Source organism: Microbacterium sp. MPR-TSA4, assembly GCF_058792815.1.
Genome location: NZ_JBXAFF010000007.1, coordinates 1,611 through 56,745, shown reverse-complemented (window position 1 = coordinate 56,745; position 55,135 = coordinate 1,611). Strand labels below are relative to the sequence as shown.

The following is a 55,135-nucleotide window of genomic DNA, read 5'->3' as shown; positions in this document are numbered from 1 at the left end:
GCCGGGCCGCGACGATGACCGCGAGAAGCGCGGCGCCGAAGACGCACGCCCACGCCTGCTTGACCACGAACACCGCCGCCTCGACGAGAAGGGCACGGATGCCGCTCTCCGGAGCACCGCGCAGCAGGCGATGGGCCGCGGCGTCGATCCGCCGTTCGAGGGGGGTGGGTTGCTGCATCCGGAGTGCGCGACGTCAGGGGAAGACGGGGTCGCTCCCGCGGGCGGCGGCGATGATGCGCGCGACCACGTCGTCGTCTGTGGTGAACTCCCCCGGCTGGTTGGGCTTTCCCAGCCCGTGGTAGTCGCTCGATCCCGTCACGAGCAGATTTCGCCGCTGCGCGAGCTCCCGCAGTGCGCCGAGCGCCGGTTCCCGGTTCTCGCGGTGACCGAGCTCGAAGCCGGCCAGGCCGGCCGCGAGCATCCGGTCCATGAGCGGCTCGGGCAGGAGCCCGCCGCGCCCCGCGGGGTGCGCGATCACGGGGACACCACCGGCATCCACCACCGTCGCGACCGCGGTGACGGGGTCGGGGGCGTAGAGGTCGACGTAGTAGTCGCTGCCCGGATGCAGGATGCCGGCGAAGGCCTCACCGCGGTCGCGCACGTAGCCGCGCGCGACGAGCGCATCGGCCAGGTGCGGACGCCCCACGGTGGCCCCCACGGCCGTCTGGGCGACGATGTCGTCCCAGGTCAGCTCGTAGTCGCGGCCGATGCGCTCCGCCATCGTCTGCGCCCGCGTCAGGCGCGAGTGGCGGATGCGGTCGGTGAGGGCGCGCAGGCCCGGGTGCTCGGGGTCGAACAGGTAGGCCAGCACATGGATGCTGCGCCACTCGTGCCGTGCCGATAGCTCCATGCCGGGGAGGAACGTCATCCCGAGCGAGCCGGCCGCCTCGGCCGCCTCGGTCCAGCCGGAGGTCGTGTCGTGATCGGTCAGCGCCACGGTGTGCAGTCCGGCGGCGTGCGCGGCGGCCATCACCCGGGCCGGCGGCTCCGTGCCGTCGGAGTGGTCCGAGTGCAGGTGGAGGTCGCTCGGCCCGCGGAAGCGGAGCGCCCGATGCTCCCCCTGCGACACGACCATGCCACGAGCGTACCGTCGGCGCGGACACGAGGCCGGGACGAGGCGGCGCGTAGCCAGAGTCGAGGCGACGGTCCGGGAACTCTCAGGGGCACTGTCGTAGAGTCCTGACGTGCTGCGCCTGTTCGGAATCCTGATCACCGTGGCCGCGGCGATCGCCGCGGCCGTCGTCACCTGGCCGCAGTTCTTCCGCCTCGAGCAGACCTTCCCGTTCGCGCAGATCGTCTCCCTGCGCGGGGTCGTCGTCATCGTCTTCGGCGTCGTCTTCGTGCTCGGGCTGCTGCTCGCCCTCGCGCGGCCGCTGCGGGCGTTCGCCGGGACGATCGCGATCATCGCCCTCGTCGCCGGCCTCGTGAACGGCGGCATCCTCCTGTCGCGGGGCCTCGGGTCGGGCACGCTCCCCGAGCCCACCGCCACGTCCATCCGCGTGATGACCTGGAACACCGCCGGCGCCGCGACCGACGCGCAGCTGATCGCCCAGACGGCCGTCGCGATGCGCGCCGACATCGTGGCCCTCCCCGAGACGACGATCGAGACGGGCGAGGCGGTCGCCATCGCGATGCGCGAGATGGGCTCGCCCATGTGGGCCCACCACGAGAACTACGGGGAGCGTCCCGGCTACCCCGACTGGGCCGCCAACTCGACGACGCTGCTCATCTCGCCCGCGCTCGGCGACTACGCCGTCGTCGCGTCCACCTCCGACGGCGCGACCAACACCTCCGCGGTGCCCAGCGTGGTGGCGATGCCGGTCGACGGCAGCGGGCCGACGATCGTCGCCGTGCACGCGGTCGCTCCGCGCCAGGACCGCATGGAGGACTGGCGGGGCGATCTGGAGTGGGTCGCGAACCAGTGCGCCAGCGACGACGTGATCATGGCGGGCGACTTCAATGCGACGGTCGATCACATGGCGCGACTGGGCGTCGACGGGGGCGACCTCGGACGCTGCACGGATGCCGCGGCGCAGACCGGCTCGGGCGGGGTCGGCACCTGGTCGACGGCGTGGCCCGCCCTCCTCGGCACACCGATCGATCACATCATGGCGACCGACCGCTGGACGGCGACCGGATCGGTCGTGCTCGGCTCCCTCGACGCGAGCGGCAGCGACCACCGCCCCCTGATCGTGCAATACGACGTGCGCGACGCCACACAGCCCGCCGACGGGTGAGCGGAGGTGCGAGACTGGAGGGCATGAGCACGAGCGAGAGCGCCACGACCGACACCGCCGTCACCTCCACCGAGAACACCAACCGCAAGCAGCCGTTCCCGCGGGGCTTCCTCGAGACGATCTCGACCGGGTGGGCGGATCGCCCCGACCTCACTCCCCCGCCGCGCGAGCAGGCGCCCTACACCGCCGCACGCCGCGCGGCCGTGTCCGCCGCGTTCCCCGGGCGCCGCCTCGTGCTGCCCGCCGGCACCTACAAGCAGCGGTCGAACGACACCGACTACCCGTTCCGCGCCCATTCGGCCTTCACGCACCTGACCGGCTGGGCGAGCGACAGCGTGCCCGAGTCGGTGCTCGTCTTCGACCCGCGGGCCGACGGCTCGGGCCACGATGTGACCCTCTACCTGCGCGAGCGCGCCGACCGCACCACCGCCGAGTTCTACGGCGATGCGACGATCGGCGAGTTCTGGATCGGGCCGCGGCCGGCGCTGGACGGCGTCGCGAGCGACCTCGGCATCGCGACCGCCCATATCGACGCGTTCGCGCCCGGGGAGGGCGACCTCGTCCTGGACGAGGACGACGAGCTGACCCGCTTCGTGTCCGAGCTGAGACTCATCAAGGACGAGTACGAGATCGCCCAGCTGCGCCTCGCGGTGGAGGTGACCGCCCGCGGATTCGACGACATCGTCGCCGACGTGCCGCGCATCATCGCCACGCCGCGCGGAGAGCGCGCCGTCGAGGGCGTGTTCCACCACCGCGCACGCGTCGACGGCAACGGCGAGGGCTACGACACGATCGCCGCGTCCGGCCCGCACGCCTGCTACCTGCACTGGACGCGCAACGACGGCGCCGTCGTGCCCGGCGATCTCATCCTCATCGACGCCGGCGTCGAGGTCGACAGCCTCTACACGGCCGACATCACGCGCACGCTTCCCGTGAACGGCACCTTCTCCCCCATCCAGCGCACGATCTACGAGACCGTCCGTGAAGCCGCCGACGCCGCCTTCGCGGCCGCCCGACCCGGCGTGAAGTTCCGCGCGGTGCACGAGGCCGCGATGCGCGTGATCGCCGCCCGCGTCGCCGAATGGGGTCTTCTTCCCGTCACCGCCGAGGAAGCCCTCGACCCCGACGCCGGTGGGCAGCACCGCCGCTACATGGTGCACGGCACGAGCCACCACCTCGGTCTCGACGTGCACGACTGCGCGCAGGCACGCCGCGAGATGTACTACGACGGCGTGCTCGAGCCGGGGATGGTGTTCACCATCGAACCGGGCCTGTACTTCCAGATCGACGACCTCACCGTTCCGGAGGAGTACCGCGGCATCGGCGTGCGCATCGAGGACGACGTCCTCATGACGGCGGACGGACCCGTGAACCTCTCGGCCGCGATCCCGCGCACGGCGGACGAGGTCGAGGCCTGGATCGCGGGACGCACCGTCACGAGCTGATCGCGGCATCCCGCGCCTGCGCGCGCAGCCACGGCACCACCGACGCCGCGAGGCCGGCGCCCACCTCGGCGGCCGGACGTCGGCGTCCCTTCACCTCGAAGGAGTGCCCGCCGCCGTCGACCCACACGACCGAGGCGTCGCGGCACGTCGCGACGACCTCCTCGAACTGCGCCCGCGGCTGGATGAACGGGTCGACCGTCCCCTCGACGAACAGCTGCGGCGCCGCGACGGACGGCAGGTGCGCCGCCCGCAGCTTCTCCGGGGCGCCCGGCGGATGCAGCGGGTAGCCGAGGTAGACGAGTCCGGCGGGCGAGATCACGCCGTCGGCGGCCGCCATCGACGCCATGCGCCCGCCGTAGGACTTTCCCGCCGCGAACAGCGGGACCCCGGCGACCGCCGCGCCGGCGGCGGCGACGGCCGCGGTCCACGCGGCGACGGCATGAGCGGCCGGTCCCGGCATCCGCCGCCCCGCCTGCGCATACGGGAACGCGAAGCGGAGGACGCCGACCCCCTCCGCGGCCAGCGCATCGGCGAACCCGATCAGGAACGGATGGTCCATGCCCGCGCCCGCGCCGTGGGCCAGGGCCATGACCGCCCAGGGGCTCTCCGCCGCCGACAGCGCGGTCGAGACGGTGACGACGCCCGCGGGCAGCGCGACCTCCATCACCGCTCCGCGGCGGCCGACCCCGTGTCGCGGTCCTCGTCGGAAGGGGGTGCGTCCGGCGCGGCGGCCGGACGGCCCTCGCCGTCGATGCGCTCGCCGTACTGCGGCGGATCGATCCGTTCTCCGTACTGGGGAGGTGCGGCCGGCCCGGGTACGGGCGCGGCCGGCGAGGCGTGCACGGGGTGCGCCGGCGCGGGCGCGACCGTCCGGCCCACGACCTCACGCGCACGATGGATGCTGCGTGGCAGCACGGTGACCTCGTACCGGTCGGCGAGCACCTGCGTGACGGAGGTGTAGTCGCGACGGCGGCGCACGATCGAGTAGGTGACGATGCTCATCAGCATCCCGAGGGCGATGCCGACGAGCATGACGCCTACGAAGAGCTGGATCGCGGCGTTCGGCGTGCCCAGCACGAAGATCGCGGAGAAGAGGAGACCGAGCAGGATGCCGTTGATGGCGCCCGATCGCGCGGCGGCGGCGTAGCCGAGTCGGCCGGTGACGGTCTCCACCGATCGCAGGCCATGGCCGACGATCGCGATGTCGCGCGCCGGGATGTCTGCTTCGACGAGCTGCGAGACGGCCTTCTGCGCGGCGGGATACGTCGCGTAGTCGGCGATCTTCTCGCCCTGCTCCTGGGGGATTCCGCCCAACATGCTCACCCGACCATCTTGTCATGCGCACGCTGCGCGTCGGCCTCGCGGAGGGCGCGCGGACTACGCTGGTCGAGTGAGTACGCAGAGGGTTTTCGTGGCACGCCTGGTGGGCTGCACCGTCTTCGACCCCGCGGGCGATCGTCTCGGCAAGGTCCGGGACGTCGTCGTCATCTACCGAAAAGACGACCCGCCGCGTGTCGTGGGGCTCGTCGTCGAGATCCCCGGGCGCCGGCACGTCTTCCTCTCGATCGGACGCGTCACCTCGATCCAGTCCGGACAGGTGATCACGACGGGCCTCATCAACGTGCGCCGCTTCCAGCAGCGCGGCGGCGAGGTGCGCGTGATGAGCGAGATGCTCGGGCGCAAGGTGTACTTCACCGACGGCTCCGGCCACGCCGTCATCGAAGACGCGGCGATCGAGCGCAACCGCCTCGGCGAGTGGGACATCGGGCAGCTCTTCCTGCGCAAGCCCCGGACGAGCGCCTCCCCGTTCGCGAAGGGTCCGACGACCTTCGCCAACTGGGGCGACGTCCGCGAGCAGGCCGTGCCCGGCGAAGCGCAGTCCGCCGAGCAGCTCGTCGCGACGTTCTCGGAGCTCAAGCCCGCCGACCTCGCCAACACGCTCCTCGACCTTCCCGAGGAACGGCTGCTCGAGGTCGCCGAGGAGTTGTCTGATGACCGTCTCGCGGACGCGCTGGAGGAGATGCCGGAGGACGAGCAGGTCCACATCCTCGAGGCGCTCGGCGACGAGCGCGCCGCGGACATCCTCGATCAGATGGAGCCGGACGACGCCGCCGACGTCCTCGCGCAGCTGCCCGAGGACCAGCGCGAGGAGCTCCTCGAGCTGATGGAGCCCGAGGAGGCGGAAGACGTCCGCGCCCTGCTCAAGTACGGGCCCGACACCGCCGGCGGTCTGATGACGAGCGAGCCGATCGTGCTGTCGGCCGATGCGACCGTGGCCGAGGCGCTCGCGCTCATCCGCCGCCACGAGCTGCACCCCGCCCTCGCGGCGGCCGTCTTCGTCACCCTCCCGCCGTACGAGACACCGACCGGCCGGCTGCTGGGAACCGTCCATTTCCAGCGGATGCTGCGCTATCCCCCGCACGAACGGCTCGGCGCCATCATCGACGACACGCTCGATCCCGTGCCGGTGACCGCCTCCGCCGCCGAGGTCGCGCGCCTGCTCGCGAGCTACAATCTCGTCTCCCTGCCGGTGGTCGACCCGGCGCATCGGCTCGTCGGCGCCGTGAGCGTCGACGACGTGCTCGACTACCTGCTGCCGGAGGACTGGCGTTCCCATGACGGCACCGACGATCCGCTCGTCGTCCCCGCCACCACCGCGACGATCCCGAGGAGGCCCTGATGGCCAAGGCGAAAGACCGCCGCATCCCCTCGCTGGACGCGCCGCGCGGGCGCGCCGGCATGCTCAACCGCACGCCCCAGCCCTCGCGCGACCGGTTCGGCCGGTTCTCGGAGGCGTTCGCGCGGGCGATGGGCACCTCCGGCTTCCTCATCGGCATGTCGGTGTTCGTCATCGTGTGGCTGTGGTGGAACTCGGTGATGCCGCGCGACATCCAATTCGACGCGGCGGAGAACAACTTCACGCTGCTGACGCTCATCCTGTCGCTGCAGGCCTCCTACGCGGCCCCGCTGATCCTTCTCGCGCAGAACCGGCAGGACGACCGCGACCGCGTCCAGATCGAGCAGGACCGCCAGCGCGCCGAGCGCAATCTCGCCGACACGGAGTACCTGGCGCGCGAGGTCGTCGCGTTGCGGATGGCGATGACGGACGTCTCGGAGCACGTGGTCACCCGCGACGTGCTGCGTCAGGAGCTCAAGGCGCTGCTCGAGTCGCTCGAGGAGTCGCGCGAGACGTCGCCGTCGACCCCGGGCACGGCCCCCGAGCCCTCATGACGGCGCCGCAGGCGCACGACGATCCGGACGCGCTCCGCCGCGACGCCGTGCAGCGCGCGGTCGGGGCGGTCATGGACCCCGAGCTGCGCCGTCCGCTGTCGGAGCTCGACATGGTGCGAGATGTGCGCGTCGTCGGCGACCGCGCCGACGTCGGGATCGCGCTGACGATCGTCGGCTGCCCCGCGGCCGACCGGATCGAGCGCGAGGTGCGATCCGCCGCGGCGAGCGTGCCGGGCATCGCGACCGTCGAGATCGCGGTCGGGGTCATGACGCCCGCGGAGCGCCAGGAGCTCACGGCGCGCCTGCGCGGAGGCCGCGCGGCGCGCACCATGCCGTTCGGCCCCGACTCGCTGACCCGCGTCATCGCGGTCACCAGCGGCAAGGGCGGCGTGGGAAAGTCGAGCCTCACGGCGAACCTCGCCGTCGGCCTGGCCGCGCGCGGTCTCGCCGTCGGTCTCATCGATGCGGACGTGCACGGCTTCTCGATCCCGGCGCTGCTGGGTCTCGTGGATGCCGAGGGCCGCCCGCCCGCGCCGACCCGGATCGACGACCTCATGCTCCCGCCGGTGGCCTTCGGCGTGAAGGCCATCTCCATCGGGATGTTCCTGCCGCGCGACCAACCGGTCTCGGCGGCGGTCGCGTGGCGCGGGCCGATGCTGCATCGCACCGTGCAGCAGTTCCTCACCGACGTCTACTTCGGCGACCTCGACATCCTCCTCATCGACATGCCCCCGGGAACGGGAGACGTGGCCATCTCGGTGGGCCAGCTGCTCCCCCACGCCGAGGTCCTCGTCGTCACGACGCCGCAGACCGCCGCCTCCGACGTCGCGGTGCGCAGCGGACTCGTCGCGGCGCAGACCGGGCAGCGCGTCATCGGCGTCGTCGAGAACATGGCCGCGATGACGCTCCCCGACGGCAGCGTGCTCGACCTGTTCGGCGCCGGCGGCGGCGCGGCGGTCGCGGCATCCCTGTCGGGCGGCGGACACGACGTGCCGCTGCTCGCCTCCGTTCCGCTGAGCGTGGGGCTGCGCCGCGGCGGCGACGAGGGCGTGCCGATCGTGGTCGCCGATCCGGACGATCCCGCCGCGCGGGCCATCACGGCGGTGGTCGACGCTCTGGCGCGCGCTCCGCGTGGCCTCGCCGGCAGATCGTTGCCGCTCACCCTGCGCTGAGCGGCCGGCCGGTCAGGTGGCCTCGTCGTCGTAGGGGACGTCGAGCTCGGGATCGAAGGCGGGCGTGAGCGGCGTCGGCGAGGTGGCGGCGATCGCCGTGCCGACGGCGGCCGCGCGGACGGCGGGAACCGGCGCGTCGTCGAGGAGCGCGTCGCGGATGATGCGGCGCGGGTCGTACTGGCGGGGATCGAGCTTGCGCCACTCGACGTCGTCGAAGTCCTCGCCCAGCTCGTCCTTGACGCGCGTCTTCGCACCGCTCAGCCACTCGCGGGCGCGCACGGTCAGCTTGGCGAGCGTCTCGGCGTAATGCGGCAGCCGCTCGGGTCCGACCAGGAGGGCGGCCACGATCAGGATCAGGACGAGCTTGTCCCAGTCGAGGCCGAAGAACATGACTCCAGGTTACCCGTGCGCCTGCCCGCCGCGACGCGACCGGCACCGTACGCTGGGGGCGGAGGACGAACATGGCCGATCAGGACGCGATCCGCAGGTACGTCGACGAGATCACCGTCGAACCCGAGGCGATCGAGCGCGCCCGTGCACACGCGCTCGAGCTCGGCGCCGATCCGATCAGCCCCGCCGTCGGCGCGCAGATCGCCGTCATCGCCGCCACGACCGCCGCCCTCAACATCGTCGAGATCGGCACGGGGGCCGGCGTCTCCGGCCTCTGGCTGCTGCACGGCGCCCCCCGGGCGACGCTGACGACGATCGACAAGGAGCCGGAGCATCTCGCCGCCGCCCGCGTCGCCTTCGCGGATGCGAAGGTCCCGCCGGCACGCGCGCGCTTCATCGCCGGACGGGCGACGGAGGTCCTCCCCCGCATGAACGAGGCGTCCTACGACATCGTGCTCGTGGATGCCGATCCGGAAGGCGTCATCGACCACGTCGAGCACGGCCTGCGCCTCGTGCGGGCCGGGGGCACCGTGCTGATCCCGCGCGTGCTCGCCGGCGGAGCGGTCGCCGACCCCGTGCGTCGCGACCCGGTGACGACCGCGTTCCGCACCCTCATCCAGGAGACCCAGTCCTCCCCCGCCGTGCTGGGCGCGCTGTCGATCGTGGGCGAGGGGCTCCTGCAGCTGACGACCGTCGCCGCCGACGCGCGCTGAGCGCGCGGTCCGGCACCGGGGGACGGAAAAGGGTCGGTCCGAAGACCGACCCTTCTCTCGTATCGGAGGAACTCAGGCCGCGCCGACCACGCCGCCGAGCACGCCGTGCAGTTCCTTGGCCTCTTCGTCATTGACCGAGACGACGAGTCGACCGCCGCCCTCGAGGGGAACGCGCACGATGATCAGGCGCCCCTCCTTCACGGCCTCCATCGGTCCGTCACCGGTTCGCGGCTTCATGGCTGCCATCGCGGGCTCCTTTTCGTCATCGGACTACCTGTCAAGTTTATCGGTAAGCCGAGACAGTGGCCGAACGCGGCGTGCCGCGGCGTCATTCTCACGGGATCTGTGTGTACGTGTTCCCGAGTGCGAGCATCTGGTAGATCCACCACCACTGGCCGACGAGACCGAGCACCAGCATCCCCACACGCCAGAGCCGGTGCGGCGGCAGCGCCAGCGCTCCGTAGAGCGGTGCGAGCGGCAGGAGCAGTCGGAAGATGCTCGACTGCGGGAAGAACACGAGCAGCAGGTACAGCAGATACGCGCCGGACCACAGCCGCACCTCGACGCCCAGACGGCGCACGTGCGGCTCGAACAGCAGCAGCGCCGCGACGGCCACGACCGCCACGACGAGTGCGATGTAGCCGAGCACCTCGGGCAGGCCCCACAGCCGGAACCACAGGGCCGCCGCCTGGACGAACCCGTCGAAGGGGACGAAGCCGCCCTCGCCGATCCAGCCGCGCCGCCACGACAGCTCCGTCTCCATGTACGCACTCGGGTCACCGGTGACGACGCCGGCGATGAACTGCCAGGAGAAGCCGACCGCGACGGCGAGAAGACCCAGCAGCACGATGTGCACGACCTCGACGGCGGCGAGCGGGTCGGTGCGCCGCCGCACCCACCGGTACACCCCGTAGGCGCCCAGCAGGAGGGCGAACGCGAGCACCCCCGGGCGGGTGTAGCCCATCGCCGGGATCAGCAGGTACAGCCATCCGAACCGCCGCAGCTGCAGGCACCGCAGAGCCAGGAACAGCCAGAGCAGGAAGAGCGACTCGGCATAGCCCATCTGAAAGAGGGCCGCCAGCGGGGATGCCGCCAGCAGCGCGACCGCCCACAGCGCCGCCGCCGCGTCGATCCGTGCGCGGAGCAGATGGAAGAGCACCAGGCAGGCGAGGTAGCCGGCGACGATCGCGAGGACGACGGCGGCGAGCGGGTAGTTGCCGCCCAGCACGACCGACAGCGCACGCGTGAGCGCGGGGTACAGCGGCATGAACGCCCACGCGTTCTGCATGACGTGCCCGGTCCCATCGACCGGGAGCTGATCGGGATAGCCCGCCGTGCCGACGACCCAGTACCACTGGGCGTCCCACCCCATCGACAGCGTGCCGATGTTCGCGTCGGCCCCGAACCGCGAGGTCGGACCCGACAGCTCCGCCGCGATCGCCAGGAACACCGTCGTGACGACCCGCGCGGCGACGTACACCACGGCCACCGCCAGAGCGGGCCGGAGCCGGCCGAGGCGGTCGACGGGCGACCATCCGCGCGCCGGCACCCCCGCATCGGTCAGGGCGCGCTCAGCCACGCGCGCAGCCCACGTTCGACGTCCTCGATCTGCGCGTAGGAGACACGCTCCTCGTCATGGTGCGCGAGGCTCGGGTCGCCCGGGCCGTAGTTGACGGCCGGCACGCCCAGCGCCGCGAAGCGCGCCACGTCGGTCCAGCCGTACTTGGGCCGGGCCTCGGCGCCGACGGCCGCCAGGAACTCCTGAGCGAGCGGCGCATCCAGCCCGGGCCGCGCGCCGGCGGCGGCATCGACGATCTCGACGTCGAAGCCCTCCAGCACGCGGCGCACGTGCGCCTCCGCATCCGCGACGCTCCGGCTCGGGGCGAAGCGGAAGTTCACCTCGACCTCGCACAGGTCGGGGATGACGTTTCCCGCGACGCCGCCCGAGATGCGGACGGCGTTGAGCCCTTCGCGGTACACGAGCCCGTCGACCGCGATCTCCCGCGGACGGTACTCGGCGAGGCGCGCGAGGATCGGCGCCGCACGGTGGATGGCGTTCTCCCCCATCCAGGCGCGGGCGCTGTGGGCGCGCACCCCGTGGGTGCGGGCGATGGCGCGGAGCGTGCCGTTGCAGCCGCCCTCGACCTGCCCGTTGGACGGCTCGCCCAGGATGGCGAAGTCCGCGGCGAAGAGATCCGGGCGGGTGCGGGCGAGACGGGTGAGGCCGTTGCGGTCGGAATCGACCTCCTCGTTGTCGTACCAGAGCCACGTGATGTCCACGCGCGGCGCGATCAGCTCGGCGGCGAGTTTGAGCTGCACCGCGGTGCCGCCCTTCATGTCCACCGTGCCGCGGCCCCAGAGATGGGGTCGGCCGTCGACCTCGATGTCGCGGGTCGGCAGGTTGGCGTTGATCGGCACGGTGTCGATGTGCCCGGCGATCGCGACCCGACGGTCGCGTCCGAGAGCGGTGCGCGCGACGATCGTGTCGCCGTCGCGATACACCTCCAGGTGCGCGAGGGGCGAGATCGCCGCGAAGATGGCGTCGGCGAGCGTGGCCTCGTCGCCGGAGACGCTCGGGATGTCGCAGATCGTGCGCGTGAGGTCGACGGACGAGGCGGACAGATCGAGCACGGGCATGGGCCGAGTCTATCGAGGCCCGCCGCTTCGATAGCCTGGACGCATGAGTGAGCAGCGGACGGTATGGGGCATCGGCCTGGCGACGACGAGCGGCGACGGGACGGTGCTGGACACCTGGTTCCCGGAGGTGCGCCTCGGCGCTCCCACCGACGCCGACGTCGCTGCGGCCGCCGCGACGTGGGGTTCCTTCGCCGAGCCCGACGAGCGCCGCGCGGTCGGGGTCGAGCTCGTCACCGTCGCGGTGGACCTCGATGCGGCGCCCGCCTCGACGCCCGATGCGTACCTGCGCCTGCACGCGCTCTCGCACCGCGTCGTCGCGCCGAACGACCTCAACCTCGACGGCATCTTCGGACACCTGCCGATCGTCGCGTGGACCACCGCGGGTCCCATGCATCCGGGCGACGCGGAGCGGCTCCGGCCGGCCCTGCAGCGCGCCGGCATCCAGGTGCACGGCCTCGACAAGTTCCCGCGCCTGCTCGACTACGTCACGCCGCCGGGCGTGCGCATCGCGGATGCCTCCCGGGTGCGCCTGGGGGCGTACCTCTCCCCCGGCACCACGGTCATGCACGAGGGATTCGTCAACTTCAACGCCGGCACCCTCGGCGCGTCCATGGTGGAGGGCCGCATCTCGCAGGGCGTCGTCGTGGGCGACGGCTCGGACATCGGCGGCGGCGCGTCGATCATGGGCACCCTGTCCGGCGGTGGGACGCACCGGGTGTCCATCGGCGCGCGGACGCTCCTGGGCGCCAACGCGGGCATCGGCATCTCGCTCGGCGACGACTGCATCGTCGAGGCCGGCCTCTACGTGACCGCGGGCACCAAGATCGTGCTCTCGAACGAGGCGCCGCTGCACGACGGGTCGCGCCCGGTCGTCAAGGGCGGGCAGCTGTCGGGGCAGAACAGCCTGCTCTTCCGGCGGAACTCGCTCACGGGCGCCGTCGAGGCCGTGCGCCGCGAGGGCGTGGGGGTCACCCTCAACGAGGCGCTGCACGCCTGAGAGCCGGCGGCGGCTACGATCTGGTCATGAGCGACCGGATGCCGAAGAAGCCGTACGAACGCGAACTGAAGCGGCTGCAGGCGCAGCTGGTCGACATGCAGGCGTGGGTCCAGTCCACCGGCGCGCGCATCGTCGTCATCTTCGAGGGGCGTGACGCGGCCGGCAAGGGATCCACGATCAGTCGCGTCTCCCAATACCTCAATCCGCGCGTCACCCGCGTGGTCGCCCTGCCGACGCCGACCGAGCGCGAGAAGTCGGAGTGGTACTTCCAGCGCTACATCGCCCACCTCCCGGCCGCCGGCGAGATCGTCCTGATGGACCGCTCGTGGTACAATCGCGCGGGCGTCGAGCACGTGATGGGGTACTGCACGAACGCCGAATACCATCGCTTCCTGCACCAGGTGCCGATTTTCGAGCGGATGCTGGTGGAAGACGGCATCCTGCTGAAGAAGTACTGGTTCAGCGTCTCCGACGTGGAGCAGGAGAAGCGGTTCCGCTCGCGCAACGACGACCCGATGCGACGGTGGAAGCTCTCGCCCAACGACGTCCTGTCCATCACGAAGTGGGAGGACTACTCGCGCGCGAAGGACACGATGTTCGTCCACACCGACATCCCCGAGTCGCCGTGGTTCGAGGTCGACAACGAGGACAAGCGTCGCGGACGGATCAACATGATCCACCACCTGCTGTCGCAGATCCCCTACGAGGACGTCGAGCGGGCTCCCATCGACATCCCGCCGCGCCCCGCCTCCGGCGGCTACGAGCGGCCCCCGCGCGAACTGCAGAACTACGTGCCGGACTACGCCGCGACGATCGCGCGCTGACCGGCGTCGCAGAATCGGAGTTCGACGACAGCATCGGATGCCGCGGCTCGCGCCGACCGCATCCGTTGCGCGGCTCCGATTCCGTTCAGTCGCGGATGCGGACCGAGAGGCACGTGACGCAGCCCTCGAGCTTCTCGAACTCGGTGATCGGCGTCGCGACCACCGTCAGCCCGCGCGCGGCGTAGCGCTCGGCTGTCTCCGGGGCATCCGCCGACATCAGCACCTCCGTCGGGCCGAGCACGACCACCGCCGTGCCGTGCTCCTCCGGCACCGCCTCGAAGACGGGGAACGCCGACGGATCGTCGACGAGCGGCTCGTACCCCACCACCGTGCCGTCGGGTAGCGCCGTCACACCGCTCTTGAGGTGCAGCACGCGCTCGACCGGCACCGCGACCACCGACCACCCGCGCGGGGCGAGCAGCGCGGTCAGCTGGGCGATGCCGTCCGCGTTCGTGCGGGCGGACGCGCCGACGTACACGGTCCGGCCGACCTTCAGGACGTCACCGCCGTCGAGGGTGCCCGGCGCCACGATCTCGGCCGTCTGCAGTCCGGTGTCCGCCAGGGCATCCCGCACCGACGCCGCCTCACCGCGGCGCGACGGCGCGCCGGCCCGGCACAGCACCGCGAGGTCGTCGAAGACGACCACGGCATCCTCGACGAAGACCCCGTCGGGCTGGTCGTCCGCGGGTGCGATCTCCTGGATCTGCCAACCGCGCGAACGGAAGACGTCGACGTACGCCTCCCACTGCCGCTGGGCGAGGTCGGCGTCGACCGACGTGCGACCGATGTGCGTGACCTCGCCGTCGGCGAGGCGGGGCGAGGGACGGCGGACCAGCAGACGCGACATGGCTCGACCCTAGTGGATCCCGCCGAGGCGTCCGCCGGCTGCCGCGTCAGCGTGCGCCGGGATAGTCCCGCTCGGCCGCGCCGACGTACAGCTGCTGCGGACGGCCGATCTTCGTCTGCGGATCGTGCTGCATCTCGCGCCAGTGCGCGAGCCATCCCGGGAGCCGCCCGATCGCGAACAGCGGCGTGAACATGCGCGTGGGAAAGCCCATCGCCTTGTAGATGACGCCGGTGTAGAAGTCCACGTTCGGGTACAGCCGGCGCTCCTTGAAGTAGTCGTCCTCCAGGGCGACCTGCTCCAGCTCCTGCGCGAGATCGAGCAGCGGGTCGTGCACGCCCAGCTCGGCGAGGATCTCGTCCGCCGACTCCTTGACGAGCTTCGCGCGCGGGTCGTAGTTCTTGTAGACGCGGTGTCCGAAGCCCATGAGCTTGACGCCGTCTTCCTTGTTCTTGACCCGCTCGACGAAGCGCTGCACGCTCTCGCCGGACTCCTGGATGCGCGCGAGCATGTCGAGCACGGCCTCGTTGGCGCCGCCGTGCAGCGGGCCGTAGAGGGCGTTGATGCCCGCCGAGATCGACGAGAACTGGTTGGCCCCTGTCGAGCCGACCAGTCGCACCGTCGAGGTCGACGCATTCTGCTCGTGGTCTTCGTGCAGGATCAGCAGCCGCTCGAGCGCGCGGGAGGTCACCGGGTTCACCTGGTACACCTCGGCGAGGTTGCCGAAGTTCAGCTTCAGGAAGTTGTCGACGAAGCTCAGCGAGTTGTCGGGGTAGAGGAAGGCCTGTCCGATGCTCTTCTTGTGCGCATAGGCGGCGATGACCGGGAGCTTCGCGAGCAGGCGGATCGTGTTGAGCTCGACGTGCTCGGGGTTGTTGGGGTCGGACTGCCCCTCGTAGTAGGTCGAGAGCGCGGCCGTGGCGGCCGAGAGCACCGACATCGGGTGCGCGGTGTGCGGAAGCGACGAGAAGAAGCGCTTGAGATCCTCGTGCAGCAGCGTGTGGTGGCGGATCTTGTCGTCCCAGTCGGCGAGCTCGTCGGCGGTCGGCAGCTCGCCGTAGAGCAGGAGCCACGCCACCTCGAGGTAGGTGCTGTTCTTCGCCAGCTGCTCGATCGGATACCCGCGGTAGCGCAGGATGCCCTCGTCGCCGTCGATGAAGGTGATGGCCGACTTCGTCGCCGCCGTGTTGACGAAGCCGTAGTCCAGGCTCGTATGTCCGGTCTGCTTCGTGAAGGTCGAGAAGTCGACGCTCGGCACGCCTTCGGTGCCGGTGAGGATCGGCAGTTCTGCGGTGCGGTCACCGACGGTGACCGTGGCCTTCTGGGGGTTTCCCGCGTCGCTCACGAAGCCTCCTTGCGGTCGTTGGGGGATCCTTTACAGCCTACTGGGCGCGCGGGCCTACTCAGATCCACCGCAAAGGAATCGGGAATCCGTAGGAGGAAAGCTACGAAGGTCTCAGCGCAGACGCGCAGCCGCGGCGCGGATGCGCTCGTCGCTCGCCGTCAGCGAGAAGCGGACGTGCTGCGGGAAGTGGGCCCCGTAGAAGTGTCCCGGCCCGGCGAGGATGCCGAGCTCCGCCAGGCGGCTCATCGACTCCCACGCATCCACCCCCTCGGTCGCCCACAGGTACAGGCCGCCCTCGGAGTGGTCGATGCGGAAGCCCGCCGCTTCCAGCGCGGGACGGAGGATGTCGCGCCGGACGCGGTAGCGCTCGCGCTGCGCCGCGACGTGGGCGTCATCGCCGAGCGCGACGGTCATCGCCGCCTGCACGGGCGCCGGCAGCATGAGCCCCAGGTGCTTGCGCGCCGTCAGCAGCCGCGCGACGAGCGCGTCGTCGCCGGCGAGGAAAGCGGCGCGGTATCCGGCCAGGTTCGACTGCTTGCTGAGGGAGTACACCGACAGGATGCCGCGGCGGTCTGACCCGACCACGCGGGGATCGAGGATGCTCGGCACCGGCTGCGTGGCCCACGGGCCGTCCCATCCGAGCTCGGCGTAGCACTCGTCGCTCACGACGATGGCACCGATCGCACGGCCGCGCTCGACCGCCGCGCGCAGCGCGTCGACGTCCAGGACGCGTCCGTCGGGGTTGCCGGGCGTGTTGAGCCAGACCAGCCGCGTGCCCTCGGGCCACTCGTCCGGGTCGTCGGCGGCGACCGGCGAGGCGCCGACGAGCTTCGCTCCCACCTCGTACGTCGGGTAGGCCGCGCGGGGGTGGACCACGACGTCGCCGGGCCCCAGGTCGAGCAGCAGCGGCAGCAGCGCCACCAGCTCCTTCGACCCGACGGTCGGCAGGACCTCCTGCGTGGTGAGGCCGGGAACGCCGCGGCGACGCGCGTACCAGTCGACGATCGCCTCGCGCAGCGCGGGCGACCCGACCGTCAACGGGTAGGAGTGCGCGTCGGTCGCTGCGCGCAGCGCGTCGGCCACGATCTCCGGGGTCGGATCGACGGGCGATCCGATGGAGAGGTCGACGATCCCGTCGGGGTGCGCCTTCGCGCGCGCGGCATAGGGTGCGACGGCATCCCACGGGTAGTCGTCGAGATCGCGGACGGCCATCAGTGCGTCTGCGGGGGAAGGGCCGAGATCACGGGATGGTCCTTCGCGATCACGCCGACCTTGGCCGCGCCGCCGGGCGAGCCGATGTCCTCGAAGAACTCGACGTTCGCCGTGTAGTAGTCCTGCCACTCCTCGGGCAGATCGTCTTCGTAGTAGATCGCCTCGACGGGGCAGACCGGCTCGCACGCGCCGCAGTCGACGCACTCGTCGGGGTGGATGTAGAGCGAACGCTCGCCTTCGTAGATGCAGTCGACGGGGCATTCGTCGATACAGGCACGATCCTTCACATCCACGCACGGCAGGGCGATCACATATGTCACGTCTTGAGTCTAGTTCGTGCCCGTGGTGTCGTCGTGAAGCGGGGCCGTCCGCCGAGCGGATGCCGGCAGCTGCGGCCAGGCGACGACGATCGCCGCCATCACGGGCACCGCGAAGGTCCAGATCAGCCCCGTCGACAGCTGCCCGTCGGCGGGGGCGGGCACGACGACCGATCCGCCCGGTCCCCGACCCGACAGCGCCAGGGTCGTCAGCAGCACGCCGAGCCCCGTGGCCAGGCCCGCCCACCGGTCGCCGGTGAGCAGACGGACGGCGAGAAGGAGCGCGCCCGTGCCGATGACGGCGACGACGAGCCCGACGGGAAGGGCGCCCCAGGAGGCGGCTTGCCCGATCGTCCCCGCGGCGCCGTAGACGAGTCCGATGACGGCGGCGACCGCCCACGTGCCGATCCGTGCGATTCTCACCCGGCGAGTCTACGTCGCCAGTCCCCACGCCCGCAGGAGCGCGGCGACGACCGCCGCGGCCACCACGACCACCAGGAACGGCGCGCGCAGGATCAGCAGTCCCGCCGCGATCACGACCGCCGGGACCCGGGCGTCGGCGACGATCTGCTGGCCGACGCCGAGCGTCTGCACCGCCACCAGCGCAGCCAGCAGGGCCACGGTGAGCAGATCGATCGATCGCTGCGCACGCGGAGCCTCGAACCATCGCGCGGGGATGACGTAGCCCAGCGCTTTGAGGGCGAGGCACAGCAGGGCCGCGACGAGCACCGCGGTCCAGAGCGTCATGTCCTCGCCCTCTCGCCGAACGCGTTGGTCCATCCCACGGCGATCGCCACGACGGCGGCGACCAGCACGGGAATCCCCGGCATGAGCACCGGCGTCAGGGCGGTCGCGACGACCGCCGCGGCGACGCCCACGGCGATCGCCTGCCGACGGCGCAGGCGCGGCCACAGCAACGCCAGGAAGGCGGCGGCCGCGGCCGCATCGAGACCGTACGCCCGGGGGTCACCGAGAACGTCGCCCAGCAGGCCGCCGGCGAGCGTGGAGAGGTTCCAGCCGATGTAGATGCCGATACCGGTCACCCAGAACCCGATGCGACGAGCCCGCGGCTCGGAGTGGGCGAGCGCGACGGCGGTCGACTCGTCGATCGTCAGATGCGGCGCGAAGAGGCGCCGCCAGCCGGAGCCGACGACCGGCGCCATCCGCAGACCGTACGCGATGTTGCGCGCCCCCAGCAGCACGGCCGAGGCGATCGCCGCCGGGGCCGCGGCGACTCCCCCGGCGCCGATGACGCCGACGAACGCGAACTGGGATCCTCCCGTGAACATCACGAGGCTGAGCAGGCACGTCTGCCACACGTCCAGCCCGGAGGCCACGGACAGGGCGCCGAACGACACGCCGTAGGCGCTCGTGGCGACCGCGACGCCGACGCCTTCGCGCCACGCACGGCGCTCGGCGGCAGTGCGCGCGCTCCCGGCATCCATGGACACCATCATCACGAGCCGACGCGCGTTCGTCAAACCGAACGAATGTTTGCCATACTGAACGACATGGATGCCCTCGGCCCTCGGATCTCGCACGCCCTCCGCCGCGAACGCGACCGCGCCGGGCTGAGCGTGTCGGAGCTCGCCCGTCGGGCCGGTGTCGGCAAGGCCACCGTGTCGCAGCTCGAATCCGGCACGGCCAACCCCAGTGTCGAGACCTTGTGGGCGATCGCGACGGCGCTGGACGTGCCGTTCGCCGTGTTCGTGGCGGAGCCCGACGAGGCTCCCACGCTCATCCGCGCCCGCGACGGCAGCGGCATCCGCGCGTCGGACGCGCCGTACGAGGCGCTGCTGCTGGCGGCGGGGGCTCCGCAGTCGCGCAGCGACCTGTACCTCCTGCGTGCCGAGCCCGGCTCACCCCGCTCGTCGCAGCCGCACTCCCCCGGCACGACGGAGCACGTCGTCATCGTCACGGGCTCCGCGCTCGTCGGGCCCACGGACGCACCGGTGGAGCTCGGCCCCGGAGACTATCTGCGCTACCGCGGAGATGCTCCGCACGTGTTCGAGGCCCGCCGCCCCGGCACCACCGCCGTCCTCGTCTCCGAGGTGCGCTGACCCCCGCCGCGAGCCGCTATCCCCCGGGCGAACCGCCACGCTCCGCCGGATGGCGGCTCGGCCGGAGCGTGGCGGTTCGGCGACGGGCGGCGCGCTTACGCGCCGGCGTCCTGGCGCTTCGCGCGGGAGGCGGCGCGACCGCGCTCGGTTGCGTCGAGCACGACCTTGCGGATGCGCACCTTCTCGGGGGTGACCTCGACGCATTCGTCGTCGCGCGCGAACTCGAGCGACTCCTCCAGCGTGAGCACGCGCGGCGGCGTCATCGACTCGAAGGAGTCGGAGGTCGACGAGCGCATGTTCGTCAGCTTCTTCTCCTTCGTGATGTTGACGTCCATGTCGTCGGCGCGTGAGTTCTCGCCGATGACCATGCCCTCGTAGACCTCTTCGGTCGGCTGCACGAAGAAGCTCATGCGCTCCTGCAGCGCGATCATCGCGAACGGCGTGACGACGCCCTGGCGGTCCGCGACGATGGATCCGTTCTGGCGCGTCGTGATCTGACCGGCCCAGTCGTCGTACCCGTGCGAGATCGCGTTGGCGATGCCGGTGCCGCGCGTGATCGTGAGGAACTCGCTGCGGAAGCCGATGAGACCGCGCGAGGGCACGACGAACTCCATGCGCACCCAGCCGGTGCCGTGGTTGGTCATCGTGTCCATCCGACCCTTGCGGGCGGCCATGAGCTGGGTGATCGCGCCGAGGTGCTCCTCGGGGGCGTCGATCGTCAGGTGCTCGAACGGCTCCTTGAGCTTGCCGTCCTCGCCGCGGCGGGTGACTACCTGCGGCTTGCCGACCGTCAGCTCGAAGCCCTCGCGACGCATGTTCTCGACGAGGATGGCGAGGGCCAGCTCGCCGCGGCCCTGCACCTCCCAGGCGTCGGGGCGTCCGATGTCGACGACCTTGAGCGAGACGTTGCCGATGAGCTCACGGTCGAGGCGGTCCTTCACCATGCGCGCCGTCAGCTTGTGCCCCTTGACCTTGCCCATCAGCGGCGACGTGTTCGTGCCGATGGTCATCGAGATCGCGGGGTCGTCGACCGTGATGGCCGGCAGCGGCCGCACGTCCTCGGGGTCGGCGATCGTCTCGCCGATCGTGATGTCCTCGATGCCGGCGATGGCGACGATGTCGCCGGGGCCGGCGGACTCGGCCGGGTAGCGCTCGAGCGCACGGGTCTTCAGCAGCTCGGTGATCCGTGCGTTGGAGTGCGTGCCGTCGTGGCGCACCCACGCGACGGTCTGGCCCTTCTTCAGGGTGCCGTTGAAGACGCGCAGCAGCGCCAGGCGGCCGAGGAACGGCGAGGAGTCGAGGTTGGTGACCCAGGCCTGCAGGGGCGCCTCGTCGTCGTACGCGGGAGCCGGGACGTGCTCGAGGATCGCCTCGAACAGCGGCTCGAGGTCGTCGTTGTCGGGCAGCTCGCCGTTGGCGGGACGGTTGCGCGAGGCGGCGCCGGCACGGCCGGACGCGTAGACGACGGGAACGTCCAGCAGGGCGTCGACGTCGAGGTCGGGCACGTCGTCGACGAGGTCGCCGGCGAGACCCAGCAGAAGGTCGTGCGCCTCCTCCTCGACCTCGGCGATGCGCGCGTCGGGGCGGTCGGTCTTGTTGACCAGCAGGATCACCGGCAGCTTCGCCTCCAGCGCCTTACGAAGGACGAAGCGCGTCTGCGGCAGAGGGCCCTCCGAGGCATCCACCAGCAGAACGACGCCGTCGACCATCGACAGACCGCGCTCGACCTCGCCGCCGAAGTCGGCGTGGCCGGGGGTGTCGATCACGTTGATCGTGACCGGCACCTCGGTGTGCAGGCCGTTGTAGGTGATCGCCGTGTTCTTGGCGAGGATCGTGATGCCCTTCTCGCGCTCGAGGTCGTTCGAGTCCATCGCCCGCTCCTCCATGTGCTCGTGAGAGCCGAACGAGCCGGTCTGACGGAGCATGGCATCCACGAGCGTCGTCTTGCCGTGGTCGACGTGCGCGACGATCGCGACGTTGCGGAGATCCGGACGGAGGGCGTGCGCCATGGAGATGACCTAACGAGAAAGGGAGACGCTCCGAGCAGAGCGCCTCCCATTCTACAAGCCGGATGCCGCGGCGTCCCCCGCGGCATCGCCGGTGCCGACCGTCACGCCGGAGCGGCGTCTCCGGGAACCTCGTCGGCGTCGACGCCGGCGGCCAGATCGGCCAGGCGCCGGTCGCGACGCTCGCGCTGGATCTCCGGGTCGGGGACGGGGACGGCGGCCAGCAGCCGCTTGGTGTACGCCTGCTGCGGGCGGCGCATGATCTGGTCGCGGCTGCCCACCTCGACGAGCGCGCCGTGGCGCATCACGGCGATGCGGTCGGCGAGCTCGTCGATGACGGCGAGGTCGTGGCTGATGAACAGGCACGCGAACCCGCGCTCGCGCTGGAGGTCCTTCAGCAGCTCGAGCACCGTCGCCTGCACCGAGACGTCCAGCGCGCTGGTGGGCTCGTCGGCCACGAGCACCTTCGGGTTCAGCGCGAGCGCGCGGGCGATGCCGACACGCTGCTTCTGGCCGCCGGAGAGCTCGTGCGGGTAGCGCGAGGCGTACTCGCGCGGCAGGCGCACCGAGTCCAGCAGCGCCCGGACGCGCTTGTCGAGCGGGGCGCCCTTGATCTTCTCCGACAGCAGGATCGGCTCGGCGATGGAGTCGCCGATGGTCATGCGCGGGTTCAGCGAGCTGGAGGGGTCCTGGAAGACGATGCCCACCTCGTGGTGCAGCGCGTGCAACTGATCGCGGCCGGCCTTCGAGATGTCCATCCCGGCCACCTCGAGACGTCCGGAGTGGATCGGCAGCAGGCCGATCGTCGCGCGTCCGATCGTCGTCTTGCCCGACCCCGACTCGCCGACGAGGCCCAGCACTTCGCCCTGATAGATCTTCAGGTCGATGTGGTCCGCCGCGCGGAAAGCCGGCACGCGGCCGCGCTTGGGGTACTCGATCGCGACGTCGTCGAAGGAGACGACGACCGGAGCGGTCGGATGGGCCGCCTCGGGAGCCTGCAGGTCCTCGGTGGTGATCCGCGGCACGGCCGCCAGGAGCGCACGCGTGTACGGATGCTGCGGATCGGCGAACACCTCGGCCACGGCGCCCGTCTCGACGATGTCGCCCTGACGCATGACCACGATGCGGTCGGCCATGTCGGCGACGACGCCCATGTCGTGCGTGATGAGCAGGATCGCGGAGCCGAGCCGGTCCTGCAGCTTGCGCATCAGCTCGAGGATCTCGGCCTGCACCGTCACGTCGAGGGCCGTGGTGGGCTCGTCGGCGACCAGCAGCAGCGGGTCGCAGGACAGCGACTGCGCGATCATCGCGCGCTGGCGCTGACCGCCGGACAGCTGGTGGGGGTAGGAGTCGAACGCCTTCACCGGGTCGGGCAGCTCGACGAGGGTCAGCAGCTCGATCGCTCGCGCCTTGGCCTCCGCCGGGGAGACGCCGAAGTGCTGGCGCAGGGTCTCCACGATCTGGAACCCGACGGTCAGCACCGGGTTCAGCGCGGTCATCGGCTCCTGGAAGATCATCGAGATCTGGTTGCCGCGGATCTCCTGCATGTCGCGCGGCTTCATCCCGATCAGCTCGCGGCCGTCGAGCTTCGCACTGCCGCTCACCCGCGAGTTCTTCGGGAGGAGCCCGAGCAGCGACATCGACGAGACGCTCTTGCCCGAGCCGGACTCGCCGACGATGGCGAGCACCTCCCCCGAGGCGATCGAGTACGACACGTGCCGCGCCGCGGGCACCCAATAGCCGTCGACGCCGAAGTCGACATTGAGGTCCGTGACCTCGAGCACCGGGCCGCGATCGGGCTGGTGCGCCTCAGTGGTGGGCAGCATGCCGCGGGACGTTCTCATCGGCGGGTTCCTTCTGTTGTGCGTGCGAACGGACTCGTGATCCGGGATGCGACGATGGGGGGATGACGGAAGATGTGCGCCAGTACCGGTCGACCACCAACACCGTGATCTCGATCGGCGCGTGGGCGGCGATCGCCGTGGGGGCGATGCTCGTCGTGCTGGTGGGCGCGGCGCGGACGTCGGCGTACCTGTGGGGCCTGGTGCCGCTGGCTCTGCTGGCCGTGCTGGTCGCCGAGCTGTTCTGGCGTCCGCGCATCCACTGGGATGACGCCGCCATCACGCTCGTCAACCCGTACGCGACCGTCGAGATCCCGTGGACGATCGTGGTCGACATCGACACGCGCTTCGCTCTGACCGTCGTCACGCCGGGCCGGCGGTACCGGTCGTCTGCGGCTCCGGCCGCCGGCGCGCTCACGCGACCCCGCGGCGGGCGCGACAGCCTCGGACCGCATCAGGAGGGCGGCGTCCTGCGCAAGTCCGACGCGCTGGGCACCGACTCGGGCGACGCCGCCTACATCGTGCGCGGCGTCTGGAGCGCACTGGTCGAACAGGAGCGCATCCCTCTCGGACGCGCGGCCAGCGACCGCGCCCACACCCGCGTGCACGTCGGCGCCATCGCGCTCACCGTGCTGCTGGTCGGCGCGACGTTCCCGGCGCTGCTGAACCTCTGACCGCATCCGGCTTACTCCGGATCCTGCAGGGTCGGCGTTCCGGTCCGGGGGTTCTGCGCACCGGCATCCATCAGCGACGTCGGCGGCGCGACATCCGGCTCGACGCCGTTCGCACGGTCCTTCGTGCGACGGCGGGAGAACCGGCGGCTGCGCGGGTCGAACGCCTCGCGCAGCGCGTCGCCGAAGATGTTCGCCGACAGCGCCAGCACGACGATGAACAGGGCGGGCCACCAGAACAGCCACGGACGCACGGTGAACGCCGACTGGTTCACGCCGATGAGCAGACCCAGCGACACATCAGGAGAGCGGATGCCGTAGCCCAGCAGCGAGATCGCCGCCTCGAGCAGGATCGCGCCGGCCGCCAGGAGCGAGCCCGAGACGATGATGACGCCGGTCGCGTTGGGCAGGATGTGGCGGAAGATGATCCGGGCGTCGGAGGCGCCGGCCACGCGCGCGGCCTCCACGAACTCGCGCTCGCGCAGCGAGAGGAACTCGCCGCGCACCAGGCGGGCGATGACCATCCAGCTGAAGAAGCCGAGCATGATGCCGAGCACCCACACGCCGACGGCGCCGGCCCAGTTTCCGACGACCGCCGCGATGACGATGGCCGGGATCACGATGAACACGTCCGTCAAGCGCATGAGGACGGCATCCACCCACCCGCGGAAGTAGCCGGCGATGGCGCCGACGGTCACACCCACCACGAGCGCGATGCCCGTGATGAGCACCATGGCGACGAACGAGTTCTGGATGCCGCGCATCGTCATCGCGAAGTAGTCGCGACCGATGCGGTCCTGGCCGAAGGGGTGGTCGCCGAGCGAGAACGGGATCAGCGTCAGCGTCGGCTCGCCGCCGTTCACGCTGTTCGACAGGTCGTACCAGTTGTACTTCCACCAGCCCGGGATGGGGCCCACGCCGACGGCGCTCGTCGCGAACGCGACGACGGCCAGCAGCACGATGGCGGCGATGAGGCCGACCTTCTGCGAGAGGAAGCGACGCCAGATGATGCGGCTCTGGCTGACCGAGCGCGTCTCCTCGACGTCACCGGGGGCTTCGGAGATGGTGCTGGACATCAGCGGACCCTCACTCTCGGGTCGAGTGCCGCATACGCGAGATCGGCAAGGAAGTTGAACAGGATGGCCATGAAGGCGATGACGATGAAGTAGCCCATCACGGGGTACAGGTCACCCGGCCCCAGGGATCTCTGGAACAGGGCGCCCATGCCGGGGATCGCGAAGATGAACTCGGTGATGATCGCCCCACCCAACAAGCCGCCGAGGTCCGTCGCGACCAGCGTCGTGATGGGGATGAGCACGTTGCGGAACGCGTGACGGACGACGACGACGCGCTCAGGCATGCCCTTGGCGCGGGCGGTGCGCACGTAGTCCTGGCTGAGCACCTCGATCATGCCCGCGCGCGCGTAGCGCGTGTAGCCGGCGAACGAGATCGTGAGCAGCGACACCGTGGGAAGCAGCAGGTGGAAGAAGACGTCGAGACCGACGCGCCACATGTTGTCCGGGGCGTAGCCGGGGGTGGACGAGCCGACGGTCGCGATCGGGCGACCGTTCATGTCGTCCATGTACCCGGGGAAGGACTGCATGAAGCGGTCGATCAGGATGATGACGCTGACCAGGATCGCGACGAGCACCCCGATGCGCATGTTCTGCGCGCGGTCGTCGCCGCCCACGAAGAAGCCGGTGGCGAGTCCGACCGCGAGGGCGATCACGAACAGGATGACGAGCGTCCAGAAGGTCGACACGTCGAACAGGCCCTGGAGCGCGAAGTAGCAGACGATGCCGACGACGGCGACGATGCCGGCGGTCAGCAGCGCGCGGCGCTGACGCAGCCCCGCGATGAGGAGGGTCACGCCGAGCGCGGCTCCCGCGCTCAGCACGATCACGCCGATGGGCCCGAACCCGGGCGTGAGGAACCAGCCGGTGGCGCTCATGTACAGCAGCAGGCCCGCGGTGAGCACGAAGCTCGTGCCCCCGGAGGTCAGCCGCCGGCGGGCGTCCCCGCCCACCACGGCTTGGACGATGAGGGCGACCACGAGTCCGATGACGATCGAGACCACGATGGGGATCACCGGATCCTGCAGGAAGTCATTGAAGCCGATCGCGACGAAGTTCTTCAGCAGCGCGGCCGCGAGGAACGACGGCAGCGAGTACAGGAACAGGCTCAGCACCGTGAAGGACACGTCGAAGCCGCTGTTCTCGCGGAGGGCGGAGAGGATGCCGGTGGAGATACCGAACAGGATGGCCAGCAGCAGCGCCGCTGTGACCATCTGAACCGTGGAGACCATGGCGATCGGCAGGACGTCCGTCACGGGCGCGCCCTGGAACGTGGTGCCGAGGTCGCAGGCGTTGGCGAACGGGATGAGGCACTTGGCGGCTCCCCCGACCCACATCGCCCACCGCAGCGGCGGCGCCACATCGAGGTTGGCGAGCTGGATGCGCGCCTCGATGAGCTGCTGCTTGTTGGGGTTGTTCGACGCGCGCAGATCCTCGAGCGGATCCGTGGACAACGCGACGAGGTTGAACATCACGAAGGATGCCGCAAGAAGGATGAGGATCGACACACCGACCCTACGGAGAATGAAACCGACCAAAGGTCACTCACTTCGACGTGCGACGGGACGGCGGCATCGGGTTGCGATCGCCCGTCCCATCGGTTGACAGACAGGGGCCAGGGTGGCGCCTTCGGGATCTACCGTAGACGCCACCCTGGCGTGGGTACTACTTGGTGTTGGTGCTCTTCTTGACGGACCACTCCCAGTTGTTCCAGATCGGACCGGTCTGGTTGCCCATGTACTTCACGCCGTCCAGCTTGCTGGAGACGCCGTAGATGCCGGGTGCCTGGAAGAGGGGCAGGCCGTAGCCCTCGGTGAAGGCGGTCTTGTCGATCGCCAGCATGAGGTCGGTCAGCTTGTCCTTGTCGACGGTGGTCTGCGTGGCCACGGCGTCGTCGTTGGCCGCGGTGAAGCGGTTGTAGTTACCGCCGCCGTCCGAGGCGAACAGCTGCGGGATCTGCGCCGTGCCGATGCCGGCCGAGATCCAGCCGAACAGCGACGCGTCGTAGTTGCCGCCGGCGAGGAGCGTCGACCACTTGGGGTCTCCGCCGTCGACGACCTGGAAGCCGGCCTTCGCCGCCGAGGACTGGATCGCCTGGAACTCGTCCACGCGGTTCGGGTTCTTGGTGTTGTAGAGGATCTTCACGGTCGGCGTCTTGCCGGCGAGGAGCTCCTTGGCCTTGGCGATGTTCTCGTCGAGCTTCGACGGGTCGTACTTGTCCGAACCGTTCTGCTTGACCGTGGTCGCGTACTCCGACTGGCTCGGCAGCCACAGCTGCGAGTCGAGGACCTTGGCGTCGGGGTTGACCGGCGTCACGATCGCGTCGAGGATCTGCTGGCGCGGGATCGTGAGCAGGAACGCCTCACGGACCGTCGCGTCGCTGAAGACCTCGGAGCCGAAGTTCAGGTCGAGGTGGTCGTAGGAGACCTGGTCACCGGTGATGACCTGGGCGCCGGAGACGGCCTCGAGCGACTTCTTGGTGTCGGCGGACGCCTGCGGGTAGACGAGGTCGACCTCGCCGTTCTGCAGGGCGGTCACCTGGGCGGCAGCGTCACCGATGATGCGCATGACGAGCTTGTCGATCTTCGGGGCGAGGTTGCCCGTGTAGTTCGGGTTGTGCTCGAACGTGAGCGACTGGCCGGGCGTCCACGCCGACAGGACCCACGGGCCCGACGTGACGAGGAGGTCCTTGTCGGTCGGGAACGACGTGATGTCGTAGCCGGTGTTGACGAAGTCGGCAGCCTTCTTCAGCGTGTCGTTGACGGCGACGGGAGCGGCCGGGTCGCCCTTGGGCAGGCCCTCGAGCAGCTTCGTCAGGTCGGCGGCCGTCGACAGGCCCGCCTTCTTCGCCACGACGTGCGCGGGCTGGGCGATCGGGTTGAAGATGTCCCAGTCCACGTAGGGCTCGGAGTACTTCAGGGTGATCGACGTGTTGTCGTCGCCGACCTCGGGGAAGTCGGTCGAGTTGATGCCCGCGGTCGAGCCGGCGATCTGGAAGTACTGCGTGCCGCCGGTGACGTTGCCGTCCGCGTCGGTGGTCGCGTCGTCGTAGTGGCCCGAGGCGATCGCCCAGGCGAGGACCATGTCGTCGGCGGTGATGGGCTCACCGTCGGACCACTTGAGGTCCTTCTTCAGCGTGTACTTGACGGTCAGCGGGTCGTCCGAGGTCTTCTCGTACGTGCCGAACGACTCGTCCTTGACGACGTTGAAGCTGTTGTCCGGGTAGAAGAACCCGCCCGTGGTCAGGTAGACGTACTGGCCGTTGGTGTCCAGGTTGCCCTGCGGCGTGTTGCTGTTCAGCGACGTCAGGTCGTTCACGATGGCCATCGTGACGGTGCCACCGGTCGGCGCAGCGTCGGTGGCGTTGCCACCACCGCTGGCCGTGCAGCCCGTCAGGGCGAGGGCGCCGGCCGCGGTGACCGCGGCAAGTGCTCCCCAGCGTGACTTCTTCAATTTTCCTCCTGGGTAAGGGATGGATGCGCAGGCGGGTGAAACACCCACGGCGCGGATACCGAAACCATAAGTTCTGATCAGCGTTGATCAAAACCGTTAGGGAAAACGTTACAGACCCTTAACTCAGTTCCGGGCACATCTGGCAATCTGACAAGATGAGCGATTCTCTCACCGGCGAACTGCCAAGAACGAGGAGGCTGCACACCCGACTCTGGTGGGAGATCGGAATCGTGCTCGCCCTGTCGGTCGGACGCTCCGCCGTCTTCTCGGTGCTCTCCCTCGTGCAGGCGCTGACGAGGGAGCAGGCGCTGGGCGACCAGTCGACCTCGCTCAACCCGGGCGCCAACGCGGCGCAGTTCTGGGACGTGCTGAACCAGCTCGTCAGCCAGCTCTTCGCGTTCGCTCCGATCGCCCTCGCGATCTACCTGCTGTGGGAGCCGGGAGTCTCGGCGTTCCGCCGCATCGGGCTGGACTTCCGCATGTTCGGCAAGGACCTCGGCGCGGGCGCGCTGCTGGTCGCCGTCATCGGCATCCCGGGGCTCGGGCTCTACGTCGCCGGCCGGGCGCTCGGCATCACCGTCCAGGTGGATGCCGCGCCGCTGGACGCGTCGTGGTGGACGATCCCCCTGCTGCTGCTCGCGGCGGTCCGTGCGGGGCTGACGGAGGAGGTCATCTTCATCGGCTATCTGTTCGACCGGCTGCGACGCCTGGGGTGGGGCACGTGGACCATCATCCTGTCGACGGCCGCGCTGCGCGGCGCGTACCACGCCTACCAGGGGTGGGGTCCGATCGCGGGCAACGTCGCGATGGGCATCGTGTTCGGCTGGGTCTACCACCGCTGGGGGCGGGTCATGCCGCTCGTCATCGCCCACACCCTCATCGACGTGATCGCGTTCGTGGGCTACCCGCTCGCCGCCGCCTGGTGGCCCGGCATCTTCTCCTGATCCGCCACCCGCGCCCCGCGCGCGACGCCACACCCGCGCCGAGACATCACCTCCGCGCCGAGACACACGATCTGCAGTGGTTTCTCGGCGCGAGAGGTGTGTCTCACACGGCGGTCGGCGCGGGCGGGGCGGGCGTCAGGCGAAGGCCTCCGGCGGCGGGCAGGCGCAGACCAGGTTGCGGTCGCCGTACGCGTTGTCGATCCGTCGCACGGGCGGCCAGTACTTGGTGCGCACGAGGCTGTGCACGGGGTACACGGCGAGCTCGCGGGTGTACGGATGCGTCCACTCCCCCACGGCGATCGACTCCGCGGTGTGCGGCGCGTTCGCGAGCGGGTTGTCGTCGGCGGGCCAGGTGCCGGATGCCACGGCATCCGCCTCGGCCCGGATCGCGATCATGGCCTCGATGAAGCGCTCGATCTCGCCCAGGTCCTCGGACTCGGTCGGCTCGACCATCAGCGTGCCCGCGACCGGGAAGGACATCGTCGGCGCATGGAAGCCGTAGTCGATCAGCCGCTTGGCGACGTCGTCGACGCTCACGCCGGTCGCCTCCTTGAGGGGCCGCAGGTCGAGGATGCTCTCGTGCGCGACGAGACCGCCCTCACCCGCGTACAGCACCGGGTAGTGATCGCGCAGACGCACGGCGATGTAGTTGGCGGCCAGCACGGCGGCCCCCGTCGCCTCCCGCAGCCCGTCGGCTCCCATCATCCGGATGTACGCCCACGAGATCGGCAGGATGGATGCCGAGCCGTACGGCGCCGCCGAGATCGGTCCGCCGTCGAAGACGAAGCCGCCCGCGTGCTCGGCGCGCTGCGCCAGCGGGTGCGACGGCAGGAACGGCGCGAGGTGCGCCTTCGCCGCGACCGGTCCGACGCCGGGCCCGCCGCCGCCGTGCGGGATCGCGAACGTCTTGTGCAGGTTCAGGTGCGACACGTCGCCGCCGAGGTCGCCGAAGCGGGCGAAGCCGACGAGCGCGTTCATGTTGGCGCCGTCGACGTACACCTGTCCCCCGGCCTCGTGCACCGCGGCGGTGATGTCCACGACGTCCTGCTCGTAGACGCCGTGGGTCGACGGGTAGGTGATCATGAGTGCCGCCAGGGCGTCGGCGTGCGTCACGATCTTCGCGCGGAGGTCGGCGAGGTCGACGTTGCCGGCCTCGTCGCAGGCGACCACGACGACCCGCATCCCGGCGAGCACGGCGGATGCCGCGTTGGTGCCGTGGGCCGACGACGGGATGAGACAGACGTCGCGCTGCACGTCGCCCCGGGAGTGGTGGTAGCCGCGGATCGCCAGCAGGCCCGCCAGCTCCCCCTGCGAACCGGCGTTCGGCTGCAGGGAGACCGCGTCGTACCCGGTGATCTCGGCCAGCCACGACTCGAGCTGCTCGATGAGCACGAGGTAGCCCGCGACGTCGTCCGCCGGGGCGAACGGGTGCACGCGCGCGAACTCGGGCCACGACACCGCCGCCATCTCGGTGGCGGCGTTGAGCTTCATCGTGCACGAGCCCAGCGGGATCATCCCGCGATCGAGCGCGTAGTCGCGGTCGGCGAGCTGCTTGAGGTAGCGCATCATCGCCGTCTCGGAGTGGTGCGCCTGGAACACGGGGTGCGTCAGGAACTCGTCGACCCGCCACAGCGACGACGGCACCGACGCGGGAAGCGGCCCGCTGACGAATCCGAACGCGCGCTGCTCGGGTCCGCCGAAGACCTGGACGAGGGCGTGGACGTCCGCGGGCGTCGTGGTCTCGTCGACCGAGATGCCGACCGAGTCGGTGTCGCGGAACCACAGCTGGAAGCCGCGCTCGCGCGCCGCGTCGACGACGGCGCCCGCGCGCCCGGGGACCTTCACGACCACGGTGTCGAAGAAGCTCTCGTGGAGCACCTCGTTTCCCGCGTCGACGAGCCAGTCGCGAAGCAGCGCCGCGGTCGCGGCGACCTCGGCGGCGATGCGGCGCAGTCCGTCGGGGCCGTGGTACACGGCGTACATCGAGGCCATCACGGCCAGGAGAACCTGCGCGGTGCAGATGTTCGAGGTCGCCTTCTCGCGGCGGATGTGCTGCTCACGGGTCTGCAGCGACAGCCGGTAGGCGGGGCGGCCCGCGGCATCCACCGAGACGCCCACGAGGCGTCCGGGCAGCTGCCGCTCGAGGCCGGAACGGACCGCCATGTAGCCCGCGTGCGGGCCACCGAAGCCCATCGGCACGCCGAAGCGCTGCGTGGTGCCGACCGCGATGTCCGCGCCGAGCGAGCCCGGCGACCGCAGCAGGGTGAGCGCGAGCAGGTCGGCCGCGACGACGACGAGACCGCCCTGCGCCTGCACCGCCGCGATGACGTCGCTGGGATCCCAGATGCGTCCCGTCGCGCCGGGGTACTGGACGAACGCCCCGAACACGTCGAGATCGGCGGGCAGGAGGCTCTCCCCGTAGGAGGTCTCCCGCACCTCGATGCCGAGCGCGGCCGCGCGGTGCGCGAGCAGCGCCTTGGTCTGCGGGAGCGCGTCGGCGTCGACCAGGAAGACGGTGCTCTTCGACCTCGACGCGCGGCGGGCGACCAGCATGCCCTCCACGACGGCGGTCGATTCGTCCAGCATCGACGCATTGGCGGTCGCCAGGCCCGTCAGATCGGTGACCATGGTCTGGAAGTTGATGAGGGCTTCGAGGCGGCCCTGCGAGATCTCCGGCTGGTAGGGCGTGTACGCGGTGTACCAGGACGGGTTCTCGAAGACGTTGCGCGCGATCACCGACGGGGTCAGCGTGTCGTAGTAGCCCAGCCCGATCATCGACCTCGCCGGCCGGTTCTGCGACGCGAGCTCGCGCAGCTCCGCGAGCGCCTGCGCCTCGGTCGCCGCCGGGGGGATGGCGCTGTCGGCGACGGGGGCGGCGTGGATGGATGCCGGGACGGCGCGGTCCACGAGCGCGCCGACGCTGTCGTAGCCGAGCGCGCTGAGCATCTCGGCCTGGGCGGCGGCGTCGGTGCCGATGTGCCGGTCGCGGAAGGGCGCCGTGTTCACTCCTCGCCGCCCGTGAGCGCGACGTAGGCGGCCCGGTCCAGGAGCGCATCGACATCGCTCGGGTCGACCTGGATCTTCACGAGCCACCCGCCGTCGAAGGCGCCGCTGTTCACGAGGGAGGGGTCGTCGACCACGGCGTCGTTGATCGCGACGACCTCGCCGGACAGCGGTGCGTAGAGCTCGCCGACCGACTTGGTCGACTCGATCTCGCCGCAGACCGTGTTCGCGGTGACGGTGGAGCCGACCGCGGGGAGGTCGACGTAGACGACGTCGCCGAGCTTGTCGGCCGCGTAGTCGGTGATGCCGACGGTGGCGACGTCGCCGTCGAGGGCGACCCACTCGTGTTCTTCGGTGTACTTGAGGGCGGTCAGGTCGGTCATGCGGTCCTCCGGTAGAAAGGCAGGGCGGTCACGGTCGCGGGGATGAGCGTTCCCCGCACGTCGATGAAGAGCGAGGTGCCGGCTTCGGCGAGCGCCGGCGGGACGAAGGCCATGGCGACGGGGTGCCCGAGCGTCGGGCTGAGCGCCCCGCTGGTGATCTCGCCGACGGGGGTGCCCGCGGCATCCACCACGGCGTAGCCGGCGCGGCCGGCGCGACGTCCCTCGGCCACGAGACCGACCAGCACGGGCAGATCGTCGGATGCCGCGGCGAGCGCGTCCTTGCCGACGAACTCGTCCTTGTCGCCGGCGACGACGCGGCCGAGCCCCGCCTGGGCCGGCAGGATCGCCGTCGACAGTTCGTGTCCGTGCAGCGGCATGCCGGCTTCGAGCCGGAGGGTGTCGCGCGCGGCGAGGCCGGCGGGGACGAGGCCGAGCGGCTCCCCCGCCTCGAGCAGGGCGTCCCACAGCGCCGGGGCGAGGGCGTTCGGCACCATCAGTTCGAAGCCGTCCTCCCCGGTGTACCCGGTGCGCGCGATGAACAGGTTCTCGTCCTGGAACCGCCCCGCGGACCAGGCGTAGTAGCCGAGGTCGGCGAGCGCCGGCTGCACGTCCGTGACGCCGGCCGTCGCTTCCACGATCTCGCGGGCGCGCGGACCCTGCACGGCGATCAGCGAGGTCTGGTCGGAGATGTCCTCGATGCGCGCGCGCTCGGTGCCGACGACGAACCCGACGGCGCCGTCTGCGGGAACCTCCCTGCCGGACCGCACGATCTCCGCCGCGCGGTCGACCCGCGCCGAGAACGCGTCGGCGACGAGGGCGCGGTTGCCGGCGTTGGAGATCACCAGGAAGTACTCGTCGCCGGTGCGGTAGACGATGACGTCGTCGATCACGCCGCCCTGATCGTCGAGCAGCAGCGAGTACTTGGCCTTCCCGACCTTCATCGTGGAGATGCGGCCGGCGAGCGCGTAGTCGAGGAAGGCGGCCGCGCCCGAGCCGGTCACGAGGAACTCCGCCATGTGCGAGATGTCGAACAGGCCCGCGGCCGTGCGGACGGCGTGATGCTCGGCCAGGTCGGAGGTGTAGCGCACCGGCATGTCCCACCCGCCGAAGTCGGTGAAGGAGGCTCCGAGCGCGGCGTGGCGATCGGCGAGTGCGGTGGTGCGGAGGTCTGGCATGAGTTCTCCCCGAGATCGGGCGGGCGGATGCCGGGACCGGCAGCCGGGAACTCCCCCTCTGTCATGGGCCTGAGAGTTTCACCGGCTCCGTCTGCACGGGTGCCGGCTTTCACCGTCGGCGGATCCCCCCACAGCGGGGATCGCTTTCCAGAGCGGCCGGACGCGAGCGGTACGCGGACCTGAGAGATTGGCGGGGAGGCTTGCTCCTTCGGTGTCCGGGCCCCGTCGAGAACGTGGATGCCGGAGCTCTCCCGCACACGTCATGCGGCCTGTCTTCAGTTGCCCTGTCAGCATAGCGCCCACGCCGGGTGTGCGTTCAGCCCGTGCAGCGGCCGGATCCGACCGTGGGCGACGCGGAGGTCACCGAGGCGAGGTCGGGGCGCAGCACCGAGGTCGTCATCGCGTACCCGCGCCCTTCGCCGTCCGCGCCGCGCGCGAAGACCACGCCCACGACTTCGCCGTCGCCGGTCAGCAGCGGCCCACCGGAGTTGCCGGGCTGCACGTCGGCGTCGAGGGCGTAGATCTCGCGGGGCGCCGCGGAGGCGTCGTAGATGTCGGGCACGGGGACGGAGGCGACCGACAGCACGCCGGCGGAGATGCTCGTGAACGGTCCGCCGTGCGGGTAGCCCTGCACGGCGGCCTGCGTTCCGGGCGCGGCCGGGTCGGCGAGGGGAAGCGGCGTGGCGGCGAGGTCTCCGATCGAGATGACCGCGAGGTCGTCCACGGCATCGAACAGGACGATGCGCCCTTCCGTGGCGCGCCCGCCGGGAAGCTCGACGACGGGGGTGTCGACTCCCGCGACGACGTGCGCGTTGGTCACGACGAGTCCCGGCGCGGCGACGAACCCCGAGCCCGTCATCGACACGCCGCAGGCGTACGCGGTGCCGCTGACGCGGGCGACCGATGCCGACGCGGCCTGCAGCTGGGGGTCGTCGAGGGTGATGGGCGGATCGGTCGGTGCCACCACCGCACCGATGGCCGCTTCGAGCCGCGGGAGGCCGTCGGACAGCAGCGCGCCGCGCGCCGTGGCCAGGGCTTCGTCCAGGGGCGCCGGGGTGAGGGCGTCGATCGCGCCGAGCACCCGCGACGAGGCGACGGCCGACGAGACGTACGGGATGCCGGCGGTCGCGAGCCCGGAGGAGACGAGCAGGAGTGCCAGCGCCGTCGCGACGGTCGTCAGCACGCCCCCGAGGAAGCGCTCGAGCCCGCGGAGCCGGCTGCGGTCGACGCCCCGGCGCACCGCCCTGCCGATCGCGGCGCCGGCCGCCGTGCCGATCACGACCAGGCCGATCGCGGCGGCGGCGAGCGCCGCGGTGCGGGCGCCGCCGGACGGGATCACGGTGGAGAGCCACGGCGTCGCGAGGGGAAGCAGCCAGAGGGCGGCGGCGGCGCCGACGATCATGCCGATGACGCTGCCCAGGCTCGCGAAGAACCCGCGGGCGATGCCCGCCGCGAACGCGATGAGCAGGGCCGCGGCGGCGATGATGTCGACGATGAGCACGGGGTGACCTCCGCCGACACCGTACCCGGCCGTCCTCGGTGCTTCCTGCACGATCGCCGCGGGCGCCCGATCTGATCCGGCGAGGTCGGTTTGACCTTCGTGTCGGGATGACTCTAAGATCGTGGCCGAGGTTATGGTCACCATGACAAGAACAGACTCCGCTGTCGACGGCATCCGTGTCGCCGTGTCGACGGTCATCTTCAGCCTGCGGCGCGACGCCGACGGGCGGCTGGCGGTCGTCCTCCCGCTCGTGCGGCGCACGCGGGATCCCCACGAGGGACGCTGGGCGCTGCCCGGCGGCTGGCTGGACAGCACGGAGGAGCTCGAGACGGCGGCCTCGCGCACGCTGGCCGAGACGACCGGCCTCGCGCCCAGCTACCTCGAGCAGCTCTACGCCTTCGGCGACATCGGCCGCTCCCCCGGCCGCGTCGTGTCCATCGTCTACTGGGCGCTGCTGCGCGAGGGCGCCCAGCTGCCCGCCGACGCCGAGAACGTCGCCTGGTTCGACGCCTCCCGACCGCCGGAGCTGGCCTTCGACCATCGCCACATCGTCGAGTACGCTCTGTGGCGGCTGCGCAACAAGGTCGGCTACAGCCGCATCGCGCACGGGCTGCTGCCGGACCTGTTCACCCTGTCGGACCTGCGCGAGGTCTACGAGGCGATCCTCGAACGCGAGCTCGACCCCGCCAACTTCCGACGCCAGGTCGAGAACTCGGGGACGCTCATCCCCACGGAGCGCTTCCGCACGGGCAGCCACCGTCCGGCCCGCCTGTACCGCTACAACCACGACGTCGAGCTGGCCGATCGCGGCCCGCTGCCCACCGACACCCCCGCACCACCCGTCCTTCCCGAAGAGGTCACGATATGAGCGCCACCATCCTCACCCTCACGCCGCCGCCGGCCGACCGCGTCGACCCGAGCGTCGACCACGGCATCCAGGCCATCGTCGCCGGCGCTTCGACGGCCGAGACCTGCAACACGGAGCTCGCCGCGGGCCCGTGGGACTTCGACCGACGTCCCGGCTACGGTCCCGGCTCGTCGATGGGCGATGTGATCCCCGTGGGCTCGCCGCGTCAGGGAGAGCTGCCCGCCGAGTACCGCACCGCCGGCGAGGACGAGCTGCACGCCCGCATCCGCGCCGCGAAGCAGACGCTCGGCTCGCGCGTCGTGGTGCTCGGTCACTTCTACCAGCGCGAAGAGGTCGTCACCCACGCGGACTACGTGGGCGACTCCTTCCAGCTCGCCAACGCGGCGCTCGAGCACCCGGATGCCGAAGCGATCGTCTTCTGCGGCGTGCACTTCATGGCGGAGACCGCCGATCTGCTGTCCCGCCCGGAGCAGGCGGTCATCCTTCCGAACCTCGCGGCGGGATGCTCGATGGCCGACATGGCCTCCATCGACGAGGTCGAGGAGTGCTGGGAGCAGCTGGCGGACGTGTACGGCGACCTCGAGGCCCCGGACGCCGACGGTCGCGTGCCGGTGATCCCGGTCACGTACATGAACTCGTCGGCGGCGATCAAGGGCTTCGTCGGGCGCCACGGCGGCATCGTCTGCACCTCGTCGAACGCCCGCACCGTGCTGGAGTGGGCCTTCGCCCGCGGGCGCCGCGTCCTCTTCTTCCCCGACCAGCATCTCGGCCGCAACACCGCGAAGGCGATGGGCGTGCCGATCGCGCAGATGCCGATGTGGAACCCGCGCAAGCCGCTCGGCGGCTCCACCCCGGCCGAGCTCGCGGACGCGCGGGTGATCCTGTGGCACGGGTTCTGCTCCGTACACCGCCGGTTCACGGTCGACCAGATCGACAAGGCGCGCGCCGAGCACCCGGGGGTGCGGGTGATCGTCCACCCCGAGTGCCCGATGGCGGTGGTGGATGCCGCCGACGAGGCGGGGTCCACGGACTACATCCGCAAGGCGATCGCCGCGGCCACCGAGCCGACGACCTTCGCGATCGGCACGGAGATCAACCTCGTCCAGCGGCTCGCGGCGCAGTACCCCCAGCACCGCATCTTCTGCCTGGACCCGGTGGTCTGCCCGTGCTCGACGATGTATCGCATCCACCCCGGGTATCTCGCCTGGGTGCTGGAGCGGCTCGTCGCCGGCGAGGTCGTCAACCGCATCACGGTGCCCGCCGACGTCGCCGATCCGGCGCGGGTCGCGCTCGAGCGGATGCTGGCGGCCAAGCCGTGACCGCGACCGACGCCGCCCCGCGGGTGCCGCCGGCGCGGCGGGACGCGCCGCACGTGGTCATCGCGGGCTCCGGGATCGCCGGGCTCACCGCGGCCCTGCACGCCACGGCATCCGGATGCCGGGTCACGCTCGTGACGAAAGACGTGCTGGAGCACGCGAACACGCGGTACGCGCAGGGCGGGATCGCCGGCGTCATGTTCGACGACGACAGCGCGGCGGCGCACGAGCGCGACACGCTGGTGGCGGGGGCAGGGCTCAGCGACGCCGACGCGGTGCGCGTGCTCGTCGAGGAGGGGCCCGCCCGCATCCGCGAGCTCATCGCACGGGGTGTGGAGTTCGACCGGGGAGCCGACGGCACCCTCGTCAAGGGACTGGAAGCCGCCCACTCCTACCCCCGTGTGCTGCACGCGGGGGGCGATGCGACCGGCAGCGCGATCGAGAAGGCGCTCGTCGGGCGGCTTCGGGTCAGCGGCGTCGACGTCCTCGAGCACGCCTTCCTCGTCGACGTGCTCCTCGACGGCGACGGGCGCGCCCGCGGCGTGGACCTGCTCGTCGACGACGAGCGTCGCGTGTCGCTCGACGCCGACGCCGTCGTCCTCGCCACCGGCGGTGCCGGGCAGCTGTACGCGCACACGACCAACCCGCCGGTCGCCACCGGAGACGGCATCGCCGCCGCGGTGCGCGCCGGCGCCGTGGTCCGCGACCTGGAGTTCGTCCAGTTCCACCCGACCGTGCTCACCTCGCGGCCGGGAGAGGCGTTCCTCGTCTCCGAGGCGGTGCGGGGCGAGGGCGGCGTCCTGAGAGACGAACAGGGTCGACGATTCATGCTCGACGTCCATCCCGACGCCGAGCTCGCGCCGCGCGACGTGGTCGCGCGCGCCATCGCCGCCGTGATGGAGGAGCAGTCGGGTCGCCCCGTGCTGCTGGACGCGACGGGACTCGGACACGACGGCTCCGGCCCCGCACGCAAGCAGACGGCGGCCTTCCTCGCGCGCCGGTTCCCGACGATCGACGCGGCCGTCCGGGAGCGCGGGTTCGACTGGTCGCAGGAGCCGATCCCCGTCACTCCCGCCGCGCACTACCTGATGGGCGGCGTCGCCACCGACCTGGCCGGGCGGACCAGCGTCCCGAGGCTCTACGCGGTGGGCGAGGTCGCCCGCACCGGCGTCCACGGCGCGAACCGGCTCGCCTCCAACTCGCTGCTGGAAGGCGCGGTGTTCGGTGCGCGCGCCGGCGACGCCGTCGCCGCCGACCTCGCCTCCGGGTTCTGGCCGTCGCCCGCGCCGCTCGCGGCCGCCGACGACGACGGCGCCGCGGCGGTCCCGGCCGGCTCGACCGCCGGCATCCCGTCGCCCGCGCCCTTCACGCGACGCGCCCTCCAGCAGGTGATGTGGGAGGACGCCGGCCTCGTCCGCGACGCCGCGGGTCTGGATCGCGCGAGCCGGATGATCGCGGGCTGGCGCGCACAGCCGCGGACGCCGCGCACCGAGGCCGAGTTCGAGGACGAGAATCTGCTCGTCGTCGCGGCCCAGGTGGTCGGCGCCGCGGCGGCGCGCACCGCATCCGTCGGCGCGCACACCCGGCGCGACGACACCGGGGCCTCGAACGACCGGGCGTCCCGCGAGCTGGAGGGCGCATCATGCTGACCCGGCGCCACATCGACCGCGTCGTCGCCGCCGCGCTCGACGAGGATGCACCGTGGGGCGACCTCACGAGTCGATACCTGATCCCCGAGGATGCCGTCGCGACCGCCGACCTCGTCGCGCGCGAGCCCGGCGTCTTCAGTGGCGGCGAGGTCTTCGCCGCCGCGTTCGCGCTGACCGATCCCGCCGTCGCGGTGCGGCTCCACCGGCGCGACGGTGAGAGCTTCGCGGCCGGGGACGTGCTCGCCACCGTGGCCGGCCCGGCCCGCGCCGTGCTGACCGCCGAGCGCGTCGGACTCAATTTCGTGCAGCGGATGAGCGGCATCGCGACACTGACGGCGCGCTACGTCGCCGCGGTGGCGGGCACGCGGGCGCGGATCGCCGACACGCGCAAGACCACGCCGGGCCTTCGCGCCCTCGAGCGCCACGCCGTGCGCAGCGGCGGGGGACGCAACCACCGCTACTCGCTGTCGGACGCGGTCATGGCCAAGGACAACCACCTCGCAGTCCTCACCGCGGGCGGCGCCGACGTGACGGCGGCGCTGCGCACGGCACTCGCGGAGCTGCCTCATACGGCGCACATCGAGGTGGAGGTCGACCGACTCGACCAGATCGAGCCCGTCCTCGCGGCGAGCACCGCGGCGGCGCGGATCGGCACGATCATGCTCGACAACTTCTCCCTCGACGACCTCCGCGCCGGCGTCGCGCAGGTCGCGGGCCGCGCCACCGTGGAAGCCTCGGGAGGCGTCAGCCTGGAGACCGTCGCGGCCATCGCGGCCACCGGCGTCGACGTGATCTCGGTCGGCGCGCTCACCCACTCGGCGCGGGCGCTCGATCTCGGTCTCGACGCCCGCATCGCGCGCGGCGACGGGGACGCGGCCCCCGCGTCGACGCCGGCGGGCTGACGGGAGATCGGGCGTGCTGTACCTGGACCATGCCGCGACGACGCCGGTGCGCCCGGACGTGCTCGACGCCATGCTGCCCTACCTCCGCGGGGCGTACGGGAACCCCTCCAGCCACCACACCGTCGGAGAGGCCGCGGCCGCCGCGCTGGCCGACGCCCGACGCCGCGTCGCCGCGGTCGTCGGGATGAGACCGGCGGACATCGTCTTCACCTCGGGGGGCACCGAGGCCGACAACCTCGCCGTCAAGGGCATCGCCATCGGCACCGCGCTGCGGCGCGGAGAGGCCGTGCACGTGGTCACGACGCCCATCGAGCACGAGGCCGTGCTCGCCTCGTGCGACTACCTCGAGCGCGTCCACGGCGTCGCGGTGACCCGCGTGCCGGTCGACGAGACGGGCCGCGTCGACCCCGCGCACGTCGCCGCCGCGCTCCGACCGGAGTCGGCTCTCGTGTCGGTCGGCTACGCCAACAACGAGATCGGCACGGTGCAGGACGTCGCCGGGCTCGCCGAGGTCACGGCGGCGGCGGGAGTGCCCCTGCACCTCGACGCCGTGCAGGCGGCCGGGTGGCTGCCGCTGGCCGGCACCGGTGCCGACGCCCTGTCGATCGCGGGCCACAAGATCGGTGCCCCCGCCGGCATCGGCGTCCTCGCGGTGCGGGGGCGGCTGCCGCTGGAGCCGGTCCTGCACGGCGGCGGCCAGGAACGCGATCGCCGCAGCGGCACCGAGAACCTCGCCGGCGCCGTCGCGATGGCCACCGCGCTCGAGCTCGCCGAAGCCGAGCGCGTGGAGGCGTCCGCGCGCGTGAGCGCCCTGCGCGACCGGTTCATCGCGACGGTGCTCGGGCTCGTCCCGACCGCGCGCCTGACCGGGCATCCGCGGTATCGCCTTCCGGGCACGGCGAGCTTCACGTTCACGGGCACCAGCGGCGAGGCGGTCCTGCTGGAGCTCGAGCGCCGCGGGATCGTGTCCTCGAGCGGGTCGGCGTGCGCCGCGGGCAGCGACGAGCCGTCCCACGTGCTGCTGGCGCTGGGCATCGACCCGGAGGTGGCGCAGACCGCGGTGCGCATCACCTTCGCTCACGACCTGGGCCGCACCGACCCGGTGCAGGCCGCCGCCGAGCTGGACCTCGTCGCCGACGCCGTCGCCTCTTCGGTGGCGGCGGTACGATCGGGGCCGTGAGCACTCCGGTCGTCACCGTCATCGTCCCGGGCCGGGACGTCGCCGCCTTCGCCGAGGAGGCCCTGGCATCGCTGCGCGCGCAGACGCTCACGAACTGGTGCGCGGTCCTCGTCGACGACGGCTCCGTGGACGCCACCGGCGCGGTCTTCGCTGCCGCGGCCGCTGCCGACCCGCGCTTCCGCGTGATCACCCATCGCGTCGCGCGCGGGCTCTCAGCCGCCCGCAACGCCGGTCTCGACAGCGTCGAGACCCCGTTCGTCGCCTTCCTCGACGCCGACGACGTCCTGACCCCGACCGCGCTGCAACGGTTCGTGGAGACCCTCACCCGCACCGGCAGCGATGTCGTCGTCGGGGCCTACGTGCGGCTGCGCGCCGACGCCGAGGGACGCTACTCCCCCGGTCCCGTGCAGCCGTGGGTGCGGGCGGCTACCGAGCCGGAACGGCTCGGCACGACACTGGACGAGCACCCCGAGCTGTCGGGCAACATCGTGGCCTGGTCCAAGCTGAGCCGGGTGGAGCTCTGGCGCCGGAGCGGACTGCGCTTCCCCGAGGGCAAGCTCTACGAGGATCAGATCGTCACGCAGCGGCTCTACACCGCGGCGCGTGCGGTCGACGTCATCCCCGACGTCGTCGTCCACTGGCGAGAACGCGCCGACGGCACGTCGATCACGCAGAACAAGGACCTGCTGCCCGTGCTGGTCGACTACCTCGAGGCGCTCCGCGGCGGCATCGCCGTGCTGGATGCCGCGGGCCAGCGCGCCGCCTCCCGTGCCCGTGTGCGCCTCATCCTGGACATGGATGTCCCCCCGCTGGTGCGCATCGCGCAGACGAGCCCCGAGGACGCGTATCGACGTGCGCTCGGGGAGTTCGTGCGCGGCCTGCTCGACCGTGCCCGCGCCGACGGCATCGCCCTCGATCCCGCGACGGCCGACCTGCGCAGCGCGGCCGAGCTCTGGTGAGCTCCGACGCCCGGTACCGGCGCGACGGCTATCCTGAGCGCATGAACGGTTCCGACACCCCCGCCTCCGACCAGCCCACCGGGCCCGACCTCGCGGAGATCCGCGCCGAGATCGACGAGCTCGCCGCGCTGTCGACGGAGGAGCTGGTCAATCCGACGCCCGAGCTCATCGCGGAGAACGAGCCCACCCCGCACCCGACGGACGCCATCGGTTCCGAGGACTGGAACACGCCGGCCTGATCCGCCGCCGCTCACCCGCGCGGGGCGGAGACGTCCGGGCGGGGCTCCTCCGCCCGCAGCTCCATGCCCGCGATCGTCGCGGCCGCCATCTGCTCGACCGCCAGTTCCGCGTAGAGTCCGCCGCGGGCCAGCAGCTCGGCATGGGTGCCGGACTCGACGATGCGTCCCGCCTCGACGACGTGGATGACGTCCGCCCCGACCACCGTCGAGAGCCGGTGGGCGATCGAGAGCGTGGTCCGTCCGCGAGCGACGTTGTCCAACGCCTCCTGGACGACGCGTTCGGACACCGTGTCCAGGGCGGAGGTCGCCTCGTCGAGCAGCAGCACGGGCGGGTCCTTCAGGAGAACGCGCGCGATCGCGATGCGCTGCTTCTCCCCGCCGGAGAGCCGATAGCCGCGTTCGCCCACGATCGTGTCGTACCCGTGCTCGAAGCCCACGATGGCGTGATGGATGTTGGCGGCGGTGCAGGCGGCGACGAGTTCGTCGTCGGTCGCGTCCGGCTTCGCGTAGCGCAGGTTCTCCGCGATCGAGGCGTGGAACAGGTACGTCTCCTGTGAGACGATCCCCACGTTCTCGACGATCGACTGCTGGGTGAGGGAGCGTACGTCCTCACCGCCGAACAGGACCGCGCCCGACGAGGCCTCGTACAGCCGCGGCGCGAGGTAGATGATCGTGGTCTTGCCGGCGCCGGACGGGCCGACGAAGGCGACGTGCCGGCCGGGCTCGGCGACGAAGGAGACACCGTCCAGCGTCGGGCGGCCCTCGCTCGCGGCATCCGGGTAGCGGAAGACCACGTCGCGGAACTCGACGCGTCCGATCGGGCCGGGCGCCGCGGCGACGTCGATGGCGTCGGGCGCGTCGACGATCGCGGGCGTCAGGTCGAGGTACTCGAAGATCCGCGCGAACAGCGCGCGCGACGTCTGCAGGTCCAGCGCCACGCGCATCAGCCCCATGAGCGGCTGGAGCAGCCGCGCCTGCACGGTGGTGAACGCCACGACGGTGCCCGCGGTGATCGCCCCGGTGCCGCCGGCGATGAGATAACCCGACACGAGGTAGATGACGGCGGGCACCGACGCCATGATCACCTGGACGACGGCGAAGAACCCCTGGCCGCTCATGGCGCGACGCACCTGCAGGCGCACCTGGTTGCGGTTCTCGTCGCGATAACGCTCCGACTCGGCCCGTTGCCGGTTGAACGCCTTCGACAGAAGGATGCCGCTCACCGACAGCGTCTCCTGCGTGATGCTCGTCAGCTCGCTCAGCGACTCCTGCGTCTGTCCGGCGATGCGCGCCCGCACCTGGCCGACGCGTCGCTGCACCAGCACGAGCGCCGGCATCATCACCACGGCGATGATCGTCAGACGCCAGTCGATGAGGATCATCGCGACCAGGGCCGAGATCACCGTCACCGTGTTGCCGAGGATGCTCGTGACGGTGTTCGTCAGCACGTCGGACACCCCGCCGACGTCATTCTGCAGTCGAGACTGGATGACGCCCGTCTTCGTGCGGGTGAAGAAGCCCAGCTCCATCGCCTGCAGGTGGTCGAACAGCCGCACGCGCAGGTCGCCCGTCACGCGGTTGCCGACGGTCGAGGTCAGCCAGGTCTGGGCGACGCCGAGCACGGCGGAGAACAGGAAGAGCCCGATCATGGTGAGCACCAGGCGCACCAGCAGCGCCAGGTCGGGCGGACCGCCGGCGGTCGGGAACAGGGCGTCGTCGAAGATGCTCTGCACGATCAGCGGAGGCACGACGCCGATCGCCGCGCCGACGACCACCAGCACGGCGGTCAGGACGATGCGTCCGCGATACGGGCGGAACAGGCCGACCACACGGGCCCCGAGATCCGCGACCTCCGGCGCCTGCGCGTTCAGCCGCCGCTGGGCGCTCTCGTCCACGCCGCGGAAGGCCGCCGCGCGCCCGCCGGGTCCCATCCCGCCCATCCCCATGCTCACCGGGTCACTCTAACCCCGCGCCGGAAGGGGGTGGCCGGTCAGCCGAGTCCCGCCACGAGATTGATGACCGAGGCGAGGATGACCGCTCCGAACAGGTACGCGATGAGCGTCTGCCCCACCACGATGCGTCGGATCTCGTTGGCCGACACGTCGTTGTCGGAGACCTGGTAGGTCAGGCCGAGGCCGACGGCGAAGTAGCCGAAGTCCGAGTACATCGGCTCCTCGTCCTGGTTGAAGTCGATCCCGGCGCGCTGCCCGGCGGCGAGCCGCCCGTAGTACACCCGCGCGTACCGCAGCATGTAGTCGACCTGGATCAGCGCCCAGGAGCTCACGACCGCCGCGATCGCGACGCCGGCCACGACGAAGGCGTGCAGCCGACTGCCATGACCGCCGCCGACGAGCACGGCGACGACGCCGCCGAGACTCGCCACGCTGCCCACGAGCGCGATGAGGCGGGCGACGGGACGCCCCGGGTCGACGGCGCTCGTGTGCGACCGGGTGGCCTCGGCATCCATGGGCCACACCACCGACAGCAGCCAGACGACGTTGACGGAGGCGACGACCGCCCAGCCGGCGAGCAGCCCCACGGCAACCCCGGCCAGCGCCGAGACCGTCGCCGCGACGACCGCTCCGACCGCGAGGGACAGAGGACCGCGCACGGCGACGCGGGAGGGATGCCGCGTGGGTGCCATGCTGCGATCGTCCCACCCGGCGGGGGAATACGACGTCAGACCCGGCCGTTATGGTCGTCCCCGGCTTCCGGGCACGCCGCGCCTTCGTGCGCCCCGTCGCCGCTCCCTCCGCCCCGTGCACCGCGTCCCGTACGCCGCCCCGATGACTCGAGGAACCTCATGACCTCCCCAGAGACCGACTCCCTTCCGGACACGACCGCCGTCGTCGGCGCGAAGGAGAACCGCGTCATCTGGCTGCTGCTCGCGGCGGCGTTCGTGGCGATCCTCAACGAGACCACGATGGGCGTGGCGATCCCGCACCTGATCGGCGACCTGGGGATCACGGCGGTCGCCGCGCAATGGCTGACCACCGCGTTCATGCTGACCATGGCCGTCGTGATCCCCACGACGGGCTTCCTCCTGCGTCGGTTCACGACCCGCGCCATGTTCGGCACGGCCATGGGCCTGTTCTCGGCCGGCACGCTGATCGCCCTCGTGGCGCCGGGGTTCGAGATGCTCCTCGTCGGTCGCGTCGTCCAGGCCTCCGGCACGGCCATCATGATGCCGCTGCTGATGACGACGCTCATGACCGTCGTCCCGCCGCACCTGCGCGGGCGCATGATGGGGCGCGTGAGCGTGGTCATCTCGCTCGCTCCGGCCATCGGCCGACGATGGCGGGCGTCATCCTCGACAACCTGACGTGGCGGTGGATCTTCGCGATCGTCCTGCCCATCTCCGTCGTCGCCCTGATCATCGGCGTGCGGTGGATCCACAACCTGGGCGAGCGTTCGCACGCCCCCATCGACATCCCCTCGGTGATCCTCTCCGCCCTCGGCTTCGGCGGGATCGTCTTCGGATTGAGCCAGATCGGCGGCCACGGCACCGACGTCGCGGCCGCGGAGACGGCCACCGTGACCCTCGTCGTCGCCCTCGCGATCGGCGTCACGACACTCGGGTTCTTCCTCTGGCGTCAGGTGACCCTGCAGAAGAAGGACGACGCGCTGCTGGACCTCCGGATCTTCCGCTCGGGCAACTTCTCACTGTCCGTCGCCCACTTCGCGGTGATGTCCCTCGCGTTCTTCGGCACGCTCACGGCGCTGCCGCTGTACCTGCAGAACACCCTCGGGCTCTCGGCCAGCGTGTCGGGCCTGGTCGTCCTCCCCGGCGCGCTCGCGATGGGGCTGCTCGGTCCCGTCATCGGACGCATCTACGACCGGTGGGGCACGCGCGTGCTCCTGCTTCCCGGCACGATCGTCGTGCTGGCGATCCTGTGGAGCTTCACGATGCTCACCGAGTCCACTCCGGTGTGGATGCTGGTCGTGACGCAGACCCTGCTGTCGGTGGGTCTCGCGATGTCGTTCACGCCGCTGTTCACGGCGTCACTGGGCTCGCTCGAGCCGAGGTTCTACTCGTACGGCAGCGCCACGGTCTCGACGGTGCAGCAGGTGGCCGGCGCGGCCGGCATCGCCCTGTTGATCTCGGTGATGTCGTCCGTGTCTGCGGCGGCCTCGGCGTCCGGTGCGGCGGATGCCGCGGCCGGGGCGGCCGGCGCACGCGCCGCGTTCCTGCTCGCCGCCGTGATCGGCACACCGCTGCTGATCAGCGCGTTCCTCATCCGCAAGCCGGCCGACACACCTGCCGGACCCGCCGCCCACTGACCGGGTGGTCAGCCGATGCTGCAGGTTCCTCCACCGCAGCACGCGCCGGCATCGATGCCGCCGTCCACCAGCGGCAAGAGGTTCTTCACGCCCGGCAGCTCCGATGCCTCCGTCGAGGAGGCGAGCTGGGGGGTGGGAAGGTTCGACGTAGCCATGAGTCGATGATACGTCCGTGTCAACCCCCGGGCGCGGTGCCGATGCCATCCGTAACGTCGAGGGCATGAGCACACTCTCAGGGAAGACCGTGGCCTTCGTGGCCACCGACGGATTCGAGGACAGCGAGCTGACATCGCCGTGGGACGCGGTGACCGCCGCGGGCGCCACCGCGGTGCTGATCTCCCCCGCGACGGACAGCATCGAAGGCAAGAACGGACACCGACAGGCCGTCGACGTCGCCGCCTCCGCCGCGGAGGCCGCGGACTACGACGCGCTCGTGCTGCCGGGCGGCGTCGTCAACGCGGACGATCTGCGGCTGGACGCGGCCTCCGTGGCGCTCGCCCGCGAGTTCTTCGCGCAGCACAAGCCCGTCGCCGCGATCTGCCACGCCGCCTGGCTGCTCATCGAGGCGGACGTCGTCGACGGCCGCACGCTCACCAGCTACCCCAGCCTGAAGACCGATCTCGTCAACGCGGGCGCCACCTGGGTGGACGAGGAGGTCGTCGTCGACGAGGGCCTCGTGTCGAGCCGCACCCCGGACGACCTCCCCGCCTTCAACGCGAAGGTCGTCGAGGAGATCGCCGAGGGCGCGCACGCCGGCCAGACCGTGTGACGGTCCGGGCGGATCGGTCGCCTCAGTCCCAGTCCAGGTAGTCCTCGATGAACCACGAGGTCTCGCCGGGGTGAGTGAGCGGGAAGAAGTGCCCGGCGGTCTCCACCGCCTTGACGCTCACGAGCCCCGGCGCGGACGCGCGCAGCGCCTCCCCCGCGTCGGCGGGGTTCACCCGGTCGCCGCCGCCCTGGATGACGAGCACGGGCGTCGCCTCGGCGACGGGCTGCCATGCCGCGGCATCCGTGGCGGCCAGCGCGGCGGCCTGCAGCGCGCGCACATCGGCCTGCGGCGAGAACGAGTCGCCGAAGACCGCACGCAGCTCCGCGTCGAAGTCGTCACCGGCGGGGGCAGAGCTCGCGACGCCGAGCAGCAGCACGCCGTTGACGCGGTCATGGTGGTCGATCGCGATCGTGCGGGCGACGGCGCCGCCGAAACCGTGACCGCCGATCCACGCCTCCGAGATCTGCAGATGGTCGAGGACGTCGATGACGTCGGCGGCGAGGTCGTGCATCGTCGCCGCGCCCGAGCGGCGGGCCGCCACGCGGACGACCCGGAAGTCCTCTTCGACCAGGATGCTGGCGAGCGCGCCGAAGTAGGCGAAGTCGAGCCCGGCCTCCGGAAGCAGGACGATGGCCGGGCCGGCACCCTCGTCGAGATAGCCGATATCGCGAACGTCGGCGTCGAAAGTCTGTCGCTGGTTCTCGGTCACGATCCCCCATCCTAGAGCGCACCGAGTTTGCGCACGGCATCCGCGTCTGTCCATAGTTAGGTAAGCCATACCTACTCACCGTCCCGCTGCGTGCGGGTGCGGCCGGACGAAAGCGATGCCCCCATGCGCCCCCACACTCGACGATCCCTGCCTCTGCTCGCCGCCGCCGTGGTGACCGCGCTCGCCCTCGCCGGGTGCGCGGCGACGGGCACGACGCCGGGCTCCTCGCCGTCGGCGAGCGGAACGCGCGCGGTGTCGCATGCCCGCGGAACCACCGAGGTGCCGAACGATCCGCAGCGGGTCGTGGTGCTCGAGCCGGTCGAGCTCGACACCGCCGTCGCGCTCGGCGTCACGCCGGTGGGGGCCGCCGTCGCGAGCAACGTCGCCGGTGTGCCCGCCTACCTCGACGTCGAGGGCGTCTCCCCGGTCGGCACCGTCCCGGAACCGGATCTCGAGGCCATCGCGGCGCTCCGCCCCGATCTCATCCTGGGCACCGAGTCACGCCACTCGAAGCTCTACGACCAGCTCAGCGCCATCGCCCCCACGGTGTTCATGGCGTCGCAGTCCGACCCGTGGCAGCAGAACGCGCTGCTCGTCGGCGACGCGCTGGGCAGGGCGGCGAAGACCCAGGAGCTGCTGACGGCGTTCACCGACCGCTGCGCCGCCATCAAGGACGACTTCGCCCTGGACGGCAAGACGGCGAACATGATCCGGCCCCGCGACGAGACGACGCTCAGCCTGTACGGCCCCACCTCGTTCGCCGGCAGCGCGCTCGAGTGCGTGGGCCTGACCATCCCGGCCCAGGACTGGAAGGACGGCATCCAGGCGGACATCTCCCCGGAGAACGTGCGCAGTGCCGCCGCGGACTACGTGTTCGTGACGACGACGGACGTCGACGACCCGAGCACCGTTCCGGCGGCGATGACCCAGAACGCCGACGCCTTCGGATCGGTCACCCTCGTCGACACGAGCTACTGGGTGTCCGGCGTCGGCCCCAAGGGCGGGATGCGGGTGCTCGACGACATCGAGCGCTTCCTCTCCGCGCGGTGACGGTCGCTGCCGATCGGGGGGCGCGGGCCGCCGCGCTCCCCCCGGCCCTGCCCGACGCCCGTCGCGGCGCGGTCCGGGCACTCGCCGTCGTCGCGATCGCGGTGATGCTCGCCGTCGCGGTGACGCTGTCGCTCATGATCGGATCCAACCCGATCGGCGCGCGGGACGTGCTGGCCGTCCTGAGCGGCGGCGGCTCTCCCGACATCCGCTACGTCGTCGCCGAGCTACGGGTGCCCCGCACCGTCGCCGGCCTCGTTGTGGGCGTCGCGCTCGGCGCGGCGGGCGCGCTCATCCAGGGGTTCACCCGCAATCCCCTCGCCGATCCCGGCATCCTCGGAGTCAACGCCGGGGCGGCCTTCGCGGTCGCGATCGGGATCGCCGTGTTCGGGCTGCGCGACATGTCCGTCCTCGTCTGGCTGTCGTTCGCGGGCGCCCTGGTCGTCACCGTGGGCGTGACCGTCATCGGATCGTCCGGCCGCGGCCCCGCCGACCCCCTGCGGCTCACGCTGGCGGGAGTCGCACTCGGAGCCGTCTTCGCGGGCGCGACGACCGGGATGACCCTGAGCGATCCCGACGCCTTCGATCGCATGAGGGCGTGGCATGCCGGATCGTTGCTCGGGCGCGGCTTCGAGGTCCTGGGACCGGTCCTGCCCTTCGTCGCGGTCGCGGCCGTCGCCGCGCTCGCCCTCGCGCGGGGGTTGAACGCCCTCGCGCTCGGCGACGACGTCGCTCGCGCGCAGGGGGCACACGTAGGCGGCATCCGCGTGGGAGTGGTCGCCGCGGTCACGGTGCTCGCGGGCACCGCCACGGCGATCGCCGGCCCGGTCTCGTTCGTCGGCCTCATGGTGCCGCACGTCGCACGCTGGATGTTCGGCGTAGACCAGAGGCGCATCCTGCTCGCATCGATCGCTCTGGCGCCCACGCTCATCCTGCTCTCCGACGTGCTGGGCCGCGTGCTGATCGCACCGGCGGAGATCCCGGTGGGCGTCGTCACGGCGTTCGTGGGCGCCCCGGTGCTGATCGCCCTGGCGCGCCGACGACGGGCGACGGCGCTGTGAGCGTCGGCAGGGCGCGACCCCGCGACGCGGCGACGGCGACCATCGACCGGGGCTATCGCCGGCTCGCGATCGGCCGGGGCGCGCGCCGACGTCACCTGCGGCTGCGCAGTGTCGTGGTCGCGGCCGGACTCGGCGTCGTCATCGTCGCCGCGGCGGTCGTCGCCCTCGGCCTCGGCTCGTACCCGCTGTCGCCCGCGGCCGTCGTGGACGTCATCGGCGGCGGCGGCCTCCCTCTCGATCGCACCGTCGTGTTCGAATGGCGCCTGCCGCGCACGCTGGCGGCCATCCTCCTCGGCGCGTATCTCGCCGTCGCCGGCGCCCTGTTCCAGACCGTCACCGGCAACCCGCTCGCCAGTCCCGACATCCTCGGCCTGTCGAACGGCGCCTTCACCGGGATGCTGCTCACGGTCGTCTTCGTCTCCACCTCGTGGCCGGCGCTGACGGCCGGCGCCGTCGCCGGCGGACTGGTCACGGCCGCCGCCATCGCCGTGTTGGGGGGCCGCGTGCGGCAGCAGGGGTTCGGACTCATCGTGATCGGCATCGGCGTCGCGGCCATGCTGGCCTCGGCGAACACCTGGATGCTGCTGCAGGTCGAGCTCGAGACCGCGATGTTCGCCTCCGCGTGGGGCGCCGGCACGCTCAACGGCGTGACGGGCGCCGCGGTGGCGGGCGCGGCGCTGTGCGGCATCCCGCTGCTGATCGCCCTCGGTGCTCTCGCGCCGCGACTGCGGCAGCTGGATCTCGGCGACGACGTCGCCGTCACCACCGGCGCACGTCCGATGCGGGCCCGACGCGGCGCCCTCCTGATCGGCGTCCTGCTGGTGTCGATCGCGACGGCCGTCATCGGTCCGATCGCGTTCATCGCGCTCGCGGCGCCCCAGATCGCGCGACGCCTGGCGCGCACGCCGTTCCTGTCTCTCACCCTGTCCGCCTTCGTCGGCGCCGCGCTGCTGCTGGCATCGGACATGATCGCCCAGCACGCGCTGCCCGTCGCGTTCCCCGCGGGCGTCGTCACGGTGTCCGTCGGCGGCCTCTACCTCGTCTTCACCCTCGTCCAGGAGATCCGCCGCCGTGTCTGACCCCGCCGCCCTCGCCCCGCGCACCCCGCCGCGCCTGTCCGCCGAGACGATCTCTCTCGGCTACGACGGTGCGCCGATCCTCAGCGCGCTGACCACCCGCATTCCGGACGGCTCGTTCACCGTCATCATCGGACCGAACGCCTGCGGCAAGTCGACGCTGCTGCGGGGGCTGTCGCGTCTGCTGCGCCCCTCGGCGGGCGCCGTGGTGCTCGACGGCACCGACATCTGCCGTCTGCCCGTGAAGGAGGTGGCGCGCCGCCTCGGCCTTCTGCCGCAGACCGCGTCGGCGCCCGAGGGGATCACCGTCGCCGATCTCGTGGGGCGCGGTCGCTACCCGCACCTCGGGCTGTGGCGCCAGTGGACGGAGGCCGACGAGGACGCGATCCGCGAGGCGATGACGGAGACGGGTGTCGACGCGCTGTCGGGGCGTCGCGTCGAGGAGCTCTCCGGCGGCCAGCGTCAACGCGTATGGGTGGCGATGGTCCTCGCGCAGCAGACCGATTTGCTGCTGCTCGACGAGCCGACGACGTTCCTCGACATCGCGCACCAGATCGAGCTCATGGAGTTGTTCTCCGCGCTCAACCGGGCGGGCCGCACGATCGTCGCCGTGCTGCACGACCTCAATCATGCCGCTCGCTATGCCGACCACGTCATCGCGATGAAGCGGGGACGGATCGTGGCGGAGGGCGCGCCCGCCGACGTGATCACGACCGAACGGGTGGAGGAGATCTTCGATCTTCCCAACGTCGTGATCCCCGATCCGGTCACGGGCGGGCCTCTCGTCGTGCCATTGGGCGGTCGGCACACCGGAGCGGAGGCGCAATGAGCCGTTCGAACGGCGGCGACGAGCGTCCGTGGGAGTACAGCGCCTTCCCGGTGACCGTGGCACGCGTGCGTGACGTGTCCCCGAACTTCCGGCGCGTCACGCTCTCCGGCGCGGCGGTGCGGCACTTCGCCCCGTGGGGACTCGACCAGCGCATCAAGCTGGTACTGCCCCTGGCGGGCATCGGGTTCGTCGACGTCGGTCTCACCCGGGAGCCCACACCGCATCCTCGCGACTGGTACACCCGGTGGAAGTCCCTTCCCGAGGAGCGCCGCAATCCGCTGCGCACGTACACGCCGTCGGCGATCCGGCCGGAGGACGGCGAGATCGACGTCGACGTCTTCCTCCACCAGCCGGCGGGACCGGCGTCGCACTGGGCGCGGACGTGCCGCCCCGGAGACGAGCTCATCGTCACGGGTCCGGATGCGCGCTGCGGCTACACCGGGTACGGCATCCACTTCACTCCCCCGGTCCCCCCGTCCCGGCTCCTGCTGGTCGGCGACGAGTCGGCCGTACCGGCGATCAGGAACATCGTGCGCGCGCAGCCGCCGGAGGTGAGCATCGAGGTGCTGGCCGACGTCGCGGATGCCGCCGATCTCCTCGACGACGACCTGAGGGCGAGCACGACGCTGGCGCGCTCCGTGCCGGCCGCGGTGACGGGCGGCGCGCTCGAGGGGCTCGTGCGCGAATGGGCGGATGCCGAGTCCGCCGCGTTCGGCGGCGCGGACGACGGCGGTTACGTATGGATCGCCGGCGAGACCGCGGCGGTCGCCCGCATCCGCCGGCACCTCACCGCGACGGCGGGCATGGCACCGACCCAGATCTCGTTCCTCGGGTACTGGAAGCAGGGCGGTCCGCTCGTCGGCTGAGCGGATGCCGCGGCGCCGCGCCGCCACGGGGTGCCTATGCTGGGCGCGTGAGCTTTCCCACGGCACGGTGGTGCCGCAGTCGGCGCGGCACGGCGTTGTGCACGCGACCGACCGGTCACGCGGGGCTGCACAATCGGGTCGGGACGTCGCAGATGTGGTCCGACGCGCAGGCGGACGCGCCGGCGTGCCCGGGCTCGGGCCTCGCCGGCGTGCCCGCACCGCAGATGCCGGACGAGGCGGCGGCCGCGGGCTTTCCCGAGGGACGCTCGCGGTGCCCCGAGTGCGACGGGTTCGTGCCGCTCGTGGCGGGCCGGCGCGCGCCGCACGACCGGTTCCGCGGCACCGATGATCAGCGCGAATCCGCCGGCCGCGCCGAGTGGTTCAACACCTTCGGCTGGCAGTGAGGCACCGCGCGTCTGCGCTCAGGCGCCCAGCTTCTTCGCCGCCTTCTTGGCTGCCTTGTCGACGACCTTGCGGGAGCGTGCGCGAGCCTTCTTCAGCGACGGGTCGTCCCACAGGTGCTTCGCAGCGGCACTGATCTCGCGATAGCGCGCTCGTCCGGCACGCGCGCCGAGCACATAGCCGGCACCGCCGGCGATCACGACGGTCAGCCAGAACTTCACTCCGGACATAGGTCCTCCTCGATCGACGAATGCCCCCAGGCTAGGCCCGGTCGGCACTCATCCCCCAGGGGTTGACAACCTCGACGCCGGCAGCGCGCAGATCTCCTCAGGGACGGTGGAAGGGATCGGCGTACAGCCGCTCCGGCACGCGGAATCCGTAGATCGCACGCCCGGACGCCCAGATCGCCGCCGCGCCGGCGCGGACGAGGTCGATCGGTCGCGATCCTTCCGACACGATGTGGATGTCCGCCCCGTCGATCCGCACGGCGGCGTCGCGCACGGCCGTCGTGTCGCCGCGCACGATCGTCTCCGGGTACTCCTCGTGGAGTTCGCGCAGGTCGCCGAGGATGTAGGTGGGGCGCGAGGTGGCCGGCGCCGCGAGCACGTGCTTGGGACGATCGATACCCGTCAGCACCAGCACCGAGTCGAGACCGGCCGCCTGGGCGCCGGCGATGTCGGTGTCGAGCCGGTCGCCGATGAACAGCGCCTTCTGCGCGCCGAATCGCGCGACGGCCTCATCGAAGATCGCGCGCTCCGGCTTTCCGGCGACGACGGCGAGTCGGCCCACCGCCGTGTGAACCGCCGAGACGAGCGTCCCGTTCCCCGGCGCGATGCCCCGCGCCTGAGGGATGGTCCAGTCCGTGTTCGTGGCGATCCAGGGGATGCCGCCGGCATCCTCGGGCGTCGCCAGCGCGTACGCGGCCTCCGCCAGCTGCTCCCACCCCACGTGGGGGGCGAACCCCTGCACGACCGCGGCAGGTGCGTCCTCCGCGCTGCGTGTGACGACGTATCCGGCCTTCTCCGTCTCGAAGACGAGCCCGTCGCCGCCGACGATGAGGATCGTCGCACCCGGGGCGACGCGTTCGCGCAGCAGCCGCATCGCCGCCTGCGGGCTGGTGACGACGTCTTCGGCGCGCGTCGACGTCAGACCCAGCTCACGCAGGTGTTCGGCGACGACCGCGTCGCGACGAGACGCGTTGTTGGTGATGTACCCGAGCCGTCGCGACGCACCGGCGGCATTGAGGCTGTCCACGGCGTACGGAAGCGCACCCGGACCGGCGTACACCACGCCGTCGAGATCGGCCAGCACGGCGTCCACGCCGTCCAGGGGCGTGGACGGCGTGCGCTTCGAGAACAGCGCCATCAGTCGTCGGCCGCCTCTGCAGACGTCGCATCCGGGTCGACGGCGTCGATGACGTCGGAATCGTCGACGTCGGAATCGTCGACGTCGGAATCGTCGACGTCGGAATCGTCGACGTCGGAATCGTCGACGTCGGAATCGTCGAC

Annotated in this window: 55 protein-coding genes, 1 pseudogene and 2 riboswitches (1 of these 58 running past the window's edge); of the genes and pseudogenes, 26 read left to right on the top strand and 30 right to left on the bottom strand. The window is 71.4% G+C overall.

The window, feature by feature from the left end; translation table 11 throughout:
* Both AC1Q49_RS05630 and AC1Q49_RS05625 read right to left on the bottom strand, forming a co-directional pair.
* Positions 1 to 178: the 5' portion of a DUF817 domain-containing protein gene (locus tag AC1Q49_RS05630; protein ID WP_492491168.1), read on the bottom strand. The gene continues 710 nt to the left of window position 1, outside the view; 178 of the gene's 888 nt are visible here — the first part of the coding sequence; the start codon lies at positions 176 to 178; the stop codon falls past the left edge of the window.
* A 15-nt stretch (positions 179 to 193) separates the two neighbouring features.
* Positions 194 to 1,075 carry a PHP domain-containing protein gene (locus AC1Q49_RS05625; RefSeq protein ID WP_060960168.1) on the bottom strand — a complete coding sequence of 294 codons (882 nt, stop codon included), beginning with the start codon at positions 1,073 to 1,075 and terminating at the stop codon, positions 194 to 196.
* A gap of 109 nt (positions 1,076 to 1,184) precedes the next feature.
* Here AC1Q49_RS05625 and AC1Q49_RS05620 point away from each other — a divergent pair, with 109 nt between their 5' ends.
* On the top strand, positions 1,185 to 2,237 hold the full coding sequence (locus AC1Q49_RS05620) for an endonuclease/exonuclease/phosphatase family protein (RefSeq protein WP_492491167.1): 1,053 nt from the start codon (positions 1,185 to 1,187) through the stop codon (positions 2,235 to 2,237).
* Between the two features lie 23 nt (positions 2,238 to 2,260).
* Positions 2,261 to 3,682: an aminopeptidase P family protein gene (locus AC1Q49_RS05615; RefSeq protein ID WP_492491166.1), complete on the top strand. Its 1,422-nt coding sequence runs from the start codon at positions 2,261 to 2,263 to the stop codon at positions 3,680 to 3,682.
* On the opposite strand, the gene AC1Q49_RS05610 is transcribed toward AC1Q49_RS05615, so the two are convergent.
* Together AC1Q49_RS05610 and AC1Q49_RS05605 are read right to left on the bottom strand one after the other, a co-directional pair.
* Positions 3,672 to 4,346 carry an alpha/beta hydrolase family protein gene (locus tag AC1Q49_RS05610; RefSeq protein WP_101306069.1) on the bottom strand — a complete coding sequence of 225 codons (675 nt, stop codon included), beginning with the start codon at positions 4,344 to 4,346 and terminating at the stop codon, positions 3,672 to 3,674. The two genes, AC1Q49_RS05615 and AC1Q49_RS05610, sit on opposite strands and share 11 nt — an antisense overlap.
* Entirely contained in the window at positions 4,346 to 4,999 is a 654-nt protein-coding gene (locus tag AC1Q49_RS05605; protein WP_492491178.1) for a YflT domain-containing protein, read from the bottom strand. Before AC1Q49_RS05605 ends, AC1Q49_RS05610 begins: the two co-directional genes overlap by 1 nt.
* A gap of 73 nt (positions 5,000 to 5,072) precedes the next feature.
* On the opposite strand from AC1Q49_RS05605, the gene AC1Q49_RS05600 reads away from it, so the two are divergent.
* From AC1Q49_RS05600 to AC1Q49_RS05590, 3 genes are read left to right on the top strand one after another with little or no spacing between them, the layout of a single operon-like run.
* On the top strand, positions 5,073 to 6,362 hold the full coding sequence (locus AC1Q49_RS05600; protein WP_060960164.1) for a magnesium transporter MgtE N-terminal domain-containing protein: 1,290 nt from the start codon (positions 5,073 to 5,075) through the stop codon (positions 6,360 to 6,362).
* Positions 6,362 to 6,913, top strand: a complete 552-nt coding sequence (locus AC1Q49_RS05595) for a DUF1003 domain-containing protein (protein WP_101306067.1) — start codon at positions 6,362 to 6,364, stop codon at positions 6,911 to 6,913. Before AC1Q49_RS05600 ends, AC1Q49_RS05595 begins: the two co-directional genes overlap by 1 nt.
* On the top strand, positions 6,910 to 8,085 hold the full coding sequence (locus tag AC1Q49_RS05590) for an Mrp/NBP35 family ATP-binding protein (protein WP_492491165.1): 1,176 nt from the start codon (positions 6,910 to 6,912) through the stop codon (positions 8,083 to 8,085). Before AC1Q49_RS05595 ends, AC1Q49_RS05590 begins: the two co-directional genes overlap by 4 nt.
* 12 nt (positions 8,086 to 8,097) lie before the next feature.
* Here the strand turns inward: AC1Q49_RS05590 and AC1Q49_RS05585 are convergent, their stop codons facing one another.
* On the bottom strand, positions 8,098 to 8,475 hold the full coding sequence (locus tag AC1Q49_RS05585) for a twin-arginine translocase TatA/TatE family subunit (protein ID WP_060960161.1): 378 nt from the start codon (positions 8,473 to 8,475) through the stop codon (positions 8,098 to 8,100).
* Positions 8,476 to 8,546: 71 nt separating this feature from the next.
* On the opposite strand from AC1Q49_RS05585, the gene AC1Q49_RS05580 reads away from it, so the two are divergent.
* On the top strand, positions 8,547 to 9,188 hold the full coding sequence (locus tag AC1Q49_RS05580) for an O-methyltransferase (protein ID WP_060960160.1): 642 nt from the start codon (positions 8,547 to 8,549) through the stop codon (positions 9,186 to 9,188).
* Between the two features lie 72 nt (positions 9,189 to 9,260).
* Here the strand turns inward: AC1Q49_RS05580 and AC1Q49_RS05575 are convergent, their stop codons facing one another.
* From AC1Q49_RS05575 to dapE, 3 genes are all read right to left on the bottom strand, one after another.
* On the bottom strand, positions 9,261 to 9,434 hold the full coding sequence (locus tag AC1Q49_RS05575) for a DUF3117 domain-containing protein (RefSeq protein WP_082734206.1): 174 nt from the start codon (positions 9,432 to 9,434) through the stop codon (positions 9,261 to 9,263).
* An 88-nt stretch (positions 9,435 to 9,522) separates the two neighbouring features.
* A complete protein-coding gene (locus tag AC1Q49_RS05570; RefSeq protein WP_191008410.1) occupies positions 9,523 to 10,767 on the bottom strand; it encodes a hypothetical protein in 1,245 nt (414 codons plus the stop codon).
* Complete coding sequence (dapE, locus tag AC1Q49_RS05565) at positions 10,749 to 11,825, bottom strand: succinyl-diaminopimelate desuccinylase (protein WP_492491164.1); 1,077 nt, start codon at positions 11,823 to 11,825, stop codon at positions 10,749 to 10,751. Before dapE ends, AC1Q49_RS05570 begins: the two co-directional genes overlap by 19 nt.
* Positions 11,826 to 11,868: 43 nt before the next feature.
* Between dapE and dapD the strand changes: the two genes are divergently transcribed.
* Together dapD and ppk2 are read left to right on the top strand one after the other, a co-directional pair.
* The gene (gene dapD / locus AC1Q49_RS05560; protein WP_191008408.1) at positions 11,869 to 12,822 is read left to right on the top strand and encodes a 2,3,4,5-tetrahydropyridine-2,6-dicarboxylate N-succinyltransferase; all 954 of its coding nucleotides are present in this window, start codon (positions 11,869 to 11,871) and stop codon (positions 12,820 to 12,822) included.
* 38 nt (positions 12,823 to 12,860) lie between these two features.
* A complete protein-coding gene (ppk2, locus tag AC1Q49_RS05555; protein WP_205283558.1) occupies positions 12,861 to 13,646 on the top strand; it encodes a polyphosphate kinase 2 in 786 nt (261 codons plus the stop codon).
* Between the two features lie 85 nt (positions 13,647 to 13,731).
* Here ppk2 and ddaH read toward each other — a convergent pair whose 3' ends face one another.
* From ddaH to AC1Q49_RS05520, 7 genes are all read right to left on the bottom strand, one after another.
* Positions 13,732 to 14,493 carry a dimethylargininase gene (ddaH, locus tag AC1Q49_RS05550; RefSeq protein ID WP_492491163.1) on the bottom strand — a complete coding sequence of 254 codons (762 nt, stop codon included), beginning with the start codon at positions 14,491 to 14,493 and terminating at the stop codon, positions 13,732 to 13,734.
* Between the two features lie 46 nt (positions 14,494 to 14,539).
* A complete protein-coding gene (locus tag AC1Q49_RS05545; protein ID WP_060960156.1) occupies positions 14,540 to 15,835 on the bottom strand; it encodes a citrate synthase in 1,296 nt (431 codons plus the stop codon).
* A gap of 111 nt (positions 15,836 to 15,946) precedes the next feature.
* Positions 15,947 to 17,047, bottom strand: coding sequence for a succinyldiaminopimelate transaminase (dapC, locus tag AC1Q49_RS05540; protein ID WP_101306062.1), 1,101 nt, complete (start codon positions 17,045 to 17,047; stop codon positions 15,947 to 15,949).
* On the bottom strand, positions 17,047 to 17,367 hold the full coding sequence (gene fdxA, locus AC1Q49_RS05535) for a ferredoxin (RefSeq protein ID WP_060960154.1): 321 nt from the start codon (positions 17,365 to 17,367) through the stop codon (positions 17,047 to 17,049). Before fdxA ends, dapC begins: the two co-directional genes overlap by 1 nt.
* A gap of 9 nt (positions 17,368 to 17,376) precedes the next feature.
* A complete protein-coding gene (locus AC1Q49_RS05530) occupies positions 17,377 to 17,787 on the bottom strand; it encodes a hypothetical protein (RefSeq protein WP_060960153.1) in 411 nt (136 codons plus the stop codon).
* Positions 17,788 to 17,796: 9 nt separating this feature from the next.
* A complete protein-coding gene (locus tag AC1Q49_RS05525; protein ID WP_101306061.1) occupies positions 17,797 to 18,111 on the bottom strand; it encodes an AzlD domain-containing protein in 315 nt (104 codons plus the stop codon).
* The gene (locus AC1Q49_RS05520) at positions 18,108 to 18,809 is read right to left on the bottom strand and encodes an AzlC family ABC transporter permease (protein ID WP_101307210.1); all 702 of its coding nucleotides are present in this window, start codon (positions 18,807 to 18,809) and stop codon (positions 18,108 to 18,110) included. The genes AC1Q49_RS05525 and AC1Q49_RS05520 overlap by 4 nt, the downstream gene beginning before the upstream one ends.
* 45 nt (positions 18,810 to 18,854) lie before the next feature.
* Between AC1Q49_RS05520 and AC1Q49_RS05515 the strand changes: the two genes are divergently transcribed.
* Positions 18,855 to 19,424, top strand: coding sequence for a helix-turn-helix domain-containing protein (locus AC1Q49_RS05515; protein WP_345788064.1), 570 nt, complete (start codon positions 18,855 to 18,857; stop codon positions 19,422 to 19,424).
* A gap of 95 nt (positions 19,425 to 19,519) precedes the next feature.
* On the opposite strand, the gene typA is transcribed toward AC1Q49_RS05515, so the two are convergent.
* Positions 19,520 to 21,433: a translational GTPase TypA gene (typA, locus tag AC1Q49_RS05510; protein ID WP_061782245.1), complete on the bottom strand. Its 1,914-nt coding sequence runs from the start codon at positions 21,431 to 21,433 to the stop codon at positions 19,520 to 19,522.
* Between the two features lie 101 nt (positions 21,434 to 21,534).
* Positions 21,535 to 23,274, bottom strand: coding sequence for an ABC transporter ATP-binding protein (locus tag AC1Q49_RS05505; RefSeq protein WP_060960150.1), 1,740 nt, complete (start codon positions 23,272 to 23,274; stop codon positions 21,535 to 21,537).
* A gap of 62 nt (positions 23,275 to 23,336) precedes the next feature.
* Here AC1Q49_RS05505 and AC1Q49_RS05500 point away from each other — a divergent pair, with 62 nt between their 5' ends.
* Positions 23,337 to 23,945 (top strand): hypothetical protein, encoded by a 609-nt coding sequence (locus AC1Q49_RS05500; protein ID WP_492491162.1) that lies wholly within the window; start codon positions 23,337 to 23,339, stop codon positions 23,943 to 23,945.
* Positions 23,946 to 23,956: 11 nt separating this feature from the next.
* Here AC1Q49_RS05500 and AC1Q49_RS05495 read toward each other — a convergent pair whose 3' ends face one another.
* The 3 genes from AC1Q49_RS05495 to AC1Q49_RS05485 all read right to left on the bottom strand — a co-directional run bounded on the left by AC1Q49_RS05495 (position 23,957) and on the right by AC1Q49_RS05485 (position 28,468).
* Positions 23,957 to 25,018 carry an ABC transporter permease gene (locus tag AC1Q49_RS05495; protein ID WP_060960148.1) on the bottom strand — a complete coding sequence of 354 codons (1,062 nt, stop codon included), beginning with the start codon at positions 25,016 to 25,018 and terminating at the stop codon, positions 23,957 to 23,959.
* Complete coding sequence (locus AC1Q49_RS05490) at positions 25,018 to 26,523, bottom strand: ABC transporter permease (RefSeq protein WP_191008404.1); 1,506 nt, start codon at positions 26,521 to 26,523, stop codon at positions 25,018 to 25,020. The genes AC1Q49_RS05495 and AC1Q49_RS05490 overlap by 1 nt, the downstream gene beginning before the upstream one ends.
* A 157-nt stretch (positions 26,524 to 26,680) precedes the next feature.
* Complete coding sequence (locus AC1Q49_RS05485; protein ID WP_060960146.1) at positions 26,681 to 28,468, bottom strand: ABC transporter family substrate-binding protein; 1,788 nt, start codon at positions 28,466 to 28,468, stop codon at positions 26,681 to 26,683.
* A 155-nt stretch (positions 28,469 to 28,623) separates the two neighbouring features.
* Between AC1Q49_RS05485 and AC1Q49_RS05480 the strand changes: the two genes are divergently transcribed.
* On the top strand, positions 28,624 to 29,412 hold the full coding sequence (locus AC1Q49_RS05480) for a CPBP family intramembrane glutamic endopeptidase (RefSeq protein ID WP_060960145.1): 789 nt from the start codon (positions 28,624 to 28,626) through the stop codon (positions 29,410 to 29,412).
* Between the two features lie 135 nt (positions 29,413 to 29,547).
* Here AC1Q49_RS05480 and gcvP read toward each other — a convergent pair whose 3' ends face one another.
* The 4 genes from gcvP to AC1Q49_RS05460 form a co-directional block, all read right to left on the bottom strand.
* Positions 29,548 to 32,358 carry an aminomethyl-transferring glycine dehydrogenase gene (gene gcvP, locus AC1Q49_RS05475; protein WP_492491177.1) on the bottom strand — a complete coding sequence of 937 codons (2,811 nt, stop codon included), beginning with the start codon at positions 32,356 to 32,358 and terminating at the stop codon, positions 29,548 to 29,550.
* 56 nt (positions 32,359 to 32,414) lie between these two features.
* Positions 32,415 to 32,798, bottom strand: coding sequence for a glycine cleavage system protein GcvH (gene gcvH / locus AC1Q49_RS05470; protein WP_060960143.1), 384 nt, complete (start codon positions 32,796 to 32,798; stop codon positions 32,415 to 32,417).
* Entirely contained in the window at positions 32,795 to 33,973 is a 1,179-nt protein-coding gene (locus tag AC1Q49_RS05465) for a glycine cleavage system aminomethyltransferase GcvT (RefSeq protein WP_205282699.1), read from the bottom strand. Before AC1Q49_RS05465 ends, gcvH begins: the two co-directional genes overlap by 4 nt.
* 51 nt (positions 33,974 to 34,024) lie before the next feature.
* Positions 34,025 to 34,129, bottom strand: a riboswitch (glycine riboswitch).
* A 1-nt stretch (position 34,130) separates the two neighbouring features.
* Positions 34,131 to 34,237, bottom strand: a riboswitch (glycine riboswitch).
* 52 nt (positions 34,238 to 34,289) lie between these two features.
* Positions 34,290 to 35,474 carry a MarP family serine protease gene (locus AC1Q49_RS05460; RefSeq protein ID WP_061782247.1) on the bottom strand — a complete coding sequence of 395 codons (1,185 nt, stop codon included), beginning with the start codon at positions 35,472 to 35,474 and terminating at the stop codon, positions 34,290 to 34,292.
* A gap of 142 nt (positions 35,475 to 35,616) precedes the next feature.
* Here AC1Q49_RS05460 and AC1Q49_RS05455 point away from each other — a divergent pair, with 142 nt between their 5' ends.
* The 7 genes from AC1Q49_RS05455 to AC1Q49_RS05425 are packed head-to-tail and all read left to right on the top strand — an operon-like array spanning position 35,617 to position 42,587.
* Complete coding sequence (locus tag AC1Q49_RS05455) at positions 35,617 to 36,342, top strand: NUDIX hydrolase (protein WP_060960198.1); 726 nt, start codon at positions 35,617 to 35,619, stop codon at positions 36,340 to 36,342.
* On the top strand, positions 36,339 to 37,661 hold the full coding sequence (nadA, locus tag AC1Q49_RS05450; protein WP_492491161.1) for a quinolinate synthase NadA: 1,323 nt from the start codon (positions 36,339 to 36,341) through the stop codon (positions 37,659 to 37,661). Before AC1Q49_RS05455 ends, nadA begins: the two co-directional genes overlap by 4 nt.
* Positions 37,658 to 39,307: an L-aspartate oxidase gene (gene nadB / locus AC1Q49_RS05445; RefSeq protein ID WP_492491160.1), complete on the top strand. Its 1,650-nt coding sequence runs from the start codon at positions 37,658 to 37,660 to the stop codon at positions 39,305 to 39,307. Before nadA ends, nadB begins: the two co-directional genes overlap by 4 nt.
* Complete coding sequence (nadC, locus tag AC1Q49_RS05440) at positions 39,301 to 40,209, top strand: carboxylating nicotinate-nucleotide diphosphorylase (protein WP_492491159.1); 909 nt, start codon at positions 39,301 to 39,303, stop codon at positions 40,207 to 40,209. Before nadB ends, nadC begins: the two co-directional genes overlap by 7 nt.
* A gap of 13 nt (positions 40,210 to 40,222) precedes the next feature.
* Positions 40,223 to 41,389 (top strand): cysteine desulfurase family protein, encoded by a 1,167-nt coding sequence (locus AC1Q49_RS05435; protein ID WP_492491158.1) that lies wholly within the window; start codon positions 40,223 to 40,225, stop codon positions 41,387 to 41,389.
* Complete coding sequence (locus AC1Q49_RS05430) at positions 41,386 to 42,348, top strand: glycosyltransferase family 2 protein (protein ID WP_101306051.1); 963 nt, start codon at positions 41,386 to 41,388, stop codon at positions 42,346 to 42,348. Before AC1Q49_RS05435 ends, AC1Q49_RS05430 begins: the two co-directional genes overlap by 4 nt.
* A 41-nt stretch (positions 42,349 to 42,389) precedes the next feature.
* On the top strand, positions 42,390 to 42,587 hold the full coding sequence (locus AC1Q49_RS05425; RefSeq protein ID WP_060959141.1) for a hypothetical protein: 198 nt from the start codon (positions 42,390 to 42,392) through the stop codon (positions 42,585 to 42,587).
* Positions 42,588 to 42,598: 11 nt separating this feature from the next.
* Here AC1Q49_RS05425 and AC1Q49_RS05420 read toward each other — a convergent pair whose 3' ends face one another.
* Both AC1Q49_RS05420 and AC1Q49_RS05415 read right to left on the bottom strand, forming a co-directional pair.
* Positions 42,599 to 44,527 (bottom strand): ABC transporter ATP-binding protein, encoded by a 1,929-nt coding sequence (locus AC1Q49_RS05420; RefSeq protein WP_492491176.1) that lies wholly within the window; start codon positions 44,525 to 44,527, stop codon positions 42,599 to 42,601.
* Between the two features lie 50 nt (positions 44,528 to 44,577).
* Positions 44,578 to 45,231: a DUF1345 domain-containing protein gene (locus tag AC1Q49_RS05415; protein WP_060959134.1), complete on the bottom strand. Its 654-nt coding sequence runs from the start codon at positions 45,229 to 45,231 to the stop codon at positions 44,578 to 44,580.
* A 159-nt stretch (positions 45,232 to 45,390) separates the two neighbouring features.
* Here AC1Q49_RS05415 and AC1Q49_RS05410 point away from each other — a divergent pair.
* A pseudogene (locus AC1Q49_RS05410) lies at positions 45,391 to 46,868 on the top strand (DHA2 family efflux MFS transporter permease subunit).
* An 8-nt stretch (positions 46,869 to 46,876) separates the two neighbouring features.
* On the opposite strand, the gene AC1Q49_RS05405 reads toward AC1Q49_RS05410, so the two are convergent.
* On the bottom strand, positions 46,877 to 47,023 hold the full coding sequence (locus AC1Q49_RS05405) for a hypothetical protein (RefSeq protein WP_492491157.1): 147 nt from the start codon (positions 47,021 to 47,023) through the stop codon (positions 46,877 to 46,879).
* 65 nt (positions 47,024 to 47,088) lie between these two features.
* Between AC1Q49_RS05405 and AC1Q49_RS05400 the strand changes: the two genes are divergently transcribed.
* Positions 47,089 to 47,637, top strand: a complete 549-nt coding sequence (locus AC1Q49_RS05400) for a type 1 glutamine amidotransferase domain-containing protein (protein ID WP_101306048.1) — start codon at positions 47,089 to 47,091, stop codon at positions 47,635 to 47,637.
* Positions 47,638 to 47,659: 22 nt separating this feature from the next.
* On the opposite strand, the gene AC1Q49_RS05395 is transcribed toward AC1Q49_RS05400, so the two are convergent.
* Positions 47,660 to 48,346, bottom strand: coding sequence for an alpha/beta fold hydrolase (locus AC1Q49_RS05395; protein ID WP_060959131.1), 687 nt, complete (start codon positions 48,344 to 48,346; stop codon positions 47,660 to 47,662).
* 123 nt (positions 48,347 to 48,469) lie between these two features.
* Between AC1Q49_RS05395 and AC1Q49_RS05390 the strand changes: the two genes are divergently transcribed.
* Genes AC1Q49_RS05390 through AC1Q49_RS05365 form a run of 6 tightly spaced genes read left to right on the top strand, consistent with a single transcriptional unit; the run spans position 48,470 to position 53,629 of the window.
* Entirely contained in the window at positions 48,470 to 49,396 is a 927-nt protein-coding gene (locus tag AC1Q49_RS05390; RefSeq protein ID WP_492491156.1) for an ABC transporter substrate-binding protein, read from the top strand.
* A complete protein-coding gene (locus tag AC1Q49_RS05385) occupies positions 49,393 to 50,454 on the top strand; it encodes an iron chelate uptake ABC transporter family permease subunit (protein WP_492491155.1) in 1,062 nt (353 codons plus the stop codon). Before AC1Q49_RS05390 ends, AC1Q49_RS05385 begins: the two co-directional genes overlap by 4 nt.
* Positions 50,451 to 51,533: a FecCD family ABC transporter permease gene (locus AC1Q49_RS05380; protein WP_492491154.1), complete on the top strand. Its 1,083-nt coding sequence runs from the start codon at positions 50,451 to 50,453 to the stop codon at positions 51,531 to 51,533. Before AC1Q49_RS05385 ends, AC1Q49_RS05380 begins: the two co-directional genes overlap by 4 nt.
* Positions 51,526 to 52,359 carry an ABC transporter ATP-binding protein gene (locus AC1Q49_RS05375; protein ID WP_492491153.1) on the top strand — a complete coding sequence of 278 codons (834 nt, stop codon included), beginning with the start codon at positions 51,526 to 51,528 and terminating at the stop codon, positions 52,357 to 52,359. Before AC1Q49_RS05380 ends, AC1Q49_RS05375 begins: the two co-directional genes overlap by 8 nt.
* Entirely contained in the window at positions 52,356 to 53,225 is an 870-nt protein-coding gene (locus AC1Q49_RS05370; RefSeq protein ID WP_492491152.1) for a siderophore-interacting protein, read from the top strand. Before AC1Q49_RS05375 ends, AC1Q49_RS05370 begins: the two co-directional genes overlap by 4 nt.
* A gap of 47 nt (positions 53,226 to 53,272) precedes the next feature.
* The gene (locus AC1Q49_RS05365) at positions 53,273 to 53,629 is read left to right on the top strand and encodes a hypothetical protein (RefSeq protein WP_492491151.1); all 357 of its coding nucleotides are present in this window, start codon (positions 53,273 to 53,275) and stop codon (positions 53,627 to 53,629) included.
* An 18-nt stretch (positions 53,630 to 53,647) separates the two neighbouring features.
* On the opposite strand, the gene AC1Q49_RS05360 is transcribed toward AC1Q49_RS05365, so the two are convergent.
* Both AC1Q49_RS05360 and AC1Q49_RS05355 read right to left on the bottom strand, forming a co-directional pair.
* Positions 53,648 to 53,857, bottom strand: coding sequence for a hypothetical protein (locus AC1Q49_RS05360; RefSeq protein ID WP_060959125.1), 210 nt, complete (start codon positions 53,855 to 53,857; stop codon positions 53,648 to 53,650).
* A 97-nt stretch (positions 53,858 to 53,954) separates the two neighbouring features.
* Positions 53,955 to 54,992 (bottom strand): HAD-IIA family hydrolase, encoded by a 1,038-nt coding sequence (locus tag AC1Q49_RS05355; protein ID WP_492491150.1) that lies wholly within the window; start codon positions 54,990 to 54,992, stop codon positions 53,955 to 53,957.
* Positions 54,993 to 55,135 lie beyond the last annotated feature (143 nt).

What these genes read in the sequence shown, in the direction of transcription:
- AC1Q49_RS05465 (WP_205282699.1), bottom strand. Translation starts at nt 33,973, where the DNA reads ATGCCAGACCTCCGCACCACCGCACTCGCCGATCGCCACGCCGCGCTC.
- AC1Q49_RS05590 (WP_492491165.1), top strand. Translation starts at nt 6,910, where the DNA reads ATGACGGCGCCGCAGGCGCACGACGATCCGGACGCGCTCCGCCGCGAC.
- dapD (WP_191008408.1), top strand. Translation starts at nt 11,869, where the DNA reads ATGAGTGAGCAGCGGACGGTATGGGGCATCGGCCTGGCGACGACGAGC.
- AC1Q49_RS05625 (WP_060960168.1), bottom strand. Translation starts at nt 1,075, where the DNA reads ATGGTCGTGTCGCAGGGGGAGCATCGGGCGCTCCGCTTCCGCGGGCCG.
- ppk2 (WP_205283558.1), top strand. Translation starts at nt 12,861, where the DNA reads ATGCCGAAGAAGCCGTACGAACGCGAACTGAAGCGGCTGCAGGCGCAG.
- AC1Q49_RS05405 (WP_492491157.1), bottom strand. Translation starts at nt 47,023, where the DNA reads ATGGCTACGTCGAACCTTCCCACCCCCCAGCTCGCCTCCTCGACGGAG.
- ddaH (WP_492491163.1), bottom strand. Translation starts at nt 14,493, where the DNA reads ATGTCGCGTCTGCTGGTCCGCCGTCCCTCGCCCCGCCTCGCCGACGGC.
- AC1Q49_RS05580 (WP_060960160.1), top strand. Translation starts at nt 8,547, where the DNA reads ATGGCCGATCAGGACGCGATCCGCAGGTACGTCGACGAGATCACCGTC.
- AC1Q49_RS05355 (WP_492491150.1), bottom strand. Translation starts at nt 54,992, where the DNA reads ATGGCGCTGTTCTCGAAGCGCACGCCGTCCACGCCCCTGGACGGCGTG.
- typA (WP_061782245.1), bottom strand. Translation starts at nt 21,433, where the DNA reads ATGGCGCACGCCCTCCGTCCGGATCTCCGCAACGTCGCGATCGTCGCG.
- AC1Q49_RS05585 (WP_060960161.1), bottom strand. Translation starts at nt 8,475, where the DNA reads ATGTTCTTCGGCCTCGACTGGGACAAGCTCGTCCTGATCCTGATCGTG.
- nadA (WP_492491161.1), top strand. Translation starts at nt 36,339, where the DNA reads ATGAGCGCCACCATCCTCACCCTCACGCCGCCGCCGGCCGACCGCGTC.
- nadC (WP_492491159.1), top strand. Translation starts at nt 39,301, where the DNA reads ATGCTGACCCGGCGCCACATCGACCGCGTCGTCGCCGCCGCGCTCGAC.
- AC1Q49_RS05400 (WP_101306048.1), top strand. Translation starts at nt 47,089, where the DNA reads ATGAGCACACTCTCAGGGAAGACCGTGGCCTTCGTGGCCACCGACGGA.
- dapE (WP_492491164.1), bottom strand. Translation starts at nt 11,825, where the DNA reads ATGCCCGTGCTCGATCTGTCCGCCTCGTCCGTCGACCTCACGCGCACG.
- AC1Q49_RS05370 (WP_492491152.1), top strand. Translation starts at nt 52,356, where the DNA reads ATGAGCCGTTCGAACGGCGGCGACGAGCGTCCGTGGGAGTACAGCGCC.
- AC1Q49_RS05500 (WP_492491162.1), top strand. Translation starts at nt 23,337, where the DNA reads ATGACGGAAGATGTGCGCCAGTACCGGTCGACCACCAACACCGTGATC.
- gcvP (WP_492491177.1), bottom strand. Translation starts at nt 32,358, where the DNA reads ATGCTCAGCGCGCTCGGCTACGACAGCGTCGGCGCGCTCGTGGACCGC.
- AC1Q49_RS05615 (WP_492491166.1), top strand. Translation starts at nt 2,261, where the DNA reads ATGAGCACGAGCGAGAGCGCCACGACCGACACCGCCGTCACCTCCACC.
- AC1Q49_RS05520 (WP_101307210.1), bottom strand. Translation starts at nt 18,809, where the DNA reads ATGGATGCCGGGAGCGCGCGCACTGCCGCCGAGCGCCGTGCGTGGCGC.
- AC1Q49_RS05480 (WP_060960145.1), top strand. Translation starts at nt 28,624, where the DNA reads ATGAGCGATTCTCTCACCGGCGAACTGCCAAGAACGAGGAGGCTGCAC.
- AC1Q49_RS05425 (WP_060959141.1), top strand. Translation starts at nt 42,390, where the DNA reads ATGAACGGTTCCGACACCCCCGCCTCCGACCAGCCCACCGGGCCCGAC.
- AC1Q49_RS05415 (WP_060959134.1), bottom strand. Translation starts at nt 45,231, where the DNA reads ATGGCACCCACGCGGCATCCCTCCCGCGTCGCCGTGCGCGGTCCTCTG.
- AC1Q49_RS05420 (WP_492491176.1), bottom strand. Translation starts at nt 44,527, where the DNA reads ATGGGCGGGATGGGACCCGGCGGGCGCGCGGCGGCCTTCCGCGGCGTG.
- AC1Q49_RS05505 (WP_060960150.1), bottom strand. Translation starts at nt 23,274, where the DNA reads ATGAGAACGTCCCGCGGCATGCTGCCCACCACTGAGGCGCACCAGCCC.
- dapC (WP_101306062.1), bottom strand. Translation starts at nt 17,047, where the DNA reads ATGGCCGTCCGCGATCTCGACGACTACCCGTGGGATGCCGTCGCACCC.
- AC1Q49_RS05455 (WP_060960198.1), top strand. Translation starts at nt 35,617, where the DNA reads ATGACAAGAACAGACTCCGCTGTCGACGGCATCCGTGTCGCCGTGTCG.
- AC1Q49_RS05595 (WP_101306067.1), top strand. Translation starts at nt 6,362, where the DNA reads ATGGCCAAGGCGAAAGACCGCCGCATCCCCTCGCTGGACGCGCCGCGC.
- AC1Q49_RS05610 (WP_101306069.1), bottom strand. Translation starts at nt 4,346, where the DNA reads ATGGAGGTCGCGCTGCCCGCGGGCGTCGTCACCGTCTCGACCGCGCTG.
- gcvH (WP_060960143.1), bottom strand. Translation starts at nt 32,798, where the DNA reads ATGACCGACCTGACCGCCCTCAAGTACACCGAAGAACACGAGTGGGTC.
- AC1Q49_RS05515 (WP_345788064.1), top strand. Translation starts at nt 18,855, where the DNA reads ATGTTTGCCATACTGAACGACATGGATGCCCTCGGCCCTCGGATCTCG.
- AC1Q49_RS05575 (WP_082734206.1), bottom strand. Translation starts at nt 9,434, where the DNA reads ATGGCAGCCATGAAGCCGCGAACCGGTGACGGACCGATGGAGGCCGTG.
- AC1Q49_RS05360 (WP_060959125.1), bottom strand. Translation starts at nt 53,857, where the DNA reads ATGTCCGGAGTGAAGTTCTGGCTGACCGTCGTGATCGCCGGCGGTGCC.
- AC1Q49_RS05495 (WP_060960148.1), bottom strand. Translation starts at nt 25,018, where the DNA reads ATGTCCAGCACCATCTCCGAAGCCCCCGGTGACGTCGAGGAGACGCGC.
- AC1Q49_RS05525 (WP_101306061.1), bottom strand. Translation starts at nt 18,111, where the DNA reads ATGACGCTCTGGACCGCGGTGCTCGTCGCGGCCCTGCTGTGCCTCGCC.
- AC1Q49_RS05390 (WP_492491156.1), top strand. Translation starts at nt 48,470, where the DNA reads ATGCGCCCCCACACTCGACGATCCCTGCCTCTGCTCGCCGCCGCCGTG.
- AC1Q49_RS05605 (WP_492491178.1), bottom strand. Translation starts at nt 4,999, where the DNA reads ATGTTGGGCGGAATCCCCCAGGAGCAGGGCGAGAAGATCGCCGACTAC.